The 53,474-nt window shown below is 71.0% G+C and carries 58 protein-coding genes (2 of these 58 cut by a window edge); 31 read left to right on the forward strand and 27 right to left on the reverse strand.

Translation table 11 applies throughout. The annotated features are described in order from the left end of the window. Window positions 1-699, reverse strand: the 5' portion of a protein-coding gene (locus DFP88_RS07990; RefSeq protein WP_110813904.1) for an NAD(P)-dependent oxidoreductase. It extends 255 nt beyond the left edge of the window; only the first 699 of its 954 coding nucleotides appear in the window; it begins with the start codon at window positions 697-699; its stop codon lies off the left edge, out of view. Window positions 700-787: 88 nt separating this feature from the next. Here DFP88_RS07990 and DFP88_RS07995 point away from each other — a divergent pair, with 88 nt between their 5' ends. The 8 genes from DFP88_RS07995 to DFP88_RS08030 all read left to right on the forward strand — a co-directional run bounded on the left by DFP88_RS07995 (window position 788) and on the right by DFP88_RS08030 (window position 9,314). Then, on the forward strand, window positions 788-2,035 hold the full coding sequence (locus DFP88_RS07995) for a M20 metallopeptidase family protein (RefSeq protein ID WP_110813905.1): 1,248 nt from the start codon (window positions 788-790) through the stop codon (window positions 2,033-2,035). Then, window positions 2,032-2,931: a homocysteine S-methyltransferase family protein gene (locus DFP88_RS08000; protein WP_110813906.1), complete on the forward strand. Its 900-nt coding sequence runs from the start codon at window positions 2,032-2,034 to the stop codon at window positions 2,929-2,931. The genes DFP88_RS07995 and DFP88_RS08000 overlap by 4 nt, the downstream gene beginning before the upstream one ends. A gap of 172 nt (window positions 2,932-3,103) precedes the next feature. After that, entirely contained in the window at window positions 3,104-3,823 is a 720-nt protein-coding gene (locus DFP88_RS08005; protein WP_245904736.1) for a CDP-alcohol phosphatidyltransferase family protein, read from the forward strand. Continuing rightward, window positions 3,820-4,734: a lysylphosphatidylglycerol synthase transmembrane domain-containing protein gene (locus DFP88_RS08010; protein ID WP_110813907.1), complete on the forward strand. Its 915-nt coding sequence runs from the start codon at window positions 3,820-3,822 to the stop codon at window positions 4,732-4,734. Before DFP88_RS08005 ends, DFP88_RS08010 begins: the two co-directional genes overlap by 4 nt. After that, window positions 4,731-6,299 (forward strand): alkaline phosphatase family protein, encoded by a 1,569-nt coding sequence (locus tag DFP88_RS17025; protein WP_181418591.1) that lies wholly within the window; start codon window positions 4,731-4,733, stop codon window positions 6,297-6,299. Before DFP88_RS08010 ends, DFP88_RS17025 begins: the two co-directional genes overlap by 4 nt. After that, on the forward strand, window positions 6,296-7,594 hold the full coding sequence (locus tag DFP88_RS08020) for an extracellular solute-binding protein (RefSeq protein WP_110813908.1): 1,299 nt from the start codon (window positions 6,296-6,298) through the stop codon (window positions 7,592-7,594). Before DFP88_RS17025 ends, DFP88_RS08020 begins: the two co-directional genes overlap by 4 nt. Beyond that, complete coding sequence (locus DFP88_RS08025) at window positions 7,591-8,484, forward strand: carbohydrate ABC transporter permease (protein WP_245904737.1); 894 nt, start codon at window positions 7,591-7,593, stop codon at window positions 8,482-8,484. The genes DFP88_RS08020 and DFP88_RS08025 overlap by 4 nt, the downstream gene beginning before the upstream one ends. Then, on the forward strand, window positions 8,481-9,314 hold the full coding sequence (locus DFP88_RS08030; RefSeq protein ID WP_110813909.1) for a carbohydrate ABC transporter permease: 834 nt from the start codon (window positions 8,481-8,483) through the stop codon (window positions 9,312-9,314). The genes DFP88_RS08025 and DFP88_RS08030 overlap by 4 nt, the downstream gene beginning before the upstream one ends. An 85-nt stretch (window positions 9,315-9,399) precedes the next feature. On the opposite strand, the gene DFP88_RS08035 is transcribed toward DFP88_RS08030, so the two are convergent. Both DFP88_RS08035 and DFP88_RS08040 read right to left on the reverse strand, forming a co-directional pair. Further along, window positions 9,400-9,891 (reverse strand): GrpB family protein, encoded by a 492-nt coding sequence (locus tag DFP88_RS08035; protein WP_220032309.1) that lies wholly within the window; start codon window positions 9,889-9,891, stop codon window positions 9,400-9,402. Between the two features lie 181 nt (window positions 9,892-10,072). Beyond that, window positions 10,073-10,861, reverse strand: coding sequence for a DUF1684 domain-containing protein (locus DFP88_RS08040; RefSeq protein ID WP_110813910.1), 789 nt, complete (start codon window positions 10,859-10,861; stop codon window positions 10,073-10,075). Between the two features lie 172 nt (window positions 10,862-11,033). Between DFP88_RS08040 and DFP88_RS08045 the strand changes: the two genes are divergently transcribed. The 8 genes from DFP88_RS08045 (at window position 11,034) to DFP88_RS08080 (ending at window position 16,388) form a co-directional block, all read left to right on the forward strand. Then, entirely contained in the window at window positions 11,034-11,456 is a 423-nt protein-coding gene (locus DFP88_RS08045; RefSeq protein ID WP_146227454.1) for a DUF2946 family protein, read from the forward strand. A 96-nt stretch (window positions 11,457-11,552) separates the two neighbouring features. Then, a complete protein-coding gene (locus DFP88_RS08050) occupies window positions 11,553-12,644 on the forward strand; it encodes a copper chaperone PCu(A)C domain-containing protein (protein ID WP_110813912.1) in 1,092 nt (363 codons plus the stop codon). Window positions 12,645-12,701: 57 nt separating this feature from the next. Then, window positions 12,702-13,304: an SCO family protein gene (locus DFP88_RS08055; protein WP_110813913.1), complete on the forward strand. Its 603-nt coding sequence runs from the start codon at window positions 12,702-12,704 to the stop codon at window positions 13,302-13,304. Between the two features lie 122 nt (window positions 13,305-13,426). After that, complete coding sequence (locus DFP88_RS08060; RefSeq protein WP_110813914.1) at window positions 13,427-13,888, forward strand: hypothetical protein; 462 nt, start codon at window positions 13,427-13,429, stop codon at window positions 13,886-13,888. Next, complete coding sequence (locus tag DFP88_RS08065; RefSeq protein ID WP_110813915.1) at window positions 13,888-14,559, forward strand: MotA/TolQ/ExbB proton channel family protein; 672 nt, start codon at window positions 13,888-13,890, stop codon at window positions 14,557-14,559. Before DFP88_RS08060 ends, DFP88_RS08065 begins: the two co-directional genes overlap by 1 nt. Then, window positions 14,549-14,929, forward strand: coding sequence for a biopolymer transporter ExbD (locus DFP88_RS08070; RefSeq protein WP_110813916.1), 381 nt, complete (start codon window positions 14,549-14,551; stop codon window positions 14,927-14,929). Before DFP88_RS08065 ends, DFP88_RS08070 begins: the two co-directional genes overlap by 11 nt. Beyond that, window positions 14,926-15,324 carry an ExbD/TolR family protein gene (locus tag DFP88_RS08075; RefSeq protein ID WP_110813917.1) on the forward strand — a complete coding sequence of 133 codons (399 nt, stop codon included), beginning with the start codon at window positions 14,926-14,928 and terminating at the stop codon, window positions 15,322-15,324. Before DFP88_RS08070 ends, DFP88_RS08075 begins: the two co-directional genes overlap by 4 nt. Further along, window positions 15,321-16,388, forward strand: coding sequence for an energy transducer TonB family protein (locus DFP88_RS08080; protein WP_110813918.1), 1,068 nt, complete (start codon window positions 15,321-15,323; stop codon window positions 16,386-16,388). Before DFP88_RS08075 ends, DFP88_RS08080 begins: the two co-directional genes overlap by 4 nt. 10 nt (window positions 16,389-16,398) lie before the next feature. Here the strand turns inward: DFP88_RS08080 and DFP88_RS08085 are convergent, their stop codons facing one another. The 11 genes from DFP88_RS08085 to DFP88_RS08135 all read right to left on the reverse strand — a co-directional run bounded on the left by DFP88_RS08085 (window position 16,399) and on the right by DFP88_RS08135 (window position 26,937). Further along, window positions 16,399-17,508 carry an HlyD family secretion protein gene (locus tag DFP88_RS08085; protein WP_110814201.1) on the reverse strand — a complete coding sequence of 370 codons (1,110 nt, stop codon included), beginning with the start codon at window positions 17,506-17,508 and terminating at the stop codon, window positions 16,399-16,401. A gap of 5 nt (window positions 17,509-17,513) precedes the next feature. Next, window positions 17,514-19,148, reverse strand: a complete 1,635-nt coding sequence (locus DFP88_RS08090; RefSeq protein ID WP_110813919.1) for an MFS transporter — start codon at window positions 19,146-19,148, stop codon at window positions 17,514-17,516. Continuing rightward, window positions 19,145-19,585, reverse strand: coding sequence for a MarR family winged helix-turn-helix transcriptional regulator (locus DFP88_RS08095; RefSeq protein WP_181418592.1), 441 nt, complete (start codon window positions 19,583-19,585; stop codon window positions 19,145-19,147). The genes DFP88_RS08090 and DFP88_RS08095 overlap by 4 nt, the downstream gene beginning before the upstream one ends. 91 nt (window positions 19,586-19,676) lie before the next feature. After that, window positions 19,677-20,222 (reverse strand): histidine phosphatase family protein, encoded by a 546-nt coding sequence (locus DFP88_RS08100; RefSeq protein WP_146227456.1) that lies wholly within the window; start codon window positions 20,220-20,222, stop codon window positions 19,677-19,679. Window positions 20,223-20,290: 68 nt separating this feature from the next. Beyond that, window positions 20,291-21,052, reverse strand: a complete 762-nt coding sequence (locus DFP88_RS08105) for a tyrosine-protein phosphatase (RefSeq protein WP_110813922.1) — start codon at window positions 21,050-21,052, stop codon at window positions 20,291-20,293. Continuing rightward, window positions 21,049-21,852, reverse strand: a complete 804-nt coding sequence (locus DFP88_RS08110; RefSeq protein ID WP_110813923.1) for a metallophosphoesterase — start codon at window positions 21,850-21,852, stop codon at window positions 21,049-21,051. The genes DFP88_RS08105 and DFP88_RS08110 overlap by 4 nt, the downstream gene beginning before the upstream one ends. Beyond that, window positions 21,849-22,661 carry an ATP-binding cassette domain-containing protein gene (locus DFP88_RS08115; protein WP_110813924.1) on the reverse strand — a complete coding sequence of 271 codons (813 nt, stop codon included), beginning with the start codon at window positions 22,659-22,661 and terminating at the stop codon, window positions 21,849-21,851. The genes DFP88_RS08110 and DFP88_RS08115 overlap by 4 nt, the downstream gene beginning before the upstream one ends. Then, complete coding sequence (locus tag DFP88_RS08120) at window positions 22,658-23,608, reverse strand: ABC transporter ATP-binding protein (RefSeq protein ID WP_110813925.1); 951 nt, start codon at window positions 23,606-23,608, stop codon at window positions 22,658-22,660. Before DFP88_RS08120 ends, DFP88_RS08115 begins: the two co-directional genes overlap by 4 nt. Then, window positions 23,605-24,423, reverse strand: coding sequence for an ABC transporter permease (locus DFP88_RS08125; protein WP_110813926.1), 819 nt, complete (start codon window positions 24,421-24,423; stop codon window positions 23,605-23,607). Before DFP88_RS08125 ends, DFP88_RS08120 begins: the two co-directional genes overlap by 4 nt. After that, window positions 24,420-25,367, reverse strand: a complete 948-nt coding sequence (locus tag DFP88_RS08130) for an ABC transporter permease (protein ID WP_110813927.1) — start codon at window positions 25,365-25,367, stop codon at window positions 24,420-24,422. The genes DFP88_RS08125 and DFP88_RS08130 overlap by 4 nt, the downstream gene beginning before the upstream one ends. Before the next feature lie 82 nt (window positions 25,368-25,449). Beyond that, window positions 25,450-26,937: an ABC transporter substrate-binding protein gene (locus tag DFP88_RS08135; protein ID WP_110813928.1), complete on the reverse strand. Its 1,488-nt coding sequence runs from the start codon at window positions 26,935-26,937 to the stop codon at window positions 25,450-25,452. A 137-nt stretch (window positions 26,938-27,074) separates the two neighbouring features. Between DFP88_RS08135 and DFP88_RS08140 the strand changes: the two genes are divergently transcribed. The 3 genes from DFP88_RS08140 to DFP88_RS08150 all read left to right on the forward strand — a co-directional run bounded on the left by DFP88_RS08140 (window position 27,075) and on the right by DFP88_RS08150 (window position 29,926). Next, complete coding sequence (locus DFP88_RS08140) at window positions 27,075-28,205, forward strand: fumarylacetoacetate hydrolase family protein (RefSeq protein WP_110813929.1); 1,131 nt, start codon at window positions 27,075-27,077, stop codon at window positions 28,203-28,205. Between the two features lie 130 nt (window positions 28,206-28,335). Beyond that, the gene (locus tag DFP88_RS08145; protein WP_110813930.1) at window positions 28,336-29,502 is read left to right on the forward strand and encodes a M20 aminoacylase family protein; all 1,167 of its coding nucleotides are present in this window, start codon (window positions 28,336-28,338) and stop codon (window positions 29,500-29,502) included. Window positions 29,503-29,515: 13 nt separating this feature from the next. Beyond that, on the forward strand, window positions 29,516-29,926 hold the full coding sequence (locus DFP88_RS08150) for a VOC family protein (protein ID WP_110813931.1): 411 nt from the start codon (window positions 29,516-29,518) through the stop codon (window positions 29,924-29,926). A 123-nt stretch (window positions 29,927-30,049) separates the two neighbouring features. On the opposite strand, the gene DFP88_RS08155 is transcribed toward DFP88_RS08150, so the two are convergent. Both DFP88_RS08155 and DFP88_RS08160 read right to left on the reverse strand, forming a co-directional pair. After that, window positions 30,050-32,494: a TRAP transporter permease gene (locus DFP88_RS08155; protein ID WP_110813932.1), complete on the reverse strand. Its 2,445-nt coding sequence runs from the start codon at window positions 32,492-32,494 to the stop codon at window positions 30,050-30,052. A gap of 78 nt (window positions 32,495-32,572) precedes the next feature. Further along, on the reverse strand, window positions 32,573-33,568 hold the full coding sequence (locus DFP88_RS08160) for a TAXI family TRAP transporter solute-binding subunit (protein WP_110814202.1): 996 nt from the start codon (window positions 33,566-33,568) through the stop codon (window positions 32,573-32,575). Between the two features lie 213 nt (window positions 33,569-33,781). Here DFP88_RS08160 and DFP88_RS08165 point away from each other — a divergent pair, with 213 nt between their 5' ends. Beyond that, entirely contained in the window at window positions 33,782-34,807 is a 1,026-nt protein-coding gene (locus DFP88_RS08165; protein WP_181418593.1) for an AI-2E family transporter, read from the forward strand. Here the strand turns inward: DFP88_RS08165 and dapA are convergent. Further along, window positions 34,804-35,676 (reverse strand): 4-hydroxy-tetrahydrodipicolinate synthase, encoded by an 873-nt coding sequence (gene dapA / locus DFP88_RS08170; RefSeq protein WP_110813934.1) that lies wholly within the window; start codon window positions 35,674-35,676, stop codon window positions 34,804-34,806. The two genes, DFP88_RS08165 and dapA, sit on opposite strands and share 4 nt — an antisense overlap. A gap of 109 nt (window positions 35,677-35,785) precedes the next feature. Here dapA and DFP88_RS08175 point away from each other — a divergent pair, with 109 nt between their 5' ends. Beyond that, a complete protein-coding gene (locus DFP88_RS08175) occupies window positions 35,786-37,828 on the forward strand; it encodes a lytic transglycosylase domain-containing protein (RefSeq protein WP_110813935.1) in 2,043 nt (680 codons plus the stop codon). On the opposite strand, the gene DFP88_RS08180 is transcribed toward DFP88_RS08175, so the two are convergent. Next, window positions 37,825-38,697 (reverse strand): DMT family transporter, encoded by an 873-nt coding sequence (locus DFP88_RS08180; protein WP_181418594.1) that lies wholly within the window; start codon window positions 38,695-38,697, stop codon window positions 37,825-37,827. The two genes, DFP88_RS08175 and DFP88_RS08180, sit on opposite strands and share 4 nt — an antisense overlap. Then, window positions 38,697-39,353 carry a tRNA (5-methylaminomethyl-2-thiouridine)(34)-methyltransferase MnmC2 gene (mnmC2, locus tag DFP88_RS08185; protein ID WP_110813937.1) on the reverse strand — a complete coding sequence of 219 codons (657 nt, stop codon included), beginning with the start codon at window positions 39,351-39,353 and terminating at the stop codon, window positions 38,697-38,699. Before mnmC2 ends, DFP88_RS08180 begins: the two co-directional genes overlap by 1 nt. A 50-nt stretch (window positions 39,354-39,403) precedes the next feature. Here mnmC2 and DFP88_RS08190 point away from each other — a divergent pair, with 50 nt between their 5' ends. Beyond that, a complete protein-coding gene (locus tag DFP88_RS08190) occupies window positions 39,404-40,444 on the forward strand; it encodes an NAD(P)/FAD-dependent oxidoreductase (protein ID WP_110813938.1) in 1,041 nt (346 codons plus the stop codon). Between the two features lie 18 nt (window positions 40,445-40,462). On the opposite strand, the gene DFP88_RS08195 is transcribed toward DFP88_RS08190, so the two are convergent. After that, a complete protein-coding gene (locus tag DFP88_RS08195) occupies window positions 40,463-41,179 on the reverse strand; it encodes a GntR family transcriptional regulator (RefSeq protein WP_110813939.1) in 717 nt (238 codons plus the stop codon). A gap of 102 nt (window positions 41,180-41,281) precedes the next feature. Here DFP88_RS08195 and DFP88_RS08200 point away from each other — a divergent pair, with 102 nt between their 5' ends. From DFP88_RS08200 to DFP88_RS08225, 6 genes are read left to right on the forward strand one after another with little or no spacing between them, the layout of a single operon-like run. After that, the gene (locus tag DFP88_RS08200; protein WP_110813940.1) at window positions 41,282-42,301 is read left to right on the forward strand and encodes a TRAP transporter substrate-binding protein; all 1,020 of its coding nucleotides are present in this window, start codon (window positions 41,282-41,284) and stop codon (window positions 42,299-42,301) included. 57 nt (window positions 42,302-42,358) lie between these two features. Then, the gene (locus DFP88_RS08205) at window positions 42,359-42,877 is read left to right on the forward strand and encodes a TRAP transporter small permease (RefSeq protein WP_181418595.1); all 519 of its coding nucleotides are present in this window, start codon (window positions 42,359-42,361) and stop codon (window positions 42,875-42,877) included. Continuing rightward, the gene (locus DFP88_RS08210; protein ID WP_110813942.1) at window positions 42,874-44,154 is read left to right on the forward strand and encodes a TRAP transporter large permease; all 1,281 of its coding nucleotides are present in this window, start codon (window positions 42,874-42,876) and stop codon (window positions 44,152-44,154) included. The genes DFP88_RS08205 and DFP88_RS08210 overlap by 4 nt, the downstream gene beginning before the upstream one ends. A 5-nt stretch (window positions 44,155-44,159) precedes the next feature. Next, the gene (locus DFP88_RS08215) at window positions 44,160-45,164 is read left to right on the forward strand and encodes a phosphoglycerate dehydrogenase (protein WP_245904739.1); all 1,005 of its coding nucleotides are present in this window, start codon (window positions 44,160-44,162) and stop codon (window positions 45,162-45,164) included. Further along, entirely contained in the window at window positions 45,161-46,096 is a 936-nt protein-coding gene (locus DFP88_RS08220) for a dihydrodipicolinate synthase family protein (protein ID WP_110813943.1), read from the forward strand. Before DFP88_RS08215 ends, DFP88_RS08220 begins: the two co-directional genes overlap by 4 nt. Continuing rightward, on the forward strand, window positions 46,093-47,013 hold the full coding sequence (locus DFP88_RS08225; protein ID WP_110813944.1) for a ribokinase: 921 nt from the start codon (window positions 46,093-46,095) through the stop codon (window positions 47,011-47,013). Before DFP88_RS08220 ends, DFP88_RS08225 begins: the two co-directional genes overlap by 4 nt. 125 nt (window positions 47,014-47,138) lie before the next feature. On the opposite strand, the gene DFP88_RS08230 is transcribed toward DFP88_RS08225, so the two are convergent. From DFP88_RS08230 to DFP88_RS08245, 4 genes are all read right to left on the reverse strand, one after another. Beyond that, window positions 47,139-47,849 (reverse strand): LrgB family protein, encoded by a 711-nt coding sequence (locus DFP88_RS08230; RefSeq protein WP_110813945.1) that lies wholly within the window; start codon window positions 47,847-47,849, stop codon window positions 47,139-47,141. Next, window positions 47,846-48,205: a CidA/LrgA family protein gene (locus tag DFP88_RS08235; RefSeq protein WP_110813946.1), complete on the reverse strand. Its 360-nt coding sequence runs from the start codon at window positions 48,203-48,205 to the stop codon at window positions 47,846-47,848. The genes DFP88_RS08230 and DFP88_RS08235 overlap by 4 nt, the downstream gene beginning before the upstream one ends. 123 nt (window positions 48,206-48,328) lie before the next feature. Then, window positions 48,329-48,775, reverse strand: coding sequence for an EVE domain-containing protein (locus DFP88_RS08240; protein WP_110813947.1), 447 nt, complete (start codon window positions 48,773-48,775; stop codon window positions 48,329-48,331). Between the two features lie 3 nt (window positions 48,776-48,778). Next, window positions 48,779-49,153 (reverse strand): VOC family protein, encoded by a 375-nt coding sequence (locus DFP88_RS08245; protein WP_110813948.1) that lies wholly within the window; start codon window positions 49,151-49,153, stop codon window positions 48,779-48,781. Window positions 49,154-49,218: 65 nt separating this feature from the next. On the opposite strand from DFP88_RS08245, the gene DFP88_RS08250 reads away from it, so the two are divergent. Beyond that, complete coding sequence (locus tag DFP88_RS08250) at window positions 49,219-49,662, forward strand: MarR family winged helix-turn-helix transcriptional regulator (RefSeq protein ID WP_110813949.1); 444 nt, start codon at window positions 49,219-49,221, stop codon at window positions 49,660-49,662. Between the two features lie 55 nt (window positions 49,663-49,717). Here DFP88_RS08250 and DFP88_RS17530 read toward each other — a convergent pair whose 3' ends face one another. Together DFP88_RS17530 and DFP88_RS08265 are read right to left on the reverse strand one after the other, a co-directional pair. Further along, window positions 49,718-50,782 carry a nucleotidyltransferase family protein gene (locus DFP88_RS17530; RefSeq protein ID WP_220032304.1) on the reverse strand — a complete coding sequence of 355 codons (1,065 nt, stop codon included), beginning with the start codon at window positions 50,780-50,782 and terminating at the stop codon, window positions 49,718-49,720. Then, entirely contained in the window at window positions 50,782-51,348 is a 567-nt protein-coding gene (locus tag DFP88_RS08265) for a DUF1349 domain-containing protein (protein WP_110813950.1), read from the reverse strand. Before DFP88_RS08265 ends, DFP88_RS17530 begins: the two co-directional genes overlap by 1 nt. A gap of 411 nt (window positions 51,349-51,759) precedes the next feature. Here DFP88_RS08265 and DFP88_RS17030 point away from each other — a divergent pair, with 411 nt between their 5' ends. Beyond that, window positions 51,760-51,927: a hypothetical protein gene (locus DFP88_RS17030; RefSeq protein ID WP_181418596.1), complete on the forward strand. Its 168-nt coding sequence runs from the start codon at window positions 51,760-51,762 to the stop codon at window positions 51,925-51,927. Here the strand turns inward: DFP88_RS17030 and DFP88_RS08270 are convergent. After that, on the reverse strand, window positions 51,924-52,403 hold the full coding sequence (locus DFP88_RS08270; RefSeq protein WP_110814205.1) for a GNAT family N-acetyltransferase: 480 nt from the start codon (window positions 52,401-52,403) through the stop codon (window positions 51,924-51,926). The two genes, DFP88_RS17030 and DFP88_RS08270, sit on opposite strands and share 4 nt — an antisense overlap. A gap of 222 nt (window positions 52,404-52,625) precedes the next feature. Between DFP88_RS08270 and DFP88_RS08275 the strand changes: the two genes are divergently transcribed. Next, window positions 52,626-53,474, forward strand: partial view of an SAM-dependent methyltransferase gene (locus tag DFP88_RS08275; RefSeq protein WP_110813951.1) — the 5' portion only. The gene runs 414 nt beyond the window's last position; 849 of the gene's 1,263 nt are visible here — the first part of the coding sequence; the start codon lies at window positions 52,626-52,628; its stop codon lies beyond the right edge, outside the window.

Here is a 53,474-nt window from a genome sequence, read left to right on the forward strand (position 1 = left end):
GCCCCGGCCGATCTGGATCAGCCGCGCGCCGGGCGCGAGGCGGGCGAAGAGACCCGCGTTCAGCACGTCCCGCGTGGCCTCGGTCAGCGGCAGCACGTTGATCAGGTAATCGGCGCCCTCGGCCGCCTCGGCGATGCCCGCATCGCCGGCGCAGTAGGTGACGCCCTCCATCGGCTCGTCCGGGATGCTGCGGCAGGCGATCCGCACGTCGAAGCCGAGCGCGGCGCAGCCGCGCGCGACGGCCCGGCCCATCGTCCCGTTGCCAAGGACCGCGACGGTCGCGGCCTCGGGGGCGCGCATCGGCTCTGGCCGCCATTCGGCGCGGCGGGCGCAATCGGCCATGCGGCCGAAGCCGCGCTCGTCATGCAGCACCTCGTGCACCGCGAAGCCCGCCATCAGGTCGGCCTGATGCGGATCGCGCACGCGGGCCACCCGCATGCCATCGCGCAGGCCGGGGTGGGCCAGCAGCGCATCGACGCCGGCGCCGATGGACATGGCGACCTTGAGGTTCGGGTAGGGATCGAAGGCCGCCGCGCCGGGCAGCCAGCACAGCGCGAAGGAGATCGCCTCGGGGTCCGTCACCTCTTCGGGGCGCAGCACCGTGATGTCGGGCGCCTGCGCGCGCAGCAGATCGCCGTAAAGGCCGTCGAGGTCGAGAGTCTCGCTAAGGTAGACCCCGGTGATCGTAGAGTGGTCCATGCAGGCTCCATCCGATGCGTCTTCACAGTAGTTGTACGAGTGTATAACAAATGCACAGCCGATTGCACGACACCAAAGGTGACAGCCGATGACCGACGATTCGTCCCGCATGCCCGCTGCCAACGACCCCTCGCGGGTGATCGAGCAGGTGATCGAGGCCGCGACGCCGCGGCTGGTCGCCCTGCGCCGCGACCTGCATGCCCACCCCGAGACCGGCTTCGACACGCATCGTACCGCCGGGGTCGTCGCGCAGGGCCTCGAGGCGCTGGGCCTTTCGGTGCAGTCCGGCGTGGGGCGAACCGGCGTCGTCGCCGAGATCGAGGGCGGCGCGCCGGGTCCCTGCCTGATCCTGCGGGCCGACATGGACGCGCTGCCGATCGAGGAGCGGACCGGGCTGGACTATGCCTCGACCACGCCGGGGCAGATGCATGCCTGCGGCCACGACATCCACACATCGGCCCTTCTCGGCGCGGCCGAGGCCCTCGTTCGTATCGCGCCGCATCTGGCGGGGCGGGTGCGCCTCGTCTTCCAGCCCGCCGAGGAGACGCTGGACAGCGGGGCCGCCGCGATGATCGCCGATGGCGTGGCGCAGGGCGCGGACATGGCCGTGTCGTTCCACAACCAGCCGGACCTCGCGGCCGGAGAGCTGCGGCTGGTCCGTGGATCGGGCACCGCCTCGAGCGATGAGTTCAGCGTGACCGTCACCGGCAAGTCGGGGCATGCCGCCCGGCCTGACCAGGCCGCCGACCCGATCGTCGGCGCCGCCTACATGATCACGCAGCTTCAGACGATCGTCTCGCGCCGGATGAGGCCGGCCGATCCGCTGGTGCTGACCGTCGGGCAGATCTCTGGCGGTTTCACCGAGAACATCATCCCCGATACCTGCAGCTTCATCGGCACTGTCCGCTGCCGCACGGCGGCGACGCGCGACATGGCCGAGGCGGCCTTCCGCGAGATCTGCGGCAGCGTTGCGCGGGCACAGGGCCTCGAGGCGCAGGTGAGCTACGTGCGGGGCGTGCCGCCGCTGGTGAACGATGGGGGGCTGCTGGCGCAGGCCGAGCGCAGCTTTGCCGCTCAGTTCAGCGCCCCGCCGCATATCGTGCCGGGCGAGGACTTCGGGTCCGAGGATTTCGCCTGGTTCTCCGAAATCCTGCCGACCCTGCAGTTCCACGTCGGCTCGGGCCAGCCGGGCCGAGACGACCGCCTGCACAATTCAGACTACCAGCCGGACGAGAGATCGATCCCCACCGGCGCCACGGCCATGGCCCGGCTTGCGCTTGACCTTCTCGCCCCGGACCGCGATGACCGCGCGCCAAGCCAAACGGAGGCATCATGACCCGCATCACCCTTCTCGACGGCGGCATGAGCCGCGAGCTGCAGCGCTGCGGCGCGGTGCTGCGCCAGCCCGAATGGTCCGCGCTCGCGCTGATCGAGGCGCCCGAGGCGGTCGACGCCGCGCATCGCGCCTTCCTCGAAGCCGGGGCGCAGGTGATCACCACCAACAGCTACGCCGTCGTGCCCTTCCACCTGGGCGAGGCGCGCTTCGCCGCCGAGGGGCAGGCCCTTGCCGCCCGCGCCGCGCAGCTGGCCAAGGCCGCCGCGGCCGATCATCCCGGCGCCCGCGTCGCCGGCTGCCTGCCGCCGGTCTGCGGCTCCTACCAGCCGGAGAACTTCTCGCGGGAGGTCGCCGCACCGATCCTCCAGACGCTGGTGAGCTCCATGGCAGCGGACGTCGACCTCTGGCTGGGCGAGACGCTCAGCTCGCTGGACGAGGCGCGCACCATCGCCGAGGCGACCGCCGGCACCGGCAAGCCGCTGTGGCTGTCCTTCACGCTCAAGGACGGCGTGGGCGCCGAGAACCGCGCCCCCGTCCTGCGCTCGGGCGAAAGCGTGGAAGAGGCCGCGGTGCTGGCCCGCGAGCTTGGCGTCGAGGGCCTGCTCTTCAACTGCTCCATGCCCGAGGTGATGGAGCCCGCGATCCTCGCGGCCCGGGCGGCGCTGGGCGATGCGCCCGTGCCGATCGGCGTCTATGCCAATGCCCTCGTCTCGCAGGACGAGGACGGGGCGGCGAACGAGGTGCTATCCAAGGTGCGGGACGATCTGACGCCGACCGGCTACCTCGACTGGGCGGATCGCTGGGTCGCGGCGGGGGCAAGCCTGATCGGCGGATGCTGCGGCATTAACTCGCCGCATATCGCCGAGCTGTCCGCCCACTTCGCGCCCGCCTCCTGAGGGGGCGCGCCACGGGGCGCCTTCCGGGGCGTCTCGGGGCGCTCCTTTGAATCCTGCCCTGTCGCTCTATCATGCCATTGATGGAGCATCGCCGCGCAGACCCGCTATCCTGCCGTCCCGCCCCTGCGGCCTGTCTGCGCCGCGGTGGGCGCCGGGCCGCGGTGTGGGCGGCATGAGGGCGCTGCCGACCGCACGCGCGGGGCAGGGGGCGGCGCACCGGTTGATCGGCCTCGGCCTGTGCCTCGCCATCCCGACGCTCGTGCTGGCCTGGACGATCTCCCCCGCCGGGATGCCGGCTTCCCTTGCGGTGCTGGCCCTCGGGCTGGGGCTGGCGGTTCCCGGCCTCGCGCGGGGCCACCGCCACGAGAGGCTCGGCGGGGCCAATGCGGTCACGACGCTGCGCCTCGCGCTGGTCGCCGCCATCGCCGCGAGCGCTTTTGTCCCCGCGCCGCAAACCGGATGGGCGGGCTGGGCGCCCACGGCGCTCGCCGCGCTGGCCCTCTCTCTCGATGCGGTCGACGGCTGGCTGGCGCGGCGGCAGGGCCTGAGCTCGGCCTTCGGGGCGCGCTACGACATGGAGGTCGACTCCGCCCTCGCGGCGATCCTCGCGATGGTGCTCCTGCTGCGCGGCGTGGCGGGGGCCGAGCTTCTGGTGCTGGGCGGGGCGCGCTATGCCTTCGTCGCCGCCGCCTGGCGCTGGCCCTGGCTCGGCCAGCCGCTGCCCGAGAGCCTGCGCCGCAAGACCGTCTGCGTCGTGCAGATCGCCGCGCTGCTGGCCCTTGCCGCGCCGGTCTTTCCGGCAGGCCTCGCGGGCCTCGTCGCGCCCGTGGCGGCGCTGCTGGTGGCCTGGTCCTTTGGCGTCGATATCCGCTGGCTGGCGCGCCGCGCATGAGGGCCGCGATCAAGCCCCTTGTCGCCCTCGTGCTTCTGGTGCTGCTGCTCGTCGCCTTCGGCAGCGCCGATGTCGGGGCGCGGCTCGCCGCCGCCGAGCCGGTCTGGATCGGGGTCGCGGTCGCCGCGCTTCTGGCCCAGACGGTGCTGATGGCCCTGCGCTGGCGCCTTGTGGCGGGATCGCTGGGGATCGCCTTCTCGGCCCGGTGGGCGCTGGCCGAATACCTCGTCGCGCAGCTCGTGAACCTGACGGTGCCGGGCGGCGTGGTGGGGGACGGCGCCCGCGCGGTGCGGTCCCGCGCGGGCGAGGAGGGGCTGAAGCGTGCGGCCCAGGCGGTGGTGCTTGAGCGGGCGGCCGGGCAGCTTGGCCTCCTCGCCGTCGGCCTCGCTGGGCTGGGCTGGGCCGCGCTTGCGCCCGGCGCGCTCGACTGGCCGCCGGGGCTGGTGCGCGGCCTCGCGCTTGCGGGGCTTGCCGGGGCGGGCGGTGCGGCGCTGGCGGTGCTGCTGCTGCGGGGCGGGCGGATCGCGGCGCTGATCGCGCGCTGCCTGCCGGACGCGCGGCTGCGCGCGGCCCATGCCGGCCTGTCGATCGTCGCGGCGCTTCTGAACGTCATCGCCTTCGCGGCCTGCGCCCGCGCCGTGGGCGTGCCGCTCTCGCCGCTGGCGGCGCTGGTGCTGGTGCCGCTGATCCTGACCGCCATGGTCATCCCCCTCGGCATCGCCGGCTGGGGCTGGCGCGAGGGGGCGGCGGCGGCGCTGTTTCCCGTGGCCGGGGCAAGCGCGAGCGCCGGCATCGCCGCGGGCATCACCTTCGGCATCGCGATGATGATCGCCGCCGCGCCGGGCCTGCCGCTGCTGCTGCGGCAGGCGCCGCCGCCCCGGCGGCGCGCGGACGGCCGGAGGCCGGGGTGACGGGCCGGGGCGTCCGCCGGGCGGCGCTGCTGGCGCTGGGCGTGATGCTGCTGCACCTCGTCATCGTCATGCCCTCCCACCCCGCCGGCCTGACGCTCGGGCGGTTCCTGCGCCCGACATGGGAGCTGCCGGTGGTGCTGCTGGCGCTGGCCCTCGCGCCGGGGCGCTGGCTGCGGGCGCTGGCGGTGGCGCTGGCCCTCGCGCTGGTCCTGCTGCGGGTGTCCAACCTCGGCACCTATGCGGCCTTCAGTCGGCCGTTCAATCCGCTTCTCGACATGCACCTGCTGGTCTCTGGCTGGGCGCTTCTGGCCTCGAGCGTTGGGCGGGGCGAGGCGCTGGCCGCCATCGGCGCGACCCTGCTGGCGCTGGCGGCCCTCGGCGCGCTTCTCTGGGCCTGCCTCGCGCCGTTGCGGCGGCTCGGGCCGGGCGGGCGCGGCGGGGTGCTGGCGATGCCCGCCCTCGCGCTGGCGGCTGCGGCGATCCTGCCGGGCTGGCGCCCCTTCGCCGCTACGCCCGTGGTCCTGTCCCAGATCGAGGGCATGACCCGCGGCGTCGCCGACCTCGAGGCCTTTACCGAGGCTTTGCGGGAGGAGCCGGTCCCGGCGCCCCGCTTCGCCGCGCTGGGCGAGCGCGACGTGATCCTCGCCTTCGTGGAATCCTACGGCCGGTCCTGGCTGGACGATCCGGACTTCGCCCGGACCTCCATCCCGCGGCTTGAGGCGGTAGAGAATGGGCTGGCCGGGGCCGGCTGGCACGTCAGCAGCGCATGGATGGCGGCGCCGACGCGGGGCGGGCAAAGCTGGCTGAGCCATGGCACGCTGCTTTCCGGTCTCTGGGTGGACAGCCAGATCCGCTACGACCGGCTGATGACCTCGGACCGCGCCTCGCTGAACAGGCTCTTCGGCCGCGCGGGCTGGCGCACGGGGGCGGCGATGCCGGCCATCACCCTCGACTGGCCCGAGGCGGGCTGGTTCGGCTACGACACCACGCTCGATGCCGCGGGGCTGGGCTATCGCGGGCAGCCCTTCGACTGGGTGACGATGCCCGACCAGTACACCTGGACCGCGATGGACCGGCTCCTGCGCGCGCCGGGGCCGGACATGGTGGAGATGGCGCTGCTGACCTCGCACGCGCCCTGGACGCCGCTGCCGCGCCTCGTCCCCTGGGAGGCGATCGGCGAGGGGCGCATCTTCGACGGCACGCAGCGCGACGGCGGCACCCCGCGCGAGGTCTGGTCCGACCCCGAGACGATCCGCGCGCAGTATTCCGCATCGCTCGACTACGCGCTCGAGGTGGCCGGGCAATACATCGCCCGGCAGGATGAGGACGCGCTCTTCATCCTGCTGGGCGATCACCAGCCCGCGCCGCTGCTGACCGGGCAGGGCGCGCCGCCAGACGTCCCGGTCCACATCATCACGCGGGACGCGTCCCTGCTGACCCGCTTGACGGGCGGATATTTCCGGCCCGGTATGATCCCCGAGGCCGCGTCCCCCGTACTTCCCATGCAGGCGTTCCGCGCGATGATGACGAGCGTTTTCGAGATCCCGACAGGAGAGAGCCGATGAAACCGACCCTTCTCATGGCCGCGCTGGCCGCCGCCCCCGCCCTTGTGCCCCTGCCCGCGGCGGCGCAGGATCTGGTCACGCGCAACCGCGTCGGGCTGGCGGATGCGCCCAATACGCTGACCTTCCGGCTGACGGCCTACGACCTCTATTCCTCGGACCCGGCAACCAGCGAGGCTTTCGAGGATCTCTTCTCGGACTTCATCGAGGCGCGGCCTGACTGGAAGATCGAGACCCAGCTTCAGACCGGCAACATCGGGCAGGAGCAGGCGCGCCTGCTGCAGCAGACGCAGGCCGGGCGCGGCCCCGATTGCGCGATGATCGATTCCAGCCGGCTCGCCCTCTTCAAGGACACGGGCGTGCTGCAGCCGATGGACATGGTCTTTTCCGAAGACGACGTCGCCGATCTCTTTCCCTACGTGCGCGAGGCGGTGACGAACGAGGCGGGCGAGGTGCTGGCCTGGTGGTGGTTCACCGACCTGCGCGTCCTCTACCGCGACACCTCCGTCGTGCCCGAGGCGCCGCAGACCTGGGCGGAGGCGCAGGAGGCCGGGCTTGCGGCGGTCGAGGCCGGGCGCGAGGGGCTGCTCTTCAACGGCGGCCGCTGGGAGGGGACCGCCTTCGACTGGCTCGCGAATTTCTGGGCGCAGGGCGGGGAGCTTGTGGACGCCGACGGCGCGCCGGTCTTCGCCGAGGGCGAGAACCGCGAAAAGATGCTCGCGGCCATCGCCTACTACCAGAATCTGGTCGAAAGCGGCGCCTCGCCCCGGCGGGTGACGGCGATCGACGATTACGACGCCTTCACCGCCGCCGCTGCCGCCGGCACGGCCTCCATGTTCGTCGGCGGCAATTGGCAGTACGGCCAGCTGCGCGCCACGCTGCCCGAAGAGCAGTTCGCCAATTGGGCGGTCTCGGAGCTGCCCGGCCCGGCGCCCGATCAGCGCGCCACCGGCACCGGCGGCTGGACCATCGCCGCCCTCTCCGAGGATGAGGAAAAGCGCAGGCTTTGCGGTGAGATCGTCAAGGAGATCTACGCCGGTCCCGGCAATGCGGCGCAGGGGCTGCTGCCCACCTCTGCCGCGATCTATGACCAGTACGACGCCTACGACGGCGCCGAATACGACCTCTTCGCCGAGGCGCTGGAGAACGGCGTGGCCCGGCCCGGGGCGGCGATCTACCCCGAGATCTCGAACCAGATCCAGATCATGCTGGGCAATGTCCTCTCGGGCACCGCCGAGCCCGAAGAGGCGCTCGATGCCGCCGCCGCGGCGGTTCAGGCCGCCTACGACCGCCAGTGAGGCCCGCGCCCGACCGCGGGCCGGGGGCCGCGCATCCCGCGCCCTGGCTCCTGCCCGCGGTCCTCGTGCTGGCCGCCTTCTACGCCGTGCCGGTGCTCGACGTGGCGCGGCTGGCGGTCAGCGACGCGACGCTGGTGCGCCCAGCCTCGGGCTTTTCCACACAGGCGCTGCGCGCGATCCTGACCGACCCGGCGCTGCCGCAGGTCCTTGGCACGACGCTGCTTTTCGTCGCGGTGAACGTGGTGGCGTTGCAACTTCTGGGCCTGCTGATCGCCCTGACCATCGCCCGCGGAGAGCGGCGGGGCCTGCATGGCATGGCGGCCTTCCGGACGCTGGTGCTGGCGGCCTGGGTGGTGCCGGGCATCGCCAACGGGCTGATCTGGTCGATGCTCTTCGACGAGGCGCCCTACGGAACACTCAACAGCCTGCTGGCCTATGTCGGCGCCGGGCCGGTGGCCTGGCTGTCGGACCCGCGCATGGCGCTGGTCTCTGCCGTGATCGCCAACCTCTGGCAGGGCACGGCCTTTTCGATGATCGTCTTCTACGCGGCGCGGCGGGGGATCGACCCGACCCTTTACGAGGTGGCCGCGCTGGACGGCGCCGGGCCATGGCGCGTCTTCACCGCGATCACGCTTCCGCTCCTGCGCCGGGCCATCGCGGTGAACACGGTGCTCGTGTCGGTGCAGACGCTCAACACCTTTGATTCCATCCTCGCGCTGACCGGGGGTGGGCCGGGCCGCGCGACGGAGGTGCTGTCGCTCTTCACCTTCAACACGGTGTTCTACAACCTCGACCTTGCCGGCGGGGCGGTGCTGGCGCTGCTGCTTTTCGTGATCGGCATGGGGATGACGCTGGCGGTCCTCGCGGCTGGCGGGCGGGGCGAGGCATGAGCCGCGCGCGCCTTGGCGATCTGGCTAGCTACCTGCTGCTGGGGGTGCTGGCAGTCTTCTTCGCCGTGCCCTTCGCCTGGCTGGTCAGCCTCGCGATCCGCACCCCGGCCGAGGTTTACCGCGGCGCCGCCCGCTTCATCCCCGAGGCGCCGACGCTGGACAATTTCCGCACGATCCTCTCGGACCCGGCCTTCCTGATCTACCTCTGGAACGGGCTGAAGCTCTCGACCGCGGGGGCGGCGCTGGCCGTCGCTCTGGCGATCCCTGCCGCCTACGCCTGTTCCCGCATCGACTTCCGCGGCAAGGCGGCGGTGCTGCTGGGCCTGCTCGCGGTACAGATGATCTCGCCGCTGGTGCTGCTGGTGCCGCTTTACCGCTGGATGTCGGCGCTGGGCCTGCTGAACCGCGACCTCTCGGTGATCGCGGTCTACGGCGCGCTGGGGATGCCGCTGGCCGTCTGGCTGCTGAAGATCGCCTTCGACGCCATCCCGAAGGAGCTGGAGGAGGCCGCGAGCATGGACGGCGCCTCGCGCCCCCGGACGCTGGCGCTGATCACGCTGCCGCTGGCGCGGTCGGGCATCGCCTCGGCCTTCATCCTTGCGATGGTGATGAACTGGTCGCAGTTCCTGATCCCCTTCATCCTGCTTGAGCGGGACGCCGACTGGCCGATCTCGGTCGCGATCTTCAACTTCGCCGGCTCGATCAGCGCCTCGACCACGCAGCTCCTGGCGGCGGCCTGCCTGATCGCGGTCCTCCCCGCCGTCGCGGTCTTCGTGGCGCTGCAGCGGATGATCGTCACGGCGCTGATCGCGGGGGCGGTGAAGGGGTAGGGGGGGCGTTGGCCGCTCGGGCGATTGGCGTAGAGATCGGATTTTCGGGCAAAGCGCCTTTTCGCTGCGTTTGCGCCAATGTCGGCTATCCTTTTTTTGGGTCCTTCCGATATAGTTCGTCTAGGAATGGGGCCTTGCCTGCTAGGTATTCAGCAATGCCGGTACTGTTTTCTTTCTCAAGGCGTAGTTTGAGTTCTGCATATGCCCGGCTATCACCAGAATTGCTACGCAAATGGTCGCGTATCCCAAGCATTCTAGTAATCTGTGAATGGCCCGAAACGCAGACGTGAAGCTTGTGGGTTCTTATCCCACCAACATCGCGTTTGAAGAAATGATGGCCCTCCATCAGGTCGTTACCGCGCCTATAGCCCAGGCCAGTCAGCTCAGCCTGCCAATTATCCAAACTGCAGGCGTTGGAAACCACCACTAGAATATCGATTTCAGGTTTAGCAGCCAAACCCTCAACCGCAGTGCTGCCGACATGATGGATGTTGATACACGCATCGCCAAATACCGACCGCAACCGTCCTGCCTCTTCCGAAAAGAGACGTGGCCAACTCTGGTCATAATCAGTAATTTAGCTCGTAAGCTTCATTCTGCGCTTCTAGTCTAAAGCCGCCATTCGCTACAACGCAAAAAGATGTATGTCTGGGCTCAGATTCAACCTTCCCCACGCACTGCCTGAACGGCAGCATCAGCCCACTGGCGAGAACGGCCGGCCCCGAGGGTCAGACGTGGCACCTCCCCCCCCCAGGCGCTCACCGCGACAACCGCCGCTCCCCCGCCTCGATGCGAGTGAACAGCAGATTCTCGCGCGGGGGCAGGGGGCAGAGGGCGTGGGGGGTGAAGGCGGAGGGCGGGTTGATGGCGCGGTTGAAGTCGATGACGACGCTGCCGTCCGTCACCTCCTCGCCGAAGACGAAGCGCATCGGGGCATAGGTGTCGTCCTTCGAGGTCAGGTCGCGGAACACGAACTGCGGCCTTTCCGCGGTGCCATGGGTCGCCAGCAGCGCGAGGCTTTCGCCCTGCAGCTCCAACCGCGCGACATGGGTCGCCTGAACCCGTATCGGCAGGCCCACGACGGTGTCCTGCGTCAGGGCCAGGGCCTGCGGCAGCGCCTCCCAGCTTGCGGTGATGCGCAGCGCGGGGTCGAGCGGGAAGTGGGGGATCGGGGCCAGCGCCTCGGCGGCGGCCGAGTGCCTGTCGCGCACGCGCAGGGCGCGCCAGTCGTTCAGCGCCGCGATCTCCAGCGCGAAGCGGCCCGCCTGCCATGAGGTCCGGCCCGAGGCGCGGTCGATCGGGATCTCCGCCCCCTCTGCCGAAAGGAAGCTGCCGCTGTCGGGCGTCTCCAGCACCAGCCGGCCCAGCAGCTCCGGCCCCTCGGGCAGGCGGATGTCGCTGCCCGGCGCGCTGCCGATGGTCCAGGTGCCGGGCGTGACCCACCAGCGGCCCAGCAGGTTCAGCCAGCCGGTCTCGGCGGTCAGCTTCTCCATGCGGGCCTCGCGCCAGTCTGCGTGGGCCTGTCGAAAGGTCTCGGCTGCGGGCATGGCGTCGTCTCCTGTCAGGGTCTCCGGCACCCGGGGGGATACTGGAGAGCGGGCCCTGCGTACAGCCGTGCGGCGGCCCGCACAGGCTGCCGGGAGGGGGCGAGGCAAAACGCCCCAGGCGGCACCCCGCGCCTTCCCAGCGCGCGGCGGGCAGGATAGGACTGCGGTCAGGATGAGGGCCGGGATGCATATCCGCCGCGGGCGTCAGGGCGCCGGTGGGCAAGATGCGGGGCGGGCGCTGGCCTGGCTCCTGCTGCTTCCGTTCCTTCTGCTGTCGCTGCTGCCCCTTGGGACCATGGCGACGGCAGGGCCGAACGGCCCCTCCATCGTCCTGTGCACCGGCGAGGGACCGCTGGAGGTTGTGCAGGCGCCCGATGGCAGCCTGAGGCCGGCGCCGCCGCATCGGCACGAAAGCCACCCCTGCGCCTGGGCCGTGCATGCCCAGGCGGCGGATCAGCCCGCGCCGGTCCAGCTTCCGCTGCCCGCGCCGGTCCATCACGCCGCCTATCTCTCGCCCGGGGACGAGGCTGCGCCGCGCGCCGCCGGGCCGCGCGCGCCATCGGCCCGCGATCCGCCGGCTGCCGCATTTCGCTGATCCCGCACGGGATCACCTCCACCGAAATGCAGGCCGAGTGCGACCCCGCCCGCCCAAGGGAGGGCGCGCCGGCGACTCCTTCGCAAGAGACAGACCATGACCCTCAAGACCCTTCTTCGCGGCAGCGCCCTCGGCGCCGCCCTCCTGACCGCCGGCAGTGCCGGGGCCCATGTCACCCTGACGCAGGCCGAGACCGCCGCCAGCGGCAGCTACGTCGCGACCTTCCGCGTGCCGCATGGCTGCGAGGGCGCGGCCACCGACACGGTGCGCGTGACCCTGCCCGAGGGCTTCTATGCCGCCAAGCCGATGCCCAAGCCCGGCTGGGACCTGGAGATCGAGACCGGCCCCTATGCCGAGCCCTACGACAACCACGGCACCACGATGACCGAGGGCCCGCGCGAGATCACATGGTCCGGCGGCAGCCTCGAGGATGCCTGGTACGACGAGTTCAGCATCCGCGGCAGCTTCGCCGGCACCCACGAGGTCGGTGAGGTGGTCTACTTCCCCGTCGTGCAGTTCTGCGACGAGGCGACCGAGGCCTGGACCGCCACCGGCGGCGAGGCGGAGGGGGGCGAAGGCTCGGCGCCCAAGGTGACGCTGACTCAGGCCGAGGCGCAGGACGGACATCACCACGACCACGGCGGGCACGGCGACCACGGCGATCACGGCGCAGAGGCCGGCCACCACGATCACCACGACGCCGGAGACGCGCAGGAGGCCGCGGTCCAGGTCGGCGATCTGACCATCGCCGCGCCCTTCGCCCGCGCCACCCTGCCGAACCAGCCCGTCGGCGGCGGCTACCTGACGATCACCAACGACGGCGAGGCGGACGATCGCCTGACCGCCGTCACCTCGGATGCCAGCGACCGCGCCGAGGTCCACGAGATGTCGATGGACGGCGACGTGATGACCATGCGCGCGCTGGACGACGGCCTCGTGATCCCGGCGGGCGAGACGGTGGAGCTTCGCCCCGGCGGCTACCACCTGATGTTCATGGACCTCGAGGCGCCGGTCGAGGAAGGCGCGACGCTGAACGTCACCCTGACCTTCGAGCAGGCTGGCGAGGTGAGCATCGAGATGCCGGTGCGCGCGCCCAATGCCGGCTCCGGCGGCATGGATCACGGCGATCACGGCGACCACTCGGGCCATGCCGATCACTCGGACCACATGGACCATTCGGACCACTGACGCGGGCGGGCGCCGCGGGATCAGCCCGCGGCGCCTCATCATCAGCAGGAGACCACCATGACCAGAAGCACCATGCGCCTTGTCGGGATCGCGCTCTGGACCCTCGTCGCCCTCGCGGTGGCCGGGGTTCTCTGGCTGCAGTTCGGATCGGGCCGCGGCACCAGCGCGCAGCTTGGCGCGCCGCTGGGGCAGGGGGACTACAGCCTCGTCACCACCGAGGGAGAGCCCTTCACCCAAGCGACGCTGGAGGGGCAGCCCACGGCTGTCTTCTTCGGCTTCACCCACTGCCCCGAGGTCTGCCCGACCACGCTGGGCGATATCGCCGCCTGGCAGGAGGACGTCTCGGACCTCGACCAGGACCTGCGGGTCTTCTTCGTGTCGATCGATCCCGACCGCGACACGCCCGAGGTGCTGGAGGACTACGTCTCCTGGGCGCCGGGCGTGACCGGCGTCACCGGCACGCAGGAAGAGGTCGACGCCGCGGCGAAGGCCTTCCGCATCTATGCCCGCAAGGTCCCGCTCGAGGGCGGGGACTACACGATGGACCACTCGGCCCTCGTGCTGCTCTTCGACGAGGAGGGGCGCTTCGTCGAGCCGATCCAGTACCAGGAGGATTACGCGGTCGCCGAGGGCAAGATCCGCACCCTTCTCGAAGGCTGATTCCGCTAGGCGCGCCCTCGGCCGGACCGGGGGCGCGTGGTCCGGGGCGGAAACTTGACGCTTTTGGTCGGGAAGGGTATCGCGGTCTGGCGCGGCTGCGACCGCTCGCCCAAGGAGACGCCATGACCGTTACCCGCCCCGGCCGCTTCCGGCTGGCCGCCAGCCTTCTGGCCGCCCTCGCGACGGCCCTCGCCCTTCCCGCCGCCGCGCAGGACACCGAGGATGCCGCGCCCGAGCCCGCCCTCTCGGTCGAGCTGAATGCCGCCGACGCGGTCGAGGGCAGCTGCCGCCTGACGTTCCTTGTACGCAACGATCTTGGCGCCGATCTGTCCTCCCTCGCGCTCGAGACGGTGGTGCTGACCGGCGACGGCGCGGTCGAGCGTCTCACGCTCTTCGATTTCCGCGAGCTGCCGCAGGATCGTCCGCGGGTGCGTCAGTTCGACCTTGCCGGTCTCGATTGCGCCGATGCCGGGCAGGTGCTGATCAACGGCGTGTCGTCCTGCGACGGCGCGGGGCTCGAGCCGGGCGCCTGCATGGCGGGCCTCGCCCTGTCCAGCCGCACCGAGATCGGGCTGATCGGCTGATGCCGGGCGCGGTGATGGAGCGGCTGCAAGGCCTGTATGACCTCGGCGGCCCGGTGGTCGCGATCCTCGTGCTGATGTCGGTGCTGACGCTGGCCGTCACGCTGTTCAAGCTGTGGCAGTTCCGCAGCCTGCGCGTCGGCCGTCACCGCCACCTGCAGGAGGCCCTCGCCGCATGGGACGGCGGGGACCGCGCCGGCGCGACCCGCGCGCTCTCGGGCAGCAGCAGCCACCTGCGCCCGGTCGTCCAGGGCGGGATGACGGCGCTTGAGGGCGGCGCCGATGCCGCCGCCCTTGCGCCGCGTCTCTATGCCGAGGCCTCCGCAAGGCTGACCCGGCTGGAGGGCGGCTTTCGCGTTCTCGACGTCATCGCGCAGCTCGCGCCGCTGCTGGGCCTTTTCGGGACCGTTCTGGGCATGATCGACGCCTTCCAGGCGCTGCAAGGCGCGGGCGCCAGCGTCGATCCCTCGATCCTGGCGGGCGGCATCTGGGTCGCGCTGATGACCACGGCGGTGGGTCTTGCCGTCGCGATGCCGACCAGCGTCATCCTGTCCTGGCTCGAGGCGCGGGTCGCGGGCGAGCGGGCGCTGGCCGACCGCGCACTGCAGACGGTGCTGCGCCCCGGCCTGCCGATGCGGGACAGCACCACGGACGTGCAGGCCCGTGCAGCCTGACGTCTACGGCCTTGCCCTGCCGCGCAGGCGGCGGCGGCTTTCGGTCACCTCGCTGATCGACGTGATCTTCCTTCTGCTGCTCTTTTTCATGCTGTCATCGACCTTCTCCCGCTATGCCGAGATCGACCTGACCGCCGCGACGGGCGGCGGCGGGACGCGCGCCGGCACCGCGCCGCTTTTCGTGCAGCTGGGCGGCGAGGACCTCGTCCTGAACGGCCAGCCGGTCGCGCTGGAGGCGCTGCCGGGGCGGCTCGGGGGCGATGCGCCGGTGATCGTCTCGCTGCGGGGCGGCACCTCTGCGCAGCGGCTGGCCGACCTGCTGGTCGTGCTGCGCCGGGTGCCGGACCTTGCCGTGACGGTGCTGCAATGACCGGGGCCGGGCTGGCCCCCGCAAGGCCGCGGCGCGAGTCCGATCCGACCATCGCGCTGATCAACATCGTCTTCCTGATGCTGATCTTCTTCCTGATTGCCGGGCAGCTGGCGCCGCCGCTCGATCCCGAACTGACGCTGGTCGATACCAGCGACATGGAGTCGGCGCCGCCGCCCGATGCGCTGGTGCTCGATGCCGCGGGCGCGCTGAGCTATCGCGGTGCGCCGGTCACGGTCGAGGGCTATGTCGCCGAGAGGACGGAGGCCGATCTGGCGCGGGTCAGGCTGGTGCCGGATGCCGATGTGCCGGCGCAGCGGCTGGTCGAGGTCGCCGCCGCGCTGCGCGAAGCAGGGGCCGGCACCGTGGCGCTGGTCACGCGGCAGGCGCTGGAATGACCCGAACCGGCAAGGCCCGCCTCGTCGCAGGCACGGCGCTGGTGCTGTCGCTGGCGGTGCATGGCGGCGCGCTCGCGCTGGCGCCCTGGGAAGAGCCGGTGCAGATGCAGGGCGGCGGAGAGCCGGGGGCCATCGCGCTGGGCAACAGCTTTGACGACCTGACCGCCGGCACCGAAAGCCCGGTGGACGCCGCGGAGGTCTCCGACAGCCCGCAGCCGGAAGAGACGCGCGAGGCGCCCGCCGAACCTGCCGAGACGCCGCCCGCCGAGGTGCCCGAGGTCCCGCCCGCCAAGACGGCGGAGGCGCTAGAGCCCGAGGTCCCCGCCCCGGCCGAGCCGGTGACGCCCCAAGAGGCCGCGCCGACCAGCGCCGTCCCCCGCGCCGAGAGTGTCGCCACCGCCGCGCCAGTCGCCGCCAGTCCCGCGCCCGACCTCGCCGAGACGCCGGTCGAGGCCGCGCCGGAACCGGAGCCCGCCGAAACGCCGCTCGCTGCCCCGGAGCCTGCGCCGCAACATGCCGCCGCCCCCGTGGTGCCCGAGCGCATCGAGGCGCAGCCGGAGGAGGAGCCTGCGACGCTGGTGCGCGCCGCCCCGCGCCCGCCGGAACGCCCGCAGGACCTCGCCCCCGAGCCTGCGCCGGAGCCAGAGCCGCAGCCCGTGCGGCAGGCCGCGACCGCGCCGGCCCAATCTGAACCGTCGCACCAGGGCAATGCGCAAAGCGATGCGCGGCGCGGACAGCAAAGCGGGCAGGACGCGGGGCAAGCCGCCGCCAGCGGGGCCTCTTCCGCCGGGGCGGAGGGCAATGCCGCCGCCTCGAACTATCCCGGGATCGTGCAGCGGCAGCTGGCCCGCGCGCCGCGCGGGCGGGTCTCGGCGCGGGGGACGGCGGTGATCACCTTCACCATCGCCGCGAACGGGGCTGTCTCCAGCCTCGGGATCGCCCGCAGCTCGGGCTCGGCGCAGCTGGACCGGGCGGGCCTGCAGATGGTGCAAAGGGCCCAGCCCTTCCCGCCGCCGCCGCCCGGCGCGCAGCGCACCTTCAACCTGCCGTTCCAGGGCCAGTGAGGCCGGGCGCTTAGTCCGCTTCGGGCTCCGGGCCGGCCTCGGCCAGGGTCTCTTCCGTGACCGGCTGCGGCGCGGGCTGCCAGTCCGGGTCGGGCGCCTGGGCGGTGTCGGTGTGCACGACGACCGAGAGGCCCGGCGCCAGCGCCTCGGCCTCGGGCTGGCCGGGGTCGATGGCGATGCGCACCGGCAGGCGCTGCGCGATCTTGGTGAAGTTGCCCGAGGCGCTGCTGCCGAGCGCGCTGAACTCCGAGGCCGTGGCGGGCGAGAAGCCGGAGATATGGCCGGTGAAGACCTGCCCGTCCATTGCGTCGACGCTGAAGGTGACGCGCTGGCCCGGCTGCATGCCGTGAAGCTGCGTCTCCTTGTAGTTCGCGACGACCCAGACGTCGTGCGGCACCAGCGCCATGAGGCTGCTGCCGGGGGTGACGTATTGCCCGGCCTGCACGCCGACCTGTCCCAGCTGCCCCGCCTGCGGCGCGCGGATGGTGGCGTTGTCCAGCGCGATGCGCGCCAGCTCCACCGCCGCCTCGGCGGCCTGCACCTGCGCGGCGAGGCTCTCGCGGTTGCTGCCGACGGATTTCAGGTCCTGCTCGGCCACCTCGAGCTGGCTTTGCGCCTGCGCGACGCCCGCATTGGCCTGGTCCAGCGCCAGCTGCGACTGGTCTAGGCTGCTGGTCGAGACGATGCCCCGGCCCTGCAGCTCGGTCGCGCGATCGGCGCTGGTCTGCGCCGTCTGCAGCGCCGCCTGCGCCGAGGTCAGCGCCGCCTGCCGCGCCCTGAGCGCCGCCTCGCCCGAGGCCTGGCTCTGGTCGGCGTTCTCCTGCGCGGCGCGGGCGGCGTCGAGCTGGCTTTGCGCCTGCGCCAGTTGCTGGCGCAGGCTGCGGTCGTCGATCCGCGCCAGCACCTCGCCGGCCTCGACCCGTTGGAAGTCCCGCACCGTGACCTCGGTCACATGCCCTGCCACCTGCGGCGAGAGGGTGACGACATGGCCGCGCACATAGGCGTTGGTCGTCGTCTCGACCGAGGAGGTGAAGGGCGGCAGCCCGAAGGCCAGAAGGGTGGCGGCGATGCCGATCAGCCCGAGGATCACGGCGGCGAGGGCGGGAATATGCTTTTTCATGACGGTCACGCGGATTCAGGCGCTGCGGCGGCGGCCCCACGGGCCCGCACCGCCTTCAGCGCGACTTGCAAAAAGAGGATGAGGAAGGCGGCGGCAGCGGCCACCGCGATGGCGCGAAAGGCGTCGTTGTAGGCCGCGACCCAGGCCTGCGAGGCCAGGCTGCGGGCGAGGTCGGCAGCGGCCTGCCCCTGCCGCAGCGCCGGATCGGCGATCTGCCCGGCATAGCCCGCCGCGCGGCCCGCAAGGGTCTGCCCCACCAGCGGATTGGCGGCGTCGAGGCCGTCCCTCAGCCAGGCCAGATGCGCCTGCTCGCGCAGCGTGACAAAGCTGCGGAACAGGGCCGAGCCGGCGACACCGCCGAGGCTTTGCGTGGTCAGGAAGACCACGATGAAGCTCAGGATGTAGCTCGGACCGCGGGCCAGAGCAGACATCAGCCCCGCCATCATCGCCGGCGGCAGGAACAGCGCCGAGGCGAAGGCGATGGTGCCCTGCGTCAGGAACATCTGCTCGGGCCGGGTCAGGACGCTGGCGTGGCTGTCGGCCCAGGCCGCCCAGGCGATCAGCGCCAGCGCCACGAGGTGGATCGGCCCCTCGCGCCCCGGCGCGATCACCAGCGCGCAGGCCGCCCCGCCGGCCAGCGTGGCGGCGCAGATCACGATGAAGAGCGGCTGCAACTGCTCGGTCCCGAGGCCAAGCTGCAGGAACAGCCCCGGCGCGCCGGCGCTTTGCTCGGCCAGAAGGATGCGGAACAGCAACAGCGCCGCGGCAAGGTGCAGGATGGCGGGCGAGGCGATCCAGCGCACGTCGATGAGCGGCGCCTCGCGCTGCAGCTCGATCACAACGGCGATGGCCAGCGCGGCGATGGAGACGGCGGTGAGCACGCCGATCCAGGGCGCCTCGGCCCACCAGTAGCCGGTGCCGGTGACGAAGACGACGGTCAGCCCGCCGAGGCCGAGGGCGAGGAAGGCGTAGCTGATGAGGTCGGTCAGGCTGATCACCTTGGCGCGCGGCATCGGGTTCAGCGGCAGGCGGGTGACGAAGGCGGTGCAAAGCAGCGCCAGCCCGAGGTTCAGCAGCGTGAAGACATGCGGATTGCCGGCCGTCTCCAGCCAGGGCGAGATCATCCGCGCCAGCGGCGTGCCGATGGTGATCAGCGTCAGCACCAGCGGCAGCGCGACCTTCATCTTCAGCGCCGGGGGAAAGGCCTCGAGCGTGTAGAGAAAGGCGAGCGAGGACATCGGCGCGGCGGCGATGCCGGCCAAAAACTGCAGCGCGATGGCCGAGGGCAGGTCCGTCATCCAGAAGCTGGCGAGCAGCGCCGCGACATAGGCCACCACGCTGACCTCGGCGAAGCGGCGCAGCCCGAACTGGGTGCGCAGCTTGATCAGCAGCAGCGCGAGCGAGGCGCGCGGCGCCATGAAGGCCGCGATCAGCCATGTCGTCTCGATCGAGGTCGTGTGCAGCGCGCCGCCCAGAACCTGGGTGTTGGTCAGGATCAGCCCGCTTCCCAGTGCCTGCGCCAGCGCGATCAGCACGCCGGCCGCGACATAGAGGGCGGCGCGCGGCAGCGGCGGCGGCGCAGGTGGCGCGGGCGGAGCGGCGGCAGGGCCCGTGGCAGGGGCTTCGGGCGGCGGCGTCATTCCGAGAACCGCGTCAGGACATGGTCGAAGAGGCGCTGCGCGGCGGCGATGTCCGCGGGATCGGCATCGGCCAGCAGCTCTTCCGACAGGGTGTTGATGAAGCCGAGGAGCCCGGCGAACTGCTCTTCGGCGCGGGGCGTCAGGAAGACGCCATTGGCACGGCGATTGCCCTCGACCGGGCAGCGGGTGACGAAGCCGCTCTGCTCCAGCCCGTCGAGAAGCCGCTTCATCGAGGGCGGCTCGATCTCCATCTGCCGCGCAAGCTCGGTCTGGGTAGAGCCGGGCAGGCGGCCCACCAGTGACAGCGCGCGGGCCCGCGAAAAGGTCAGCCCGTTCGCCCGCGCTTCGCGGTCGAAGTGCTGCCGCAGGGCACGGCTGAGCCGCATCACCGAGATGAAGAGGGCCGGCTGCGGCTGGGTATGTGTTAGCTTGCTCATAATTAGCATGCTAATTAGGAAGCCGCGGCCCGCCTGTCCAGAGGCGCTGCGGCTGACCCCGCGATCTTCAGGCGCGGGGCCGGATGCTCGGTCAGCTGCCCGGGATCAGGGTCCGGCAGGTCCAGCGGTCCTCGTCCTTGATCCAGTGCCGGACCTCGGTGTTCAGCGGGCGGTCGAAATCGCCGCCCGTCAGCTCGCCCTGGATCACGCGGGATGTGCCGGCATGGGCGACGATCAGCACCGGATGCGGCCCCTCGACCTGTCCCAGCCCGCGCAGGGTGCGGGTGCGGAAATCCTCGGGGCTCTCGCCGCCGGGCGGGGTCGCGTCACGGTCCAGATCGGCGCGGTCCGTGCCGTCCAGCTTGCCCCAGTCCCGCTCCATCAGGTCGGGCACTTCGCGGATCTCGAGGTTCAGCACGGCCGCGGCCGCCTCGGCGGTGGCGCGGGCCCGCTTGAGCGGAGAGCACCAGATGGCGGCGATGGGGTAATCCATCAGCCGTGCGGCGCTGCGCGTGGCCTGGGCACGGCCCTCCTCGTCCAGCGGCAGGTCGAGCTGGCCGCAGACGATGTCGCGCGCATTGGCATCGGTCCGGCCGTGGCGCATGAAGTAGAAGGAGTGTTCGAATAGCGGGATCACCGGCGGCACCTCTCATCGCGGGGTCAGGGCGGAGCACCTAGCGCGCGATCCGCCCCTGTCCCGGTCGATCAGGAGGACGAGGGCACGAGGCGCGCGCGCAGGCCCGCGCGTTCGGCGCCGGTCAGGCCGATCGAGGAGAGATAGGCCTCGGCCCCGCCGAACTCCTCGCGTAGGGCGGCAAGAAAGCGGCGCATCGTCTCGGGGCGGCTTTCCAGCAGCGGCGCATGGGCCTCGGGCGCGCGCCCCCTCGCGCGGATGCGGTCGAGGATCTCGGCCACCAGCGGCGCGATCAGCGGGGCGGTGGCGCTGTAATCGGCCACGATCTCCTCCTCCGGTGCGCCGGCCAGCGCCAGCAGCAGCGCGGCGACGACGCCGGTGCGGTCCTTGCCGGCGGTGCAATGGAACAGCACCGCGCCTTCGGGCGGCGCCTCGGCGATCAGGCGCAGCACCTCTGCCAGCGCCTCCTGTCGGTCCGTCAGGACGTGCAGGTACAGCGACAGCAGCACGTCGTCCGAGGCGGCGCCGCCCCAGCTTGCCGGGTCGAGCGCGGCCAGAAGCGGCACGTTGTGCCAGCCGGCGCCAAGCGCATCGCGCAGCGGGCCGGGCGCCTCGGCGGCCTCCTCCGCGCCGCGCAGGTCGATGACGCAGGCGAGGGTGAGCGCCTCGACCGCCGCGAGGTCGCCTTCCGTCATCCGGTGCGGCGCATCGGCGCGGAAGACGCGGCCCCGCGCGGTCTGCCCGCCGCCCTGCAGGGGGATGCCGCCGAGGTCGCGGAAGTTCATCATGCCGCCCAGCGGGACGAGGCGCGGATGCGCGGCCGCGCCGGTCATCGCAGGGCCTGCAAACGCTCGCGCGGGATCAGGCGCATCGTCTCGGCCGGGTGCAGGGGGATATAGGTGACCGACAGGCCGTGCGGCAGCAGATCGCAGAGGGCAAGGCCGGTGCCGGGCACGATGCGCAGGGCCTCCCGCTCCAGCGGGTCGATGGTGGCGTGCTGGCCCATGGTGATGACCACGGGGATGCCATGCCACAGCGCCACGCGGTTGGCATGGACATGCCCCGAGAGGATCGCCGTGACCTCGTGCGGGGCCAGCAGGGCCGCCAGCCGGTCCGAGGTCGCGGCATCGAGAGAGGTCCAGTCCGCCGGGCGGCGCGGATCGAGCTTCGGCATGTGGTGCAGCACCAGCAGCTTCGGCAGCTCGGGGTGGCGGGCAAGCGTGGCCTCCAACCCCTCGAGCTGGGCGTCCTCCAGCGTGCCGCCCGTGCGCCCCGGCTCCGAGGTGTCGAGCGTGATGACATGGTGCCCCGCCAGCACCATGTCGTAGTCCAGCGGATCCTCGCCGCCGCCGGGATAGCCAGTGAAGACCGCGCGGAAGGCCGGCCGCTTGTCGTGGTTGCCAAGGGCGAGGATCAGCGGCACGCCGATCCCCTCCAGCCTCTCGGCCAGCAGGGCATAGCTGCCCTCGTCCCCGCGGTTGGTCAGATCGCCGCTGAGCACGGCGAAATCCGGCGCCGGGTCGATCCGGCGCATCGCTTCGAGCGCGCGGTCCATGCTCGCCCCGGTATCGGCATCGAGGCCGGGGTCGTCCCCTGCGGAGAGGTGCAGGTCGGTCAGGTGCAGAACCCTCATGGGGCGGCTCCTCGTGTCAGTGTCTCGCCGCGCGCGGCGTCCATCAGCGCGCGGGTATAGGGGTGCGCGGGCGCGGTGATCAGCCGCGCCGTCGGCCCGGCCTCGACCACGCGCCCCTCCTGCATCACGAGGATGCTGTCGCAGAGCGCGGCGATGACCGCCATGTCGTGGCCGATGAACAGCAGGCCCAGTCCCATCGCCTCCTGCAGGTCCATCAGCAGGTTCAGGATCTGCGCCCGGACCGAAACGTCGAGCGCGCTGACAGCCTCGTCCGCGACGAGAAGGGCGGGGCGGGTGACCACGGCGCGGGCGATGGCGATGCGCTGGCGCTGACCGCCCGAGAACTCGTGCGGGTAGCGGGCGGCATCAGCGGCCGAAAGGCCGACCTGCTCCAGCGCCTCGGCCACGCGGTCGCGCAGGGAAGTCCGCCCGGTGATACCGGCGGCGCGCAGCGGCTCTGCGATGGACCAGCCGACCTGACGGCGCGGGTCGAGAGAGCCGTAGGGGTCCTGAAAGATCATCTGGAAGCGCGGCCGCAGGCGCTGCAGCGCGCGCGGCGGCAGGGCATGGATGTCCTGCCCATCGAGGCGGACGCAACCCGCATCGGGCCGTTCGAAGCCCATGACCAGCCGCGCCAGCGTCGTCTTGCCCGACCCGCTTTCGCCGACGATGCCCAGCGTCTCGCCCGGCGCGATGGCGAAGCTGGCGTCCTCAAGCGCGACCAGCGGCGGCTCGGCCCGCAGCAGGCGGCGGCGCGGGCGGGGGTAGGTCTTGCGCAGACCTTCCGCGATCAGCAGCGGCGCGGTCATGGCGCGGGCTCCAGCAGGTGGCAGGCGGCCTGCCCGCTGGCGGTGGGCCATGGCGCGGGGCGCGTTCCGGCGCAGCGCGGCAGCTCGGCGGCGCAGCGCCCGGCAAAGCGGCAGCCGCGCGGCAGGTCACCCAGCGTGGGCACGGTGCCGGGGATCACCGGCAGCCGCTTGCGGATCATCGCGGGATCGGGGCGCGGGCGCGCCGCGATCAGCCCCTGCGTATAGGGGTGGCGCGGATTTGCCAGCACCTCGGCCGTGGCGCCGGTCTCGACCAGATCGCCGCCGTACATCACCGCCAGCCGCTCTGTCGCGCGGGCGACGGCGGCGAGATCATGGCTGATGAAGATCAGCGCCATGCCGCGATCGCGCGAGAGCCGCACGAGAAGATCGGTGATCCGCAGCGCGATCTGCGCGTCGAGCGCGGTTGTCGGCTCATCCGCGATCAGCACCCCCGGATCGCAGGCCAGCGCCAGCGCGATCAGCACCCGCTGGCGCTGCCCGCCCGAAAGCTGGTGGGGATACTGCCGCATCTTCGCCTCGGGCTCGGTCAGGCCGGTCTCGGCCAGCAGGTCAAGCGCCCGGGCACGGGCATCGCGGCGGCGCATCTTCAGGTGCAGGATCAGCGGCTCCATCACCGTCTCGCCGATGCGGACGAGCGGATCGAGCGCGGTCATCGGCTCTTGGAAGATCATCGCCACCTTGCGCGCGCGCAGGGGCTGCCAGGCGGCCTCGGTCGCGCCCGTCATATCCTGCCCGTCCAGCGCGATCCGCCCGGAGAGCTGCGCCGCATCCGGCACCATGCCCATCAGCGCGAGGCCCAGCATCGACTTGCCGCTGCCGCTTTCCCCGACGAGGCCCAGCCGCTCGCCCCGCGCCACCGACAGGCTTACGTCGCGCAGGGCCTGGCCCTGCGGCAGGGCGGCGCTGAGACCCTCGACCCGGATCATGCCTGCCGCCTGACAAGCCGCGGGTCGGCCCAGTCGCGCAGCCCGTCGCCCAAAAGGCCGAAGCCGAGGACGGCGGCGGTGATGCACAGCCCCGGCCAGACCGCCTGCATCGGCGCCACCCAGAGCAGCGTCTGCGCCTCGGCCAGCATCCGCCCCCAGGAGGCGGCGGGGGGCTGCGCCCCGAGGCCAAGGTAGCTGAGCGCCGCCTCGGCGAGGATCGCGGTCGCGATCTCGATGGTGGCCTGCACGATCAGCGGGGCCGCGATGTTCGGCACGATGTGATCGCGGCTGATCGCGGCGCGCCCGCGCCCCGCGGCCCGCCCGGCGAGGACGAAGTCGCGCACCCAGACCTGGTTTGCCGCGCCGCGCGCGACGCGGGCGAAGATGGGCACGTTTATGAAAGCGATGGCGAGGCCGGTGTTGAGAAGCGAGGGGCCGAAGGCCGCCGCCAGCATGATCGCGAAGAGCAGGGCAGGGAAGGCGAAGCTGAGATCGCAGAGCCGCATCAACGCCTCTTCGACGCGGCCGCCCCAGGCACTGGCCAGCAGCCCGAGCCCCGTGCCGATCCCCCCGCCCAGCAGCACGGCGCCCGCGGCGACGGAGAGCGAATTGGCCGCCCCCGCCATCAGCCGCGACAGCAGGTCGCGCCCCAGCCCGTCGGTGCCCAGCGGATGCGCCGCGCTCGGGGCGGCCAGCTTGTTCAGCACGTCGATCTCGGCCAGCGGCCAGGGCGTCCAGGCCAGTGAGACAAGGCCCGCCGCTGCCATCAGCCCCACCAGCACCGCGCCGAGGATTAGGCTCGCGCGGTGCCTCATGACTGCCGCCCCGTAAGGCGCGGATCGATGGCGACATAGGCCAGGTCGACGAGGAAATTCGCCGTCACCACGATGGCGGCAAACAGCAGGACCAGCGCCTGCACGGTGATCAGGTCGCGGTTGGCGATGGATTGCAGCAGCAGCCGCCCGAGGCCCGGCAGCGAGAAGACGCTCTCGATCACCACGGTGCCGGTGACGATGGCGGCGAACTGCATGCCGATGATCGTCACGATCGGGATCAGCGCATTGGGCAGCACGTGGCGCCAGAGGATGCGCCGGCGCGGCAGGCCCGTGGCGCGCGCCGTGCGCACGAAATCGAGGCGCATCACCTCGAGCGCCGCGGACCGCGTGACCCGCGCCAGCACCGCCGATTGCACCAGCGCCAGCGCGATCACCGGCAGCACCAGCGCGCGCAGCGCCGCCAGCGGCTGATCCCAGCCCGGAAACCCGCCCGAGGGCAGCCAGCCCAGCCGCACCGCGAAAAGCAGGATCAGCAGGATCGACATCCAGAATGCCGGCACCGCGATGCCGATCTGGCTGAGCACCATGACCGCCCAATCGCCCGGCCCGCCGTGACGGGCTGCGGCTGCCATGCCGAGGCCGGGCGCCAGCACCAGCGTCACCGCCATGGCCCCCAGCGCCAGCGACAGCGTCAGCGGCAGCCGCTCGGCGATCAGCCCGCCGACGGGGACGCGAAAGGCGTAGCTGGTGCCGAAGTCGCCCTTCAGCGCGCCGAGGGCCCAGGCGGCGTAGCGCGCGGGCGCGGGCGCATCGAGGCCCAGCTGGCTGCGCATCGCCGCCAGCGCTTCGGGCGAGGCCTCGATCCCGAGGATGCTCAGCGCCGGATCGCCCGGCAGCATCGACATCACCGCGAAGACGACGACGGAGACGGCCAGGAGCGTCAGCACGAAACCGGCGGCGCGGCGGATCAGGAAGCGGGTCATCGAGAGCTTTCGAAGGCCGGTGCAGGCGCGGCGGGTGCAGCCCCGCGCCTGCGACCGATGCTCTTGGCATCAGGTGCGGGCGTCATTCCGCCCAGTGCACCTCCTTGAGCGGCTGGTACAGCACCGGCGCCGCCGTCCAGAACCCCTCGAGGTCGCTGCGCTGCACCGCAAGCTCGGGCAGCTGGAACAGGAAGGCCATGACCGCATTCTCGGCCAGGTAGCGCTGGCCCTCCTCAAGCAGGGCATTGCGCGCCTCGGCATCGGTCTCGGCCGAGATCCGGTCCCACAGCGCGTCGAACTCGTCGCTCTGGAAGCCGTAGAAATACTCCGGCCCGCGGGCGAAGTTGCCCATGTCGTTCGGGCTGGTATGGGCGATGATCGTCATGTCGTAGTTGCGGTTGGAATAGACCTCTTCCAGCCAGTAGCCCCATTCGACGGTCTCGACCGAAACCGCGACGCCGGCTTGCGCCAGCTCTGCCTGGATGATCTCGGCCGAGCGGGTGGCATAGGGGAAGGGCGGCACGGTCAGCGACAGCTCCGTCACGCCGACCTCCTGAAACAGCGCGGCGGCGGTCTCGGTGTCGTGCGGCCAGGTGCCGGTCAGATCGACATAGGCGGGGCCATGCGGCGGGTAGAAGCTGCCGATCGGGGTGGCGGTGCCGTCCATCGCGCCGGCGATGATCTCCTCGCGGTCGATGGCGCGGTTCACCGCCTCGCGGGCGCGGATGTCGTCGAAGGGCGCGCGGCCGTTGTTCAGCGCCAGGATCACTTCGCCCTCGGTGGTGCCGATCTCGACGGTGAAACGGTCGTCGTTCTCGAACTGGGCCAGAAGCTCCGGCGCGCCGAGGCCGGCGCGATCCAGCTCTCCGGCCAGCAGCGCCGCGGCCATGGCCGAGGCATCGGTGATGAAGCGGAACTCCACCCCGGGGATCGTCACTTCGCCGGCGTCGCGGTGATCGGGGTTCTTCTCGAGCACCAGCCGGTCGCCGCGGGTCCAGGAGACGAAGCGGAAGGGGCCGGTGCCCACCGGCTCGGTCACGTTGGTCTCGGCGCTGGCGGGTGAGACGATGGAGGCATCGCCCTGCGCGAGGTTGAACAGGAAGAAGGCGTCGGGCCGCGACAGCGTCACCTCGATGGTGCGCGGGTCCGTCACCGTCACGCTCTCGATCGGCTCCCAGATGTCGGAAGAGGGGTTGGTGCTGCCCTCCGCCATCGCCCGCTCGAAGGAAAAGCGGACCGCCTCGGCATCGAAGGGTGTGCCATCGTGGAAGGCGGCATCCTGGGTCAGGGTGAAGGTATAGGTCAGCCCGTCGTCCGAGATCTCCCAGCTCTCGGCCAGCTGCGGCAGCACCTCGCCGGCCTCGTTCACCGTGGTGAGCGATTCATAGAGGTTCTGCGTCAGCATCTCGTCGATGGAGGCCGTGGCATCCACGGTCGGATCGAGAACGGTCGGCTCCTGCATCTCGCCGATGCGGACCGTGCCCTGCTCCTGCGCGAGGGCGGGCAGGGCGGCGGGCAAGCTCAGCGCGAGGATGGCGGCGGGGATCAATAGGGGCTGGTGGCGTGTCATGACGTCGGCTCCTGAAGTCGGTCGGCCGTGACGTGCAGGCCGGTTGTAACAGGCGCACTACGAATGGAAGCCGCCCGGATGACAAGAGCGTCTCTAGCGGTCACAATCGGGAAACGCCACGGAAGGGGAGACGTGTCATGGTTGAAAACGGGGAGGGGCTGCGCGCGGGAAGGGTGTGGCGGCCGGAGTTGCAGGGGCCCTCGGTCGTCACCCCGCGGGGCGGGCGGCTGATCGACGTGACCTGCCGCGCGGTGCCGACGCTCAGCGCGCTCTGCGCGCTGGATGATCCGGCGGGCTGGCTGCGCGAGGCGAGGGGCGAGGATATCGGCCCGCTCGAGGCGCTGGGCGCGCCGGCCCCCGATGCGCTGCACCTCCTCGCGCCCTGCGATCTGCAGGTGATCAAGGCCTGCGGCGTCACCTTCGCCGGCTCGATGATCGAGCGCGTGATCGAGGAGCGGGCGGGCGGCGATCCCGCGCGCGCCCACGACCTGCGCGCCACCTTGGCCGAGGCCGTCGGCGGCTCCCTGCGCGACCTGCGCCCCGGATCGGAGGAGGCGGCAGCGGTCAAGGCGCGGCTGATCGAGGAGGGCCTCTGGAGCCAGTACCTCGAGGTCGGGATCGGCCCCGATGCCGAGGTCTTCACCAAGGCGCCGGTCCTGTCCTCGGTGGGCCATGGCGCGGCGGTCGGGCTGCACCCCGCCAGCCGCTGGAACAACCCCGAGCCCGAGGTGGTGCTCGCCGTCTCGCCCAATGGCCGCGCGGTGGGCGCGACGCTGGGCAACGACGTGAACCTGCGCGACGTCGAGGGGCGCAGCGCGCTGCTGCTGGGCAAGGCCAAGGACAACAACGCCTCCTGCGCCATTGGCCCGATGCTGCGCCTCTTCGACCAGAGCTTCGGCATGGAGGACGTGCGCCGGGCGGAACTGACGCTGACGGTTCAAGGGCCCGAGGGCTTCCGCCTCGAGGGGCGCAGCGCCATGGCCCAGATCAGCCGCGACCCGCAGGACCTCGTCGATCAGACCATCGGCCGCCACCACCAGTATCCCGACGGGTTCATGCTGTTTCTCGGCACGCTCTTCGCGCCGACGCAGGATCGCGGCGCCCCGGGCGAGGGATTCACCCACCAGATCGGCGACCGCGTGACGATCGAGGCGTCGGGCCTCGGGCGGCTGGAGAACACCGTCGCCCTCTCGACCGAGGCGCCGGAATGGCACTTCGGCCTCATGGCCCTGATGGCAAACCTCGCGCGCCGGGGCCTCCTCGCCTGACGCGCCTCTTCTTCTTCTCTTTGCAAGTATCCCGGGGGAGGCCGCGCCAGCGGCCGGGGGCAGCGCCCCCCCTTTCCCTCCGCCCCCGCCCGGGCCTAAGCTGCGCGGCCAAGGGCAGCAGGAGGCCGTGATGCCGATCAAGAACCGTCTCGCCGAGATGCAGGCCGATATCGCCGGCTGGCGCCGCGAGCTCCACGCCAACCCGGAACTGATGTACGAGGTGCATCGCACCGCGGCCTTCGTCGCCGAGAAGCTCCGCGCCTTCGGCTGCGACGAGGTGGTCGAGGGCCTGGGCCGCACCGGCGTCGTCGGCGTGATCCGGGGCCGCAGCGACAGCCGCGGCCATGTCGTCGGCCTGCGCGCCGACATGGATGCCCTGCCGATCGAAGAGGCGACGGGCCTGCCCCATGCCTCCACCGTGCCGGGCGTGATGCATGCCTGCGGCCACGACGGCCATACCGCGATGCTGCTGGGCGCCGCGCAGTACCTCGCCGAGACGCGCAACTTCGACGGCAGCGTCGCGGTGATCTTCCAGCCCGCCGAAGAGGGCGGGGCCGGGGCCCTCGCCATGGTCGAGGACGGGATGATGACCCGCTTCGGCATCAAGGAGGTCTACGGCATGCACAACATGCCGGGCCTGCCGCTGGGCACCTTCCACATCCGCCCCGGCCCCAGCTTCGCCTCGACCGACGAATACGAGATCACGGTGCGCGGCAAGGGCGGCCATGCCGCCAACCCCGAGATGGCGGTCGATCCCGTCGTCGCCGCCTCCTCCATCGTGATGAACCTGCAGACCATCGTATCGCGCAACGCGGATCCTCTGGGCTCCATCGTCATCTCCGTCACCAGCTTCCGCAGCGCCACCGATGCCTACAACATCATCCCCGACGCGGTGGTGCTGCGCGGCACGATCCGGACCTTCTCCGAAGAGCTTCGAGCCCTTGGCGAGGCGCGGCTGAAGGCCGTCGTCTCGCAGACCGCCGAGGCCCTCGGCGCGGTGGCCGAGATCGACTGGCAGCCGGGCTACCCGGCGACGGTCAACCACGAGACCGAGACGCTCTACGCCGCCGAGGCCGCGCGCCGCGTCGCCGGGGATGTCGACGAGAACACGCCGCCCGTCATGGCCTCCGAGGATTTCTCCTACATGCTGGAGGCGGTGCCCGGCGCCTATATCCAGATCGGCAACGGCGATAGCGCGATGGTTCACCACCCGGCCTACGAGTTCAACGACGAGGCGATCCCCGCTGGCGCCTCCTTCTGGGCCGAGCTTGTCGAGACACGGATGCCCGCCGGCTAGACCGGCCCGATCCATGCACGCCCGCATCGCGCAGGTCTCCCTGCTGGTCCCGGACTACGACGCCGCGCTCGCGTTTTTCAGCCGCATCGGCTTCGAATGCCGAGAGGATACCGACCTCGGCAACGGCAAGCGCTGGGTCCGGATCGCGCCGCCGGGCGCGGAGACCGACCTCCTCCTCGCCCGCGCCGCCTCGGACAGGCAGTCCGCGGCCATCGGCAACCAGGGCGGCGGACGCGTCTGGCTGTTCCTCGAGACCGAGGATTTCGCGCGCGATTACCAGCGCCTGAAAGCGGCCGGGGCGGAATTCGAGGCCCCGCCCAGGGACGAGCCCTACGGGCGGGTCGTCGTCTGGACCGACCCCTTCGGCAACCGCTGGGACCTGATCCAGTACAGCCGGCCCGACCGCAGTGGCACGAGCCGCTGACCGGCTGCCGGGCACCCGCGAAAGGGGGCGGCCACCTCACGGCGCCGCCCCCTTTCTTCTCTTTGAAAATATCCCGGGGGTGAGGCCCGGCAGGGCCGAGGGGGCAGCGCCCCCTCCTGCCTCTCAGTCCGCGCCGCGCCCGGCGGCGGGCAGCGCGCCCGGCCCCATGGCCTTGGCCAGCACCACGCCGGCGACCGCGACGGCGACACCGATCAGGTCGGTCAGCAGCCCGCCCTCGATCATGAAGAGCGCCGCGACGATCAGCACCGCCCGCACCAGCCAGTTCGCGCGCCCGCCGGCGATCCAGCCCTGCACGCCAGCCGAGAGCAGGTAGACCCCGACGCAGGCCGTCAGGCAGGCGCGCGCGATCTCCAGCCAGTCGCCCTGCATCAGCAGCGCGTTGTTGTAGAAGAACATGAAGGGCACGACGAAGGCGGCGATGCCGATCTTGAAGGAGGCCCCCGAGGTCGCCATCGGGTTGGCGCCAGAGATGCCGGCGGCGGCATAGCTGGCCAGCGCCACCGGCGGGGTGATCGCCGAGAGCACCGCGAAGTAGAAGATGAAGAAATGCGCCGTCAGGGCCGGGATGCCCAGCTGCACGAGGCCCGGCGCCACGACCGAGGCCGCCACCGCATAGGCCGCCGTGGTCGGCATCCCCATCCCCAGCAGGATCGAGATGCACATGGCGAAGAACAGCGCCAGCAGCTGCGAGGTATCGGCGATCCCGAGCAGCAGCCCCGAGAAGCGCGCCCCGACCCCGGTGAGGGAGATCACGCCGACGATGATGCCGGCGCATGCGCAGACCGCGATGATCTGCACCGACATGACGCCCGCGATGTTGAAGGCGCGCACGACGCCTTCGATGTTCATCCCCGTGCCGCGCCGATTGACCAGCAGCCAGACGGCAGCGGCGGCCACCGCCAGCAGCACCAGGATGCCGAAGAGCGCCGAGAGGCTCCCGACGGTCGAAGACAGCAGACCGCCCAGCACCAGCACCGCGACGATGCCGGCGGTAAGCGTAAGGCTGCGCGAGGTCGGGGAGATCCAGCTGACCACCACGGCGGCCAGCGTCGCCAGCGTGCCCGCGCGGATCACCGAGTAGCCGGCGAAGAGCGCGTAGATCAGGATCACGATGGGCAGGAACAGGTAGACCCGGCGCACCAGCTTGGCGAACTTGGGCAGCTCGTCCTCGCGCATGCCCCGCATGCCCAGCTTCGCCGCCTCGAAATCGACCATGAAGGTGACCGAGACGAAGTAGAGGACGGCCGGGATGACGGCGGCGAGGGCGATCTCGGTATAGGGGATGCCGGTGATCTCGGCCATGATGAAGGCGCCGGCGCCCATGATCGGGGGCATGATCTGCCCGCCGGTGGAGGCCGCGGCTTCCACCGCGCCGGCGGTGGTGCGCTTGTAGCCGACCTTCTTCATCAGCGGGATGGTCAGCGATCCGGTCGCCACGACGTTGCCCGCCGAAGTGCCGTTGATCATGCCCATCAGGCCGGAGGCGAAGATCGCCACCTTGGCCGGGCCGCCGCGCGCGCGCCCGGCGCAGGCGAAGGCGAAGTTGATGAAGTAGTCGCCGACCTTCGAGGCCTGCAGGAAGGCCGCGAAGATGATGAAGAGGATGATGTAGGTCGAGGAGACCGCCGTCGTTGGCCCGAGGATGCCCGCATCAGTATAGACCTGGCTGAAGAACCGCTCCCAGGTCACCGCCGGCGCCTCGAGGAAGCCGGGCAGCCAGCGCCCGACGAAGACATAGGCCAGGAACACGCCCGAGATCACGATCAGCGCGAGGCCCGCGACCCGGCGCGTCATCTCCATGATCAGCGCGGTCCCGGCGAGGGCGGCGATCGAGATGCCGATCGGCGCGAAGGGCGTGCCGGTCGAGTTGCGCATGAGCGTGCCGTAAAGGGTGATCAGGTAGGTCGCGACGGCAAAGCCGCAGACAACCAGCGTGAAATCGGGGATCGAGAAGCGGTCACGCTCGCGCCGCTCGAACCAGGACACGGCGATGCCGCCGGCGGTGGCGACCAGCAGCGGGATGCCGAACATCCAGATTTCCTGGGTCTTGAGCGTGGCATCGACGCCGTTCCACATCTCGCCGCCCGAGATGCGGATGGCGAACCAACCCGCGACGCCCAGCGACCAGACCGCCGGGATCATCAGCAGCCAGCCCAGCAGGCTGACGATGCGGCGCTGGTCCGCGCGCCCCTCGGCAAAGCTCTGGTGCGGGGCGAACATTAGAAAGCCCAGCGTCAGCGCGCCGGCGATGTGCACGATGCGGAAATTCCAGGTCTCCATCGGCAGGCTGGGCAGCAGCGGCAGGCTGATGCCGGTCCAGGCCGAGATCGACAGCCCGTTCAGCGCCGCCATGTGGAAAAAGGCGTAGAGCGCGGCGAAGCCGCCGATCGCCAGCGCCGGCCAGCCGGTGAACAGGCGGCGGTTGCTTTCGATCGGCTCCTCGTCGGTGCCTTCGGCGATCACGCCGCCCCCTTCGGCAAGCCCGCTTGCCGGAAGCTCCGGCTCGGTGCGGATCGGGTCATCGGTCGGGCGCGTCGGCTCGGGCATCCGGGTCTCTTGCTGTCAGGGAAGGGGGAGGGAGGGCGCGCCCGGCGCGGGGCCGGACGCGGTGGTGTGTCGGGCGCCTTACTGGGCGGCGCTGTGGATCATGTCGTCGCCGATCTCGGCGCCGTTCTCGTTGAACCAGGCGGCGGCGCCGGGATGCCAGGGCAGAACGGTGTTCTTGTCCCAGTTGTCGATCGTCGTCGTCTCGGCGGCGCGGTGGATGTTCACCATGCGCGCGTTATCCGACATCACGGTATCGACCACGGCATGCACGAAGCTGTCGGGCAGGTCGCAGTTGGCGATGGCGAAGTTCCACATCGCGACCGAGCGCGCGTCCTCGGACAGGGTCGAATAGGTGTCGGCGGGAATGGTGAACTCCGAGACGGGGAAGTTCTCCATCAGCGTCGCCTGCTCGTCCTCGGTGAACTCGACGATGTTGATGTCGGTCTGCACCTCGAGCTGGCTGACCGCCGGGATCGGCACGCCGGCGGCGAAGGCCACGACGTCGATCAGACCGTCCTGAAGCTGGCCGCCAAGGTCGTCCCAGCTGCCGTTGCGGCGGTCGTAATCGACGCCCAGGTCGGTCAGCATCTGCGGGAAGTAGGTGTCCGAGGTGGAGCCGGCAGGGCCGAAGCCGATGCGCGCGCCGTCCGGGATATCCTCGATCGAGGAGATCCCCGAGGAGCTGAGCGCCGTCACCGAGAAGGGCGTCTGGTACATCGGGAAGATGGCGCAGGCATTGGTCATCTGCAGGCCGGGCGCGATGGGGTTGGTGCCTTCCATCGACTCGCGGGCCGGGCCCATGGTGGTCAGGCCGAAGGCGGCGTCGCCGGTATGCACCAGCGCCATGTTCTGCATCGGGCCGCCGGTGACTTCGGCGCCGCCGGACAGGCCCAGCTCTTCGGCGACGAGGTTCGCCCAGCCGGAGCCATAGGCGAAGTAGGTGCCGCCCTGGCTGGCGGTGCCGACGGTGAAGCTGGACGGCCAGTCCGAGCGGTCGACGTCGTCCTGCGCCACGGCGGGCAGCGCAGCAAAGGCGGTGGCCGTGGCGGCCAGGGCTGTAATCAGACGGGGCATGTCGATCTCCTCCAGAATGGCCCGGCCCCCCGCCGGGTCCACGGAGCCTATCCCGCCATGCCCCGCGCGATCAATGGCCGAAATCGCCCGTGATTGCTGACCTTCGCACGGTTACGGGCGCACCGAGGGGCCGGGTGGCAGGGCTTGCCCTTGCTTCGGCGGGACGCGGGGCGCATGGGAGAGGGACCTGTTGCAACGTGGAGAGGCAGCGACATGATCAGCCGGGATCTGCGCGCCGCGGCGGCCCTCGTTTCCGTGACCGTCCTCGCGCTGGCGCTGTGGCAGGTCTCTTTCGTGCTGCTGCTGGTCTTCTTCGCGGTGCTGATCGCGGTCGGCCTGCGCCACCCCGCGCAGGCGCTGGCGGGATGGACCGGGATGCCGGTCAACCTCGCGCTGGCGCTGGTGGTGCTGCTGATCGTCGCGGCGCTGGGCGGCTTTGCGATGATGCAGGGCATGCGCATCCTGACCCAGTTCGAGGAACTCTGGACCCGGATCCCCGAGGCGGTGACCGGGCTGGAAGAGCGTCTGCGCGACAGCCGCATGGGCGGGATGCTGGTCCGCCGGATGGAGGGCTCGGGCGAGGGCGGCGGCATGAACGTCATGGGCGCCATCGGCGGCACGCTCGTGACCCTTGGCGGGGCGGGGGCCAACATCGTGGTCGTGCTGACGCTGTCGATCTTCCTGGCGACGAAGCCGGAGTTCTATCGGCGCGGGATGGTGAAGCTGGTGCCGCCGCAGCACCGTCCGCGCGCGGACCAGATCTGCCACGATATCGGCCGCGGGCTCTGGTACTGGCTGCTGGGGCAGCTGGTCGACATGCTGGCGGTGGCGGCGCTCGTCTTCCTCGGCCTGTGGCTGCTGGGCGTGCCGCTGCCGCTGACGCTGGCATTGATCGCGGGCCTGCTGAACTTCGTGCCCTTCGTCGGGCCGATCATCAGCGTGGTGCCCGCCATCCTCGTCGCGCTGAGCGAGGGGATGGGCACGGTCGTCTGGGTCGGGCTGCTGTACCTCACGGTGCAGCAGATCGAGGGGAACGTCATCATGCCGCTGGTGCAGCAGCGCACCACGGCGATCCCGCCGGCCCTGACCATCGTGGCGGTGGCGCTGTTCGGGGTGCTCTTCGGCTTGATCGGCGTGCTTCTGGCGACGCCGCTGCTGCTGGTCGCGATGATCCTCGTCCAGAAGCTCTGGGTCGAGGATACGCTGGGCGACCGCGAGGACGCCCAGCCCGAGGATTAGTCCAGCAGCCCGGCGCCGCGCATCGCCGCCTCGATCGCGGTGCGCACCGGCGCGCTGGGCAGCGCGAGGGGCGAGCGGACATCGGCGCTGCACAGGCCCAGCAGCGAGAGGCCGTACTTCGCCCCCACCAGACCGGGCTCGGTGAAGATCGCCTCGTGCAGCGGCATCAGCAGGTCCTGCAGGCGCAGCGCCTCGGCGTAGTCGCCCGTCAGGCTCGCCGCCTGCATCCGCGCGCAAAGCGCCGGGGCCACGTTGGCGGTGACGCTGATGCAGCCCCGCCCGCCCATCGCGTTGAAGCCGACGGCGGTCGCATCCTCGCCCGAGATCTGGACGAAGTCCGTCCCGCAGGCGATCCGCTGCCGCGCCACCCGCGCCAGATCGCCGGTCGCGTCCTTGACGCCGAAGATGCCGGGCAGCTTCGCCAGCTCGGCCATGGTCGCGACGCTCATGTCGACGGCAGAGCGGCCGGGGATGTTGTAGATCAGCACCGGCAGCCCGGCCTCGGCGGCGGCGGTGTAATGGGCCACCAGGCCCGCCTGCGTCGGCTTGTTGTAATAGGGCGTGACGACCATCGCACCATCGGCACCGGCGCTTTTCGCGGCCTCGATCAGGCGCACCGTCTCGGCGGTGTTGTTCGACCCGGCGCCGGCGATCACCGGCACCCGACCCGCGGCATGGCGCACCACCTCGGCCACGACGGCGTCATGCTCCTCGTGGGTCAGGGTCGGGCTTTCGCCGGTGGTGCCGGCGGGCACGAGGCCGGTGGTGCCCTGCTCGATGTGCCAGTCCACCAGCCGTTTCAGCGCGCTGCGATCCAGCTGACCCCCGGTGAAGGGCGTGACGAGGGCGACGAGCGATCCCTGGATCATGTGGGGCGTCCTGCTGCGGGGAAATTGCGCGGCTGTCCTAGCCGCAATCCGCCGCCTTGCCAAGTTCGTGAGTTGCATCGCCCCCGCGCCCCGTTACGGTCCCGGCCCGATGAAAGCCGCCGTCCTTGCCCTGATCCTCACCCTCTCGCCCGGCGCCGCCCTCGCGCAGGGGCATGCCGATGTCGTCGCCGCGATGGAGGCCGGCAGCTGGGACCGCGCCTATGCGCTGGCCGCGCAGGGCGTGCAGACCGACCTCGTCACATGGGAACGGCTGCGCGCCGGCGACGGGGATTTCGCCGAATACGCCGCCTTCCTGTCCGACCATGCCGATTGGCCCGGCCTTGATGCCATTCGGTCGGAGGGCGAGCGCGCGATCCCCGGCTGGGCCGATCCCGCGCAGGTCATCGCCTTCTTCGGCAACGAGGATCCGCTGACCGGCGAGGGCGTCGCCGCGCTGGCCGAGGCGCTTATGGACGCCGGCCGCTTCGCCGAGGCGGAATCGGTGCTGATCCAGGCCTGGATGTCGCTTGGCCTCGACGACGACGGCTTCGACGCGCTGATCGGCCCCTACGGTGCGGTGCTCGCGCCCTTCCACGTGGCGCGGGTCGACGCGATGCTCTGGCGCTGGCGGGTCACCGATGCCGGCCGTCTGCTCGACCGCCTGCCCGAGGATCAGAGCCTGCTGGCCGAGGCGCGGATCGCCCTGATCCGCGATGCCGCCGACGTCGAGACGCGGCTCGCTGCCGTCCCCGAGGCGCTGCGCGAGGAGCCGGGCCTTGCCTACGACCGCTTCAACCGCTTCGCCAGCCGGGGCGATTACACCAATGCCATCGCCATCCTCGGCACCCGCACCGCCAGTGCCGATGGGCTGGGCGATCCCTTCCGCTGGGCCAGCTGGCGCGCCGCGCTCGCGCGCTGGACCATGCGCGACGGCCGCCCGCAGGAGGCCTATGATCTGGCCAGCAGCCACCACCTGACCTCGGGCAGCCAGTGGGCGGATCTCGAATGGCTGTCGGGCTACATCGCGCTGCGCCACCTCAACAGCCCCGGCATCGCGCTGCAGCATTTCCGCGCGCTCGAGGCGGATGTGGAAAGCCCGATCTCCATCGCCCGCGCCGGCTACTGGACCGGCCGCGCGCTCGAGGCGCTGGGCCAGCCCGACGATGCGGCGCTGGCCTTCGCCCGGGCAGCGCAGCAGCAGACCGCCTTCTACGGCCTTCTCGCCGCCGAACGTCTGGGCCTGTCGCTGGACCCGGCCCTGACCGGGCAGGAGGCCTTTCCAGATTGGCGCGAGGCTGCCTTCCTCGCCGATCCGCGCGCGCAGGCGCTGCGGCTGTCGCTTCAGGGCGGCGACCGGGGCGCGGCGGTGCAGTTCACCGTCGCCCTCGCGCAGGATCTGGATCGCACCGGCCTCGCGCAGCTCGGCGCCATGGTGGCCGAGGAGGGAGAGCCCTTCTTCGCGCTGATCGTCGGCAAGCAGGGCGCCGCGCGCGGGATCACCCTGCCGGAGTTCTACTTTCCGCTGCACGGTCTGAAGGACATGGAGCTGCCGGTCGAGCCGGCGCTCGCCCTGTCGATTGCCCGGCGCGAGAGCGAGTTCAACCCGGTGATCGGCAGTCCCGTCGGCGCGCTTGGCCTGATGCAGCTGATGCCCGGCACCGCCGAAGAGGTCTCTCGCGGGTTGGGGCTGGCCTATTCCCGCGGCCGGCTGACCTCGGACTGGGAATACAACGCCACGCTGGGCAGCCGCTACCTTGCCGGTCTCGAGGAGGAGTTCGGCGAAAGCCCGGTGATGATCGCCGCCGGCTACAATGCCGGCCCCTCGCGCCCCTCGCAGTGGATGGCGCAGCGCGGCGATCCGCGCCGGGGGCAGGCCGATATCGTCGACTGGATCGAGAGCATCCCCTTCACCGAGACGCGGAACTACGTGATGCGCGTGACGGAATCGATCCCGGTCTACCGCGCCCGGCTGAGCGGGCAGGCCGGTCCCGTCCGCTTCACCGAGCTTCTGGAAGGGCGGCCACCCTTCATCCGGCCCGTGCCGCGCCCCGCCTCGCCGGTCGCGGCGGTCGCCGGTGTCCCCACCGCCGCCGCTCGCAGTGCCGATCCCCTGCCGGGGGCGCCGCGCCCCGAACCGCGTCCGCCGCGTTAGGCCGCCTTCGCGCGGCGCCTTGCCCGGAACAGGGTGAAGAGCCCGGCGCTGACGACGATGGCGGCGCCGATGGCGACATGCGGCTCCAGCGTCTCGCCGAAGACGGTGATGCCGAGCGAGGCCGCGAAAACCAGCTGCAGGTAGGCGAAGGGCTGCACGGCGCTCGCCTCCGCGACCTCGTAGGTCTTGATCAGCAGCCAGTGGCCCAGCGCGCCCGAGACGCAAAGGCAGCCCATCAGGGCCCAGTCGGTGCCCGTCATCGGCTCCCAATGCCACAGGCCCACCGCGGTCATCGCCACGGCGCCCACCGTGCCGGTCCAGAAAAAGCTCGTCGCGCTGCTGTCGCGCCGCGCGACGTAGCGGTTCAGCAGGCCGTAGAGTGCGAAGCAGAAGGCTGCCGCCAGCGGGAAGACCGCCTCTGGGGCGAAGACGCCGAAGCCCGGCTGCAGGATCACCAGCACCCCGACAAAGCCGATGCCCGCCGCCGTCCAGCGCCGCCAGCCCACGACCTCGCCCAGGATCGGGCCGGAGAGGGCGCTGATGATCAGCGGGTAGCAGGCGAAGATCGCATGGCTCTCGACCAGCCCGAGGGCGACGAAGCCCAGCACCATAATGCAGATCTCGCCGGCCAGCAGCAGCCCGCGAAAGGCCTGCAGGACCGGCTGCGGCGTGCGCGCGGCGGCGCGGATGCTGCCCGACTGCCGCTTGGCGATGGCGATGACGAAGGCGGCGAAGAACCAGTAGCGCACCATCACGACCATCAGGACGTTGTAGTTGCGGCCCAGGTGCTGCGACAGCCCGTCCTGCATGGCGAAGACGAAGGTGGCGGCGATCATGAAGATCACGCCGAGGCGGATGTCGTTGCGCATCAGTCGGGCTTTCGGGCTGCGGTCATGTGGCGCTTGCGCCCGTATCCGCTGCGCCGCTCCACCGCCAGCCCCGCCGCCTCGAGCGCGCGGCGCACGTGACCGGCGGCGGTATAGGTGGCCAGCGTCCCGCCCGGCGCGGTATGGGCGGCGACTGCCTCCAGCAACTCAGCGCCCCATAGCTCGGGGTTCTTGGCCGGGGAAAAACCGTCGAGGAACCAGGCATCCGCCAGCCCGTCCCAGGCGGGCAGGGTCTGCCGCGCATCGCCGAGGATCAGATCGACCTCCAGCCCCGGCCAGACCTCCACCGCGCCTTGCCCCAGCCGGTCCCAGGCCGCCAGCAGCGGCGCGGCATCGAGGTCGGGGAAGGCCGCCAGCGCGCGGCCTGCATCCTCCCGCGTCAGGGGAAAGGCCTCGAAGCTGGTGAAGCGCAGCGGCAGATCGCCGCGCAGCGCGTTCAGCGCCAGAAGGTTCAGGCCCGTGCCGAAGCCCAGCTCCGCGATGCGGAACCCCGCCCGCAGCCGCGCGGGCAGGTCGTTGCCGCCGAAGAAGACGTGCCGCGTCTCTTCCAGCCCCGAGGCGAGCGAGAAGTAGGGATCGTCGAAACGGCGCGAGACGGGCGTGCCCTCCTCGGTCCAGTCGAGCGCATCTGTCGTCATGGCAAAGGGTCCTGTAGGGATCGGCGCGACACTGCAGAGGCGGGCGGGCGATGGCAACGGCGGACGTGACGGTGATGGGGGCGGGGATCTTCGGCCTTGCCGCGGCTGTGGCCTGCGGACGGGGCGGCGCCCATGTGCGGGTGATCGATCCCGGCGGCGTCGCGGCGGGCGCCTCCGGCGGCATCGTCGGCGCGCTGGCGCCCCATGCCCCGGACGAGGACCGCTGGGACGCGCTCAAGACCTTCCAGCTCGACGCGCTTCTGATGGCCGAGGAGTACTGGGCCGACATCGCCCGTCTCTCGGGGCGCGACCCGGGCTATGCCCGGACGGGCCGGCTTCAGCCGGTCGAGGGGGAGGCCGCCCTCGCGCGGGCCGAGGGGCGGACCGACGCTGCCGCCAGCCTCTGGCAGGGCCGGGCCGAGTGGCGCGTCATCCCCGCGCCCGGCGGCGGCTGGGGGCCGGAGGGCGGCATGGTGATCCACGACACGCTGTCGGCCCGCATCGCCCCGCGCGCTGCCTGCGCCGCGCTCAGGGCCGCGCTCGAGGCGCTGGGCGGAGAGGTCGTGCCCGAGGGGCATCCCGAAGGCGCCGTCATCTGGGCCACCGGGGCCGCCGGGCTCGAGGAGTTGAACGCCCTTGCGGGGCGCGAGGTCGGGCGCGGCATCAAGGGGCAGGCCGCCCTGCTGCAGCACGATGCCGCCGCGCTGCCGCAGCTTTCGGCGCCGGGCCTGCATGTCGTGCCGCATGGCGACGGCACGGTGGCGATCGGCTCCACCTCCGAGCGGGAGTGGGAGGTGGAAGGCCCCGACGATCAACTGAATGCCGTGATCGCCCGCGCCCGCGCGCTGGTCCCGGCGCTGGCCGAGGCGCCGGTGATCGAGCGCTGGGCCGGCATCCGCCCCAGGGCGCGGACCCGCGCGCCGATGCTGGGGCCGCACCCTTTCCGGCAGAACGCCTGGATCGCCAATGGCGGCTTCAAGATCGGCCTCGCCCTCGCGCCGCTGGCCGGAGAGCTGCTGGCCGACCTCGTCCTGTCCGGCGAGAACCGCATCCCGGAGGAGTTCGACCCCGAGGCCAGCCTGACCGCCTGAGCCGCGCGCGGCTGGCGGTCAACCGGGGCGCTGGTCGTCCAGCGTGCCGCCCAGCGCGAGGGTCAGGGAATTGTCGACATGGCGGGCGAGGGCGGCGCGCGCCTCGACCAGATCGCCCTCGGCCAGGGGCCGCAGGAAGGCAAGATGCTCACGGATCACCCGCTCGGCGTTGAAGGGCGTGACCTTGATGCGGGACTGCACGGCCATGCGGATCTTGATCGCTGTCGTGCGGTAGACGTTGTCCACGAGCCCGTTGTGATCGGCCGCGATCATCTGCTTGTGCATCGCCCAGTCGAGGTCCTGCACCTCCTTCGACTTCACCTCTGAGCGGTCATCGCGGACCTCGCTCGTCAGCGCCTCGTGGCGGGTCAGCCAGTGGAGCAGGGTCTCGCGGGGGAGGTTCCGGTAGGCCGCCTCTACCGCGCCGAGCTCCAGCCGCCGGCGCAGGCCATAGGCGTCGCGCACGAAAGAGACATCGAGGCTGGGGATCATCAGGCCGCGCTTGGGCAGGGTCTGCAGAAGGCCCTCGGCCTCGAGCCGGGGAATCGCCTCGCGGATCGAGCCGAGGCTTGAGCCGGTCATCTGCACCAGCTCGCGCTGCGACACGAGGCGGCCCGGCGCAAGCTCGCCGCGGTCCAGCAGCACCTCGATCCGGTCATAGGCCGTCTGCCGCAGCAGGTGCGCATCCCCCGGGCGGTCGGGATCAAGCGCGGTCGTCTGGTCGGTATCATTCATGCAAGAAACAGTGACTAAACTTTTGGCAACTTGCAAACCTTCAACTGACATGTTAGCGACATGTGTGCAAATTAATGCACTCGGAGAGGAAAGGGAGGAACGATGTCCAAGATGAGAATGACGCTCGTCACGGCGATGGCCGCCGCCGCGTTCGGCGGTGCGGCACAGGCCGAGACCCTGCGCTTCGCCACGACGCTGCCCGAGGCCGACAACCCCGAGACCCGGGCGATGCAGGCCTTCGAGCAATACGTCGAGTTCCACTCCGGCGGCGACATCGACGTCCAGCTGCTGCATGGCGGCGTTGGCGGCGACCGCGAGCTGCTGGAGAACGTGCGCAACGGCATCTTCCAGATGACCGCCACGACCGATGGCGCGCTGGCATCCTTCTACCCGAAGGTCCAGGTCTTCTCGACGCCCTACCTCTTCAGCTCCGTCCGCTCGGCCATGACCTTCATGAACGAGGCCGAGGTGATGGACGAGTTCGTCGCCGACGTCGAGGACACGGCGGGCCTGCGCATCGTCGGCTACGCCGCCGACGGCTTCCGCAACTTCGTCAACAACGAGCGTCCGATCGAGGGCCCCGATGACGTCCAGGGCCTCAAGCTGCGCTCGATGGAGAGCCCGGTGATGATCTCGCTGATGGAGAGCCTCGGCGCCGCGCCGACGCCGATCCCCTTCCCGGAAAGCGCCATGGCGATCCGGCAGGGCGTGGTCGACGGCGGCGAGAACCCGCCCTCCACGGTCATCAACGGCGGCTGGGCCGAGGTCATCGACTACATGTCCCTCGACGAGCACATCTTCTCGGCGGTCTTCGCCTATGCGAACCCCGATTTCATCGACGGCCTGAACGACCAGAGCCGCCGCGCGGTGCTTGACGGCGTGCAGCTCTATTCCTCGATCATGCTGGCCGGCAAGGGGCAGGGCTATCTCGACGATACCCAGCGCATCCGCGACATGGGCGTCGAAGTCTACGTCAACGACGCCGAGCAGAAGGCCGCCTTCCGCGAGCGGACGCAGGCGCCGGTGATTGATTTCCTCTCCGGCGAACTTGGCGCGGACTACGTCGAAGGCTTCATCGCCGCCGTCGACGAGGTCGAAGCCGAGCTTTACCCCTCCGAGTGATCCCGATGGCCGATGCCGGCCCCCGCGAGGGGCCGGCATCTTAACGGGGGCAATCCCATGAGACTCTTCCGCAGCGACGGGCCGATGGCGCCCGTGCTCCGCTTTTGCGACCGGCTGGCGCTGGCGACCGAATGGATCGCGGCGGCGCTTCTCGGCGCGATCATCGCGGTGAACACCGCCTCCGTCATCGCGCGCTACGCCTTCTCCGCCCCCATCGGCTGGAGCGAGGAGTTCATGCGCTACGCCATCGTCTGGGCCGTCTACATCGTCGCCGGCGCCTCGTTCCGGCGGGGCGAGCAGATGGTGATCGACCTGATCGACCTCGTGCCCTCGAAGGGCTTCCGTCTTGCCGCCTCGGTCGTGTCGCTGGTGGCGACGCTGACGCTGGCCGCCGTCGTCGTGGTGCTGGGGCTGCCGTTCCTGCTGGATACCGGGCAGGTCTCGCCCTCCATGCGCATCCCGATGTGGATTCCCTATGCCTCGGTCGTGGTCGGCTACGCGATGATCGCGCTTCAGGCCATCGCGACCTTCGTCCAGCCGCCCCCATCGCGGATCGAGGAGGTCACAACGCCATGAGCCCCGCCGCCGTCTTCGCCTCCTTCTTCTTCCTCGTGCTCGTCGGGGCACCCATCGCCGTCGCGCTGGGCCTGACCGGCGCCGCCTCGGCCTGGTGGGCCGGGTTCCCGATGGTGCTGATCCCGACGCGGTTCTTCAGCTCTCTCGACAACTTCTCGCTGCTCGCCGCGCCCTTCTACATCTTCGCGGGCGAGATCATGAACCGCGGCGGCATCACCGAGACGCTGATCACCTTCGCGGCGCGGCTGACCCGCAAGATCCGCGGCGGCGCGGCCTATGCCAACATCATGGCCTCGGTCTTCTTCGCCGGCATCTCGGGCACCGCGATCGCGGATACCGCGGCGCTGGGCAAGATCTTCATCAACGGGATGCCCAAGCAGGGCTATACCCGCGAATTCTCCGCCGCCGTCACCGTCGCCAGCTCGATGATCGGGCCGATCATCCCGCCCTCGGTGATCATGATCGTCTATGCCTCCGTCGCGCAGGTCTCGATCATCAACCTCTTCATCGCCGGCATCGTGCCCGGCCTGCTGATGGGCCTTGCCTGTGCCGTCGTCGTCTTCCTGACCGGCATGACCGGCAAGGGCCTGCCCAAGGGCGAGATTCAGGCCGTCGAGAAAAGCGGCGGCAAGCTGGCCTTCGAAAGCCTGCTGGTCTTCACCGTGCCGCTCTTCATCGTCGTGGGCACGCTCTCGGGCGCCTTCACCGCGACCGAAGCGGGCGGCGTGGCCTGCGTCTACGCGATGTTCCTTGGCGTCTTCGTGCTGCGCACGCTGGGCGGGCGGTCGATCCTCGACGCGCTGCGCCATTCGATGCGCACCACTTCGGTGCTGTATCTCGTGGTCGCGGGCGCCTCGGTGCTGTCCTACGTGCTGACCGTCACCGGCGCGGTGAACGGGCTGCGCGATCTGGCGGATGGCTTTGCCGGCAATCCCACGATCTTCCTGTTCTTCATCCTCGCCGTGCTGCTGATCGCGGGCTTCTTCCTCGAGCCCGGCGTGCAGGTCCTTCTGCTCGCGCCGATCTTCCTGCCGATGGCCCGCGCCCTCGGGATCGACGAGATGCAGTTCGCGATGATCTTCCTGCTGTCGGGCACGCTCAGCCTGATGACGCCGCCGGTGGGGATATGCCTCTTCGTGGCGGCGCAGATCGGAGAGATCCCGATCGGCCGCATGTTCAAGGCGATCCTGCCCTTCCTCGTCGCACAGATCGTCGCGATCTCGCTTCTGATCCTGTTCCCCGAGCTGGTGACCTTCCTTCCCAACCTGACCGAGTGAGTCTGATGCCGCAAAAGAAAGTGCTCGTCCTGACCGAGCAGTTCACCAACGAGGACACGCTCTTCGACCCGCTGCGCGAGGCGGGCTACACCGTCGAGGTCAACGAGACCGGCCGCCTGCCGGACGAGGCCAAGCTGCGCGAGATGCTGGCGCAGGACGTGGTCGCGACCATCGCCGGGGGCGAGCCCTATACGCCCGCCGTGATCGAGGCTGCCGCCGACCTGTCGATCATCGCCCGCTGGGGCGTGGGCTACGACAAGGTCGACGTGCCCGCCGCGACGGCGGCCGGGATCCCCGTCGCCATGGCCTTCGGCGAGAACCACGAGAGCGTCGCCGAATACGCCCATGCCATGGCGCTGTCGCTGGCCTGCGGGCTGGGCCGCCGCGACGCGATGGTGAAATCGGGCAGCTGGAGCTTCGACGGCTTCCACCCCGGTCTCTGGGGCCGGACCGCCGGGCTGATCGGCCTTGGCCGGATCGGCGGCGCCATGGCGCGCCGGCTGAAGGGGCAGGGGATGGAGGTGCTCGTCGCCGATCCCGCGCTGGATGCGGCCACCGCCAAGGCCGCCGGCGTCGAGGCCGTGGATCTGGGCACGCTGCTGACGCGGGCGGACCTGATCTCGGTCCATGCGCCCTCGACCCCGCAGACGCGGCACATGCTGAACGACGACACCTTCGCCAAGATGAAGCCCGGCGCGATCGTGGTGAACACCTCGCGCGGGCCGCTGATCGACGAGGCGGCGCTGCTGCGCGCGCTGGAATCCGGTCATCTTGGCGGCGCCGGCCTCGACGTCTTCGAGGTCGAGCCGCTGCCCGGGGCCAGCCGCCTGCGCGAGATGCCCAACGTGATCCTCTCGCCGCATGTCTCGGGCATGGACCGCATGGCCGAGGCCCGCGTCACGGGCCGCTGCGTGAGCAACATCCTGACCTGGCTGCACGGCGATCCGGCCGAGCTGCAGCCCTACGTCGTCAATCCGCAGACACTGAAGAACAAGGAGTCCGCACGATGACCATCAAAGTCGACGGGATCATCCCCGTGATGCTGACGCCCTTCGATCAAGAGAACAAGATCGACTGGGCCAGCTACGAGCGCCTGATCGAATGGTACATCGAGCGCGGCGCCACGGCGCTCTTCGCCGTCTGCCAGTCCTCGGAGATGCAGTTCCTCAGCCCCGAGGAAAGCGTGGCGCTGGCCCGCTTCACCGTCGAGAAGGTGAACGGCCGCGTTCCCGTCGTCGCCTCCGGCCATATCTCTGACACGCCCGAGGCGCAGGCGCGCGAGCTTTGCGCCATCGCCGAGACCGGCGTCGACGGCGTGGTCCTCGTGACCAACCGCCTTGCCGGCATGGATGACGGGCCCGAGGTCTTCAAGGCCGCGGTCGACGCCTTGCTCGAGGCCCTGCCGAAGGACCTGACGCTGGGCCTTTACGAATGCCCCGCGCCCTTCCGCCGGCTGCTCTCCGACGAAGAGCTGCTTTACTGCGCCCAGACCGGCCGCTTCGCGCTGCTCAAGGACGTCTCCTGCGATCTCGAGACGGTCACGCGCCGGGTCGCGCTGGTCAAGGACACGCCGCTGGGCATCTGCAACGCCAATGCCGCCATTGCCTGGCCGGCGATGCAGGCGGGCTCCACCGGGTTCTGCGGTGTCTTCACGAACATCCACCCGGACCTCTACCGCTGGCTGCGCGATCACGGCGCCGAGCACCCCGAGTTCGCCGAGGATCTGGCGACCTTCCTCGTGTTGGCCGCGCAGACCGAGCCGATGGGCTATCCGAAGATGGCCAAGCACTACCTGCAGCGCGAGGGCGTGATCGCCTGCCCGGACAGCCGGGTGCATCCCGGCGACATCTTCGAGCGGTTCTGGGGCCTCTCGCCGGTGCTCGACCGCATCGCCGAGGGCACGCAGCGCTACCGGGACAGGATCGCGGCGCTTCCGGAATGACGGTCGCGGTCTTCGGCTCGGTCAACCTCGACCTTGCTGCCCATGTCGCGACGCTGCCGGCCCCGGGCGAGACGATCCACGCCCTGGGCTTCGACGCGGCCCTTGGCGGCAAGGGGGCGAACCAGGCCGTCGCCGCGGCCCGGCTGGCGAAGGGCCCCGTGCGCTTCGCCGCCGCGGTCGGAACGGACGCCAATGCCGCGCAGATCCGGCGCGAGCTCGAGGCGAACGGTGCCCCGCTGGGGGACCTGCGGGATTTTCCGGGCGGTAGCGGCCTTGCGCTGATCCAGATCGACGCGGCCGGGCAGAACGCGATCACCGTCGTCGGCGGCGCCAACATGGCCTGGCCCGACGAAGGGCCGGGCGCGGCTTTCCTTGAGGGCGTGGACACGCTTGTCCTGCAGCTAGAGGTGCCGCTGGCCGCGGTGCGGCGGGCGGCGAGCATGGCCCGCGAGAGGGAGATCCGCGTGATCCTCGATCCTGCGCCGGTCGGCGATGCCGAGGCGACCCGCGCGCTGCTGCCGCTGGCCGACGTGGTGACCCCGAACGAGAGCGAGGCCGCCGCCCTGCTGGGCTGGCGCCCGACGACCCTCGATGAGGCCCGCCGCGCCGCGCAGGAGCTTCGGGCGCTTGGCCCGGGGCTTGCCGTGGTCAAGCTGGGCGAGAAGGGCCTCGCCTATGCCGCGGAAGCCGGATCGGGCGAGATCGCGCCGTTCCGGGTCACGGGCGTGGATTCGGTCGCCGCCGGCGATGCCTTCTGCGGCGCGCTATCCGTCGCCCTCGACGAGGGGCAGGGGGTGGAGGCGGCGCTCCGCTTTGCCTCGGCCTGCGGCGCGCTCACGGCGACGCGGCGCGGCGCGGCAGCTTCCATACCCGACCGCGACGAGGTCGAGCGCTTTCTCGCGGCGCAGGACGGATGACCCAGGGGGCTTCGCTCGGCTGAGGTGGGGGGGCTCAGTGCCCCCCTTCTGCGCCTTTGCGCCAGAGCGGGCGGGATGCTCGACCATCTCCGTCACCGGACGCGGCGGGCCGCCTTCCGTTTCTCCTATCGGAAAAGGGCCAGCACCCAGGGCGCCAGCAGGGAGGTCAGCATCGCGTTCAGCGCCATGCCGATGCCGGCAAAGGCGCCGGCGGTCTGGTGCACCTGCAGCGCGCGGGCGGTGCCGATGCCATGGGCGGCGACCCCGGCGGCAAAGCCGCGCGCGCGCCAGTCGCGCACCCGCAGCGCGTTCAGCAGCGGCGTGACGATGATCCCGCCGGTCACCCCGGTGATCAGCACCAGCGCCGCCGTCAGCGTCGGCGGGCCGCCGATCCGCTCGGCGATGCCGATGGCCACGGGGGCGGTGACGCTTTTCGCCGTCAGCGCCGTCAGCACCGCCCCGTCCAGCCCGAAAAGCCGCGCCAGCCCTAGCGCCGAGACCATGGCCACCAGCGCGCCCGCCAGCAGCGCCGCCGCCATCGGCAGGGCGGTGCGGCGGACATGGGCGATATTGGCGTAAAGCGGCACGGCGAGGCAGACCGTCGCCGGCCCCAGCAGGAAATGCACGAACTGCGCGCCCTCGAAATAGGTGTCGTAGTCGGTGCCCGTCGTCAGCAGCACGGCGGCAAGGATGCCGATCGCCAGCAGCACCGGGTTGGCCAGCGGGTTGCGCCCGGTGGCGGTGAAGATCGCGTCGCCCACGAGGTAGGCGCCCAGCGTCAGCCCCAGCCACAGAAGCGGGCCGTGCGACAGGTAGCTCCAGATATCGGGGATCATCGCAGCTGCTCCTGCCCGCCGGTCAGCCGCAGCACCCAGACGAAAACCAGCGCGGCGGCGGCGATGGCCAGCGCGGTGGAGGCGAGCAGCACCAGCGCGATGGCCAGCCCCTCGCGCTGCAGCAGGTCGAGGTAGCGGATCACGCCCACGCCCACCGGCACGAAGAGCAGCGACAGATGCGCCAGCACGCCGCGCGCCGTCCCCTCGATCCGGGTGTAGAGGCGCGGCATGGCCAGAAAGCTCGCCGTCAGCAACGCCATGCCCAGCACCGGGCCGGGCAGCGGCAGCCCCAGCCCCTGCGAGATCGCCTCGCCGGCAAGCTGGTAGCACAGGATCAGGAAGAGATGGCGTATCATCGGCGGCGCGCTCCGCTGGGGGTCGGTGCCAGAGCTACCGGCGCCGCTGCGGGAACGGAAGGGCGGTGGCTCAGCCTGCCTCCGGCGCGAGGCTTGCGCGTGTCTGCTCTGCGGAAAAAGCGGTCAGTCGGCCCGGTCCAATGCACCGGGCGGAACGCCCATGGCCGCAGCGATCCGCCGCATGTCGTCCGGGGTGATCCGGCGCTTGGGTCCGCGCAGCAGCAGTCCCCAGTGTTCCTTATGGCCGCGCGTGAGGTCGAGACCCTCCAGAAGCGGACGAATGGCGGCGGGCCGAGCCTCGGCGACGTAATCGACATCCACCCGGTAGGGATGGAAGCCCATCGCCTGCGCGGCATGGTAGGGCGCATCCGAGGTGACGCGCCCGATCGCCGTGAAGGTCTGCACCGGCGCGCCGGTCCCCATGCCCTCGCGCGGCGCATAGTAGGCGAGCCAGTCGCCCCTGCGCAGCGCCCGGATGGCATCCTGCCTGCCGTGGCCCAATTGCGCAAAGCCCCCCGCGACACCCCCACGGACATGATCCGCCGAGGCGATGCCGATCCAGCAGGCCATCGCTCAGCCGGCCTGCGGGGCAGTATGCGCAGTGATGGTGTAGCCGAAGGGGTCCTCGAAGGCGAAGTAGCGGCCGAAGGGGCCGTCCTTGGGCGCGAAGGCAATCGTGACGCCCCGCGCCGCGAGGTGGTCATGCAGCGCCTCGGCGTCGTCGCAGCCGAACCACAGGGCGATCCCGTGACCGAGCGGGCGCGCGGCGTCGAGGTCGACGACGGGGGTGCGCACGGCAAAGGGGATCGGCTGGGTGTCGAACACCACGGCGCCCGGAGGCGCGAAGGCGGCCGGGGTCAGGCCGACGACCTCGGTATAGAAGGCGCGGGCGGCGTCGAGGTCCGCGACCTGAATGCCGATGAAGTTGGGTCCGATGAGGTGGGGCATGTAGATTGTCTTTCGTCTGGCGGAGTTCTATTATCAGGCAACTGATATAGTATAAGCCTGCTGATATGACAAGCACCGATATGCCCTCGCCCGACACCGTTTTCGACGCGCACCAGTCCCTGGGATACGCCATCAAGCGGGCGCAGCAGGCCCTGCGCCTGCGCATGGACCGGCAGTTGAAGGAACTCGGGCTGACGGCCCCGCAGTACAACGTGCTGTGCAGCCTCGACGCCGAGCCGGGCGCCTCGAACGCGCGGCTGGCGCGCCGGGCTTTCGTCACGCCGCAGACCATGCAGTCGATGCTGGTGAAACTGGAACGCGCCGGCCTGATCGAGCGGAGCCCGGATGCAGAGCATGGCCGCATCCAGCGGACGCAGCTTACCGAGGCCGGTCAGGACACGCTGACGAAGGCGCATCGCTGCGTGCATGAAACGGAGGTGATCGCCCGAAACGCGGCATCGCCGGACGCGGCCGAGATGCTGCTCAGGGTCGCGGAGGCTCTTTCGTAGGGCGAGGGACCGGGTCGGCCCCTGAAGGTCGCGGCGCTGGCAATCCACCGTCCCGTCAGGCTTCAGGTAGCGCCTTCTCGAAGGTGATGGAGGTCGGCGCGCCGTAGCCCGGGTGGGCCCTACGCGCCACCTCGTTGAAGCCCATGGCGGCGAAGGCGGCGTGGTTGGCGGTCAGCTCCACCCGCGACTGCAGGCGCAGGCGGGGCAGGGAGAGGGCCTTGGCCCGCTCGGCTGCCGCCTCGATCAGGCGGCGGGCAAGGCCCGCGCCGCGCGCGGCCGCATCGACGGCGATCTTGCCGAGGTAGAGCGCATCCTCCTGCGGCGTGAAGATCGCGCAGGCGCGCAGCGGCGTGCCGATGCCCCAGACCTCGCCGTCTTGCGCTTGCCCCTGCAGCGCGGCGAGGGTCAGGCGGTGCACGGAAGAAGGCGGGTCGATCCGCCCCTCCATGTAGGCGAAGCTGCGGTGGATCAGCGCCAGCGCCTGCGGCAGGGCCGGATCCACGGGGCCGAGGCAGCGGGGCGCATCCTCCGGCGGCCAGGGGATCACGGTCAGCTCGGGCCACAGCGCCTTGTGCCGGGCGGCCTTGCCCTCGTGCGTGGCGCGGTTCGGCAGGAGCGTGTTCGGCAGGACGCGCAGGGCAAAGATATCGGCCAGCCCGTAGGGGGCGTAGATGTCGAACCCCTCGTCCGCGCGCAGGCGCATCCCGATGCAATGGGTGGCCGAGGCGAAGTGGTCGATGCCGTCGCGGGCCGAGGTCAGCGGCGCGCGGGCATGGCCGAAGTGATCCTCGAACCAGAGGTGCACCCGCGCCTGGTTGCGGACCTCCACCGGCGGCTGGGCGGCAAAGCAGGGGGCGGCGCGGCGGATCACCCGATCCTCGGCTTCCCAGCTGGTGTCGGGGTCGAAATAGAACAGGTCGATGTCCTTGACGCCCTGCAGGGCCGGGCGCCCCGTCAGTTGGTTCCAGACCGCGCCGTAAAGCGCGCCCGAGACGATCCACCAGTCCGGCAGGTCCAGCGCGCGGGCGGCGCGGAAGGCGGCCATCAATTCGGGGCAGGCCCGGACGATCTTCACGAGCCGCGCCTCCAGCCCCGCCTCGCCGGGGGCGGCGGCATCCATCAGTGGATCTCGCGCGGCGGGTCCGGCTGCAGGGTGAAGCCGTCGAAGCGGGCCGTCAGCCCCCCCCGCTTGGGCGAGCAGGCCATCGGCCCGACCTCGACCCGCCCCTCGGGAAAGCTGCACAGGCGGATCATCTCGGCGCCGCCTTCCGTCACATGCTCGATCTTCACGGCATCCTGCCAGCGGGTCAGGCGCAGCGTGACGGGGCCGGCATCGGTAAGCGGCGTCTTCGACCAGTCCGAGGCGGTCTGCGTGACTACGACCGAGAGCGCGCGGGCCCCGTCGGTATACTCCACCCCGGCCTTGATCCAGTGCAGCGGTCCGCTGCGCAGCATGATCCCGGCCTGGTCGTAGAGCGCGCTGTAATCGGCGTCGAAGGTCAGCTCGACCGCGAAATCGGCATGCAGCGCGTGATAGAGGAAGTGCCCCGAGGCCTCTTCGAGGCCGTAGTAGCTGCGCTGCCAGAAGTCGGTCTTCTCACCGGTGGTCAGGATCAGGCTGCTGCCCTCGACCCGGTGCTCGGGCGGCTCGTTCAGCCATTCCATCGTCTCGAATCCGGGGGTCATCGGGGCCTCCTGCGCCAGCGCTCGATCCGATCCTGCGCCGATTTGGACCGCGGGGTCCAGAGGCGGCGCCCGACCGCCTCGGAGGGTTGATCGGGGCACCGGCCGGCGCTGGGGCGAGGGGGGATGGGCGGTGCAGCGAAAGGGCGACGTCCGGGCCTGCTGCACCCTGCGCCTCCGGCGGGAGTATTTGGGGAAACATGAAGGGGTGTTCTTTGGACCTTCCCACCGTGTCTCGAGCGTCTGCCGGGCTTGGGCGAGGGCCTTGGCCCCGCGCAGCGCGGGGGCGTGCGCCCGGCCGGGACCAGTCGGGCGCGCTGCCGTCGGATACGGGATTGGCGCTGGCGGCGAGACGGTGCATCAGGGGCATATCGCCGCGCGGGTTGCGCGCGTGTCTCGGCAGGAGGCCGCATCATGGATTACAGCAAGTCGGGCGGGACCAAGGGGCCCAAGGGCCAGCCCCGCCACAAGGAACACAACGCGCCCGGGGGCGACAAGAACCCGTTCGGCAAGCGCAACGACGCCAAGGCCGACCTGGTGCGCAAGCTGAAGGAAGCGGCGCAGAAGCGCGAAGAAGGCTAGGCGGGCAACCGCTTTTCCATGAAGACGCTGACGCCGTTGTCGGCATAGCTGCCGAAGACGCCGCAGCGGGTGAAGCCCTGCCGCTCGTACAGGCGGCAGGCCGCCTCCAGCGCCTCGCCCGTCTCCAGCCGGAGGAGCGGCAGACCCTCGGCGCGGGCGGCCTCCTCGACCCTCCGCAGCAGGGCGAGCGCGACGCCGCGCCCGCGGGCCTCTTCGGCGGTGAAGAGGCTTTTGACCTCTCCGTAGCCCGCCTTGACCTGCAGGGCGCAGCAGCCCAGCGGGGTGCCCGCCGCGTCATGGGCCGCGAAGAAGCGGATGTCCGGACCCTCCAGCTCCTCGATCTGCAGGAAGTTGTTCTCTTCCGGCTTGTAGAGCCGGCGCATCAGGGCCTGGCTGGCCTGCAGCAGCGCCAGCGGGCCGGGGTCGCGGGGGCGCGCCGGGGCTATGGTGTAGCCTGCTGCCTCGGGCGCGCTCATGCCGCCGCCAGAGACAGCGGTTGCGGGGATCTTGGCGGGCATGGGGCCTCCGGGTTCGGGTGGTATCAAGCGGCCTGGAAGAGGCGCGGCGACTGTGCGGGCAGCGTGGAGGGAGGGTCAAGGCCCGCGCCGCCGCCTTCCGCGGCCCTCCGACCCGTAAAATTTGACCTGCCTCACCGAATCGTTAACTTTTCCTCGGGACCCATCACCAAGGGGAGAGCCATGTGGTCAGAGGCGATCAACCAGATGCTCCGCCAGTGGATGCGGAAGGGCGCGCTGACCCTGCATCTGCCTGACGGCACCGCCCGATCCTACGGGGACGGGACGGCGCCGCAGGTCACCCTGCGCATCCACGACGACGCGACGCTCAGGCGGCTGGCCCTGAACCCCGACCTCGCGCTGGGCGAGGCCTACATGGAGGGCAGCCTGACCGTCGACGGGGACGATCTGCACGGCCTGCTGGAGCTGGTGCTGCGCAACTTCGGCGGCGGGCGGCGCAGCTGGTGGAACCTGCCGGGGCGCTGGCTGCGCAAGGCCCGGCGCGGGCTCGACCAGCGCAACATCGCCGCCTCCTCGCGCCGCAACGTGGCGCATCACTACGACCTGCCGCCGCGGCTCTATGACCTCTTTCTCGACGAGGACCGGCAGTATTCCTGCGCCTATTTCCGCGATCCCGGCGACGGGCTCGAGCAGGCGCAGCTGCAGAAGAAGCATCACATCGCCCGCAAGCTGCGGCTGGAGCCCGGACTGCGGGTGCTGGACATCGGCTGCGGCTGGGGCGGCATGGCCCTGACGCTGGCGCGCGATTACGGCGTGCAGGTCACCGGCGTCACGCTGTCCGAAGAGCAGCTGAAGGTCGCGCAGCGCCGGGCGCGCGAGGAGGGCCTCGAGGACCGGGTGGAGTTCCGCCTGCAGGATTACCGCGCGGTGACCGAGACCTTCGACCGCATCGTGTCCGTGGGCATGTTCGAACATGTCGGCCTGCCGCAGTTCGACCCCTACTTCCGCGCCGTGCACGACCTGCTGGCCGAGGATGGCGTCGCTCTGGTCCATACGATCGGCTGGGCCGGC

This window comes from Pseudoroseicyclus aestuarii (genome assembly GCF_003217255.1).
GTDB lineage: Bacteria > Pseudomonadota > Alphaproteobacteria > Rhodobacterales > Rhodobacteraceae > Pseudoroseicyclus > Pseudoroseicyclus aestuarii.

Coding starts and splice junctions, on each gene's coding strand:
- DFP88_RS08230 (WP_110813945.1), bottom strand. CDS start 47,849: ATGATCCCCGATATCTGGAGCTACCTGTCGCACGGCCCGCTTCTGTGG.
- DFP88_RS07995 (WP_110813905.1), top strand. CDS start 788: ATGACCGACGATTCGTCCCGCATGCCCGCTGCCAACGACCCCTCGCGG.
- DFP88_RS08265 (WP_110813950.1), bottom strand. CDS start 51,348: ATGACCCCCGGATTCGAGACGATGGAATGGCTGAACGAGCCGCCCGAG.
- DFP88_RS08235 (WP_110813946.1), bottom strand. CDS start 48,205: ATGATACGCCATCTCTTCCTGATCCTGTGCTACCAGCTTGCCGGCGAG.
- DFP88_RS08120 (WP_110813925.1), bottom strand. CDS start 23,608: ATGATCCGGGTCGAGGGTCTCAGCGCCGCCCTGCCGCAGGGCCAGGCC.
- DFP88_RS08110 (WP_110813923.1), bottom strand. CDS start 21,852: ATGAGGGTTCTGCACCTGACCGACCTGCACCTCTCCGCAGGGGACGAC.
- DFP88_RS08195 (WP_110813939.1), bottom strand. CDS start 41,179: ATGAATGATACCGACCAGACGACCGCGCTTGATCCCGACCGCCCGGGG.
- mnmC2 (WP_110813937.1), bottom strand. CDS start 39,353: ATGACGACAGATGCGCTCGACTGGACCGAGGAGGGCACGCCCGTCTCG.
- DFP88_RS08045 (WP_146227454.1), top strand. CDS start 11,034: ATGAGGGCCGGGATGCATATCCGCCGCGGGCGTCAGGGCGCCGGTGGG.
- DFP88_RS08225 (WP_110813944.1), top strand. CDS start 46,093: ATGACGGTCGCGGTCTTCGGCTCGGTCAACCTCGACCTTGCTGCCCAT.
- DFP88_RS08040 (WP_110813910.1), bottom strand. CDS start 10,861: ATGCCCGCAGCCGAGACCTTTCGACAGGCCCACGCAGACTGGCGCGAG.
- DFP88_RS08155 (WP_110813932.1), bottom strand. CDS start 32,494: ATGCCCGAGCCGACGCGCCCGACCGATGACCCGATCCGCACCGAGCCG.
- DFP88_RS08250 (WP_110813949.1), top strand. CDS start 49,219: ATGACAAGCACCGATATGCCCTCGCCCGACACCGTTTTCGACGCGCAC.
- DFP88_RS08160 (WP_110814202.1), bottom strand. CDS start 33,568: ATGCCCCGTCTGATTACAGCCCTGGCCGCCACGGCCACCGCCTTTGCT.
- DFP88_RS08165 (WP_181418593.1), top strand. CDS start 33,782: ATGATCAGCCGGGATCTGCGCGCCGCGGCGGCCCTCGTTTCCGTGACC.
- DFP88_RS08130 (WP_110813927.1), bottom strand. CDS start 25,367: ATGACCCGCTTCCTGATCCGCCGCGCCGCCGGTTTCGTGCTGACGCTC.
- DFP88_RS08145 (WP_110813930.1), top strand. CDS start 28,336: ATGCCGATCAAGAACCGTCTCGCCGAGATGCAGGCCGATATCGCCGGC.
- DFP88_RS08135 (WP_110813928.1), bottom strand. CDS start 26,937: ATGACACGCCACCAGCCCCTATTGATCCCCGCCGCCATCCTCGCGCTG.
- DFP88_RS08095 (WP_181418592.1), bottom strand. CDS start 19,585: ATGAGCAAGCTAACACATACCCAGCCGCAGCCGGCCCTCTTCATCTCG.
- DFP88_RS08020 (WP_110813908.1), top strand. CDS start 6,296: ATGAAACCGACCCTTCTCATGGCCGCGCTGGCCGCCGCCCCCGCCCTT.
- DFP88_RS08150 (WP_110813931.1), top strand. CDS start 29,516: ATGCACGCCCGCATCGCGCAGGTCTCCCTGCTGGTCCCGGACTACGAC.
- DFP88_RS08050 (WP_110813912.1), top strand. CDS start 11,553: ATGACCCTCAAGACCCTTCTTCGCGGCAGCGCCCTCGGCGCCGCCCTC.
- DFP88_RS08240 (WP_110813947.1), bottom strand. CDS start 48,775: ATGGCCTGCTGGATCGGCATCGCCTCGGCGGATCATGTCCGTGGGGGT.
- DFP88_RS08075 (WP_110813917.1), top strand. CDS start 14,926: ATGACCGGGGCCGGGCTGGCCCCCGCAAGGCCGCGGCGCGAGTCCGAT.
- DFP88_RS17530 (WP_220032304.1), bottom strand. CDS start 50,782: ATGGATGCCGCCGCCCCCGGCGAGGCGGGGCTGGAGGCGCGGCTCGTG.
- DFP88_RS08000 (WP_110813906.1), top strand. CDS start 2,032: ATGACCCGCATCACCCTTCTCGACGGCGGCATGAGCCGCGAGCTGCAG.
- DFP88_RS08090 (WP_110813919.1), bottom strand. CDS start 19,148: ATGACGCCGCCGCCCGAAGCCCCTGCCACGGGCCCTGCCGCCGCTCCG.
- DFP88_RS08215 (WP_245904739.1), top strand. CDS start 44,160: ATGCCGCAAAAGAAAGTGCTCGTCCTGACCGAGCAGTTCACCAACGAG.
- DFP88_RS08210 (WP_110813942.1), top strand. CDS start 42,874: ATGAGCCCCGCCGCCGTCTTCGCCTCCTTCTTCTTCCTCGTGCTCGTC.
- DFP88_RS17030 (WP_181418596.1), top strand. CDS start 51,760: ATGGATTACAGCAAGTCGGGCGGGACCAAGGGGCCCAAGGGCCAGCCC.
- DFP88_RS08200 (WP_110813940.1), top strand. CDS start 41,282: ATGTCCAAGATGAGAATGACGCTCGTCACGGCGATGGCCGCCGCCGCG.
- DFP88_RS08125 (WP_110813926.1), bottom strand. CDS start 24,423: ATGAGGCACCGCGCGAGCCTAATCCTCGGCGCGGTGCTGGTGGGGCTG.
- DFP88_RS08005 (WP_245904736.1), top strand. CDS start 3,104: ATGAGGGCGCTGCCGACCGCACGCGCGGGGCAGGGGGCGGCGCACCGG.
- dapA (WP_110813934.1), bottom strand. CDS start 35,676: ATGATCCAGGGATCGCTCGTCGCCCTCGTCACGCCCTTCACCGGGGGT.
- DFP88_RS08180 (WP_181418594.1), bottom strand. CDS start 38,697: ATGCGCAACGACATCCGCCTCGGCGTGATCTTCATGATCGCCGCCACC.
- DFP88_RS08115 (WP_110813924.1), bottom strand. CDS start 22,661: ATGACCGCGCCGCTGCTGATCGCGGAAGGTCTGCGCAAGACCTACCCC.
- DFP88_RS08245 (WP_110813948.1), bottom strand. CDS start 49,153: ATGCCCCACCTCATCGGACCCAACTTCATCGGCATTCAGGTCGCGGAC.
- DFP88_RS08010 (WP_110813907.1), top strand. CDS start 3,820: ATGAGGGCCGCGATCAAGCCCCTTGTCGCCCTCGTGCTTCTGGTGCTG.
- DFP88_RS08140 (WP_110813929.1), top strand. CDS start 27,075: ATGGTTGAAAACGGGGAGGGGCTGCGCGCGGGAAGGGTGTGGCGGCCG.
- DFP88_RS08085 (WP_110814201.1), bottom strand. CDS start 17,508: ATGAAAAAGCATATTCCCGCCCTCGCCGCCGTGATCCTCGGGCTGATC.
- DFP88_RS08175 (WP_110813935.1), top strand. CDS start 35,786: ATGAAAGCCGCCGTCCTTGCCCTGATCCTCACCCTCTCGCCCGGCGCC.
- DFP88_RS08055 (WP_110813913.1), top strand. CDS start 12,702: ATGACCAGAAGCACCATGCGCCTTGTCGGGATCGCGCTCTGGACCCTC.
- DFP88_RS08080 (WP_110813918.1), top strand. CDS start 15,321: ATGACCCGAACCGGCAAGGCCCGCCTCGTCGCAGGCACGGCGCTGGTG.
- DFP88_RS08270 (WP_110814205.1), bottom strand. CDS start 52,403: ATGAGCGCGCCCGAGGCAGCAGGCTACACCATAGCCCCGGCGCGCCCC.
- DFP88_RS08065 (WP_110813915.1), top strand. CDS start 13,888: ATGCCGGGCGCGGTGATGGAGCGGCTGCAAGGCCTGTATGACCTCGGC.
- DFP88_RS08060 (WP_110813914.1), top strand. CDS start 13,427: ATGACCGTTACCCGCCCCGGCCGCTTCCGGCTGGCCGCCAGCCTTCTG.
- DFP88_RS08105 (WP_110813922.1), bottom strand. CDS start 21,052: ATGACCGGCGCGGCCGCGCATCCGCGCCTCGTCCCGCTGGGCGGCATG.
- DFP88_RS08030 (WP_110813909.1), top strand. CDS start 8,481: ATGAGCCGCGCGCGCCTTGGCGATCTGGCTAGCTACCTGCTGCTGGGG.
- DFP88_RS08205 (WP_181418595.1), top strand. CDS start 42,359: ATGAGACTCTTCCGCAGCGACGGGCCGATGGCGCCCGTGCTCCGCTTT.
- DFP88_RS08190 (WP_110813938.1), top strand. CDS start 39,404: ATGGCAACGGCGGACGTGACGGTGATGGGGGCGGGGATCTTCGGCCTT.
- DFP88_RS08220 (WP_110813943.1), top strand. CDS start 45,161: ATGACCATCAAAGTCGACGGGATCATCCCCGTGATGCTGACGCCCTTC.